A 44,360-nucleotide genomic window follows, 5' to 3' on the forward strand; every position below is an offset into this window, starting at 1 on the left:
CCGTTGGCGGTTTCTCGGGGAGCCAGAGGCTCAACGCCTGGTCGCCGCCTATGGGACGCGATTGCCGGCTGTGCTCGGCGAGGCAAAGAACCGCGACGTGCTCGGTCCGGCCTTCGGCCCTGAGCTGACGGGCGCTGAGGTGCGCTATTTGATGCACCACGAATGGGCCCGCTTCCCCGAGGACGTGCTGTGGCGCCGCACCAAGCTCGGCCTGACCATGCCGGCAGCGGACCGAGACGCGCTGGCGGCGTTCATGGCGGGCGTCAACTAGCCGGAGCCTTGCTTGCCCGGCATTCCGTGCGGATCGCGAGCGCCATGGCGGATGGCGTGGACGATGATCTCCTGACTTCCGATTTCGTAGAAGACGAGGAATGGATAGGGTGTTGTCGTCAGTCGTCGGATATCCGGATCGTCAGTCCGGAGACCGATCTCCGGATGTGCGAGCAGCAGGCCAATCACGTCCTGAATGCGCTTCTGGACGCGCGCCGCTCCCTGCGGCGACGTCGCTGAAATGTAGGTTAGGATAGAATCGAGATCGGCTAGTGCCGGAAGCGTGTAGCGGAGCTTCACAGGCCGTGTTTGGCCCAAGTCGCGCGGACTTGAGCCTCGGTTGCGAATTCGCCTCGCTTAGCCGCCTCCTTGGATGCGGCAATTGCAGACCTTTCATCATCCGAGAGAATGACGGGAGAGGCTGGTCCCGCGTCGGCAAGCTGCAGCACGATCCGGGCGATGTCATCCTGCGCATCCGCCGGCAGACTGCGTGCGATTTCGAGGGCCTGATCCAGCAATTTGGTCATGGCTGTGATCATACGCCTTTTGACGGCTGGCATGAAGCCCAATTTGCGACGACCCGGTTGAGCTAGGGACGATCGGCCGCTAGCGTGCGGCGGAATCGGGGTTGGCAGGGACCATGACTGACGAGTTGCCCGGAAAGGACGTTGCGGCGGGTGAAGATATGCATCCGGCTGTGGGGCAGCCGTTGCTGCGTATCGAGGGCGTGGCCAAGACGTTCGGGACGTTCCGGGCCGTGGACGGCGTGTCGCTCGACATCAAGGCCGGCGAATTCTTTGCGCTGCTCGGGCCCAGCGGCTGCGGCAAGACCACGTTGCTGCGCATGCTCGCCGGCTTCGAGGCGCCGGACGAGGGGCGCATCCTGCTCGGCGGCAAGGACATCGCGCAGGCGCTGCCGCATGAGCGGCCGATCAACATGATGTTCCAGAACTACGCCCTGTTTCCGCATCTCTCCGTGCGCGACAACATCGCCTTCGGCCTGAAGCGCGCCGGGATGGCGCGCGCCGAGATCGCCACGCGTGTCGCTGAGATGGTGGCGCTGGTGAAGCTCGAAGGGCTGGAGAAGCGCAAGTCCGACCAGCTCTCCGGCGGCCAGCGCCAGCGCGTGGCGCTCGCCCGCGCCCTGGCGCGCCGGCCGCAATTGCTGCTGCTCGACGAGCCGCTCGCCGCGTTGGACAAGAAGTTGCGCGAAAACACGCAAGGGGAGCTGATGGAGCTGCAGCGCCGGCTCGGCATGACCTTCATCATCGTCACCCATGACCAGGAGGAGGCGATGACGATGGCGAGCCGGATCGGCGTGATGAAGGCCGGCAAGCTCGCCCAGGTCGCCAGCCCAAGGCAACTCTATGAGGCGCCACGCTCGCGCTGGATCGCGGAGTTCGTCGGCGACATCAATCTGTTCGACGGTGAGTCCAAATTGCGCGACGGTCATCGTCTGGTCATTGGCACGCGTGATTGGGGTGCGCTGGTGGTGGCCGAGCCGCGCGAGCCGGTCGGCGCGGGAAAATTCGCGGTTGCGATCCGCCCCGAGAAGGTCAAGCTGTCGCGCCGCGGCCCGGTGAGCGAGGCCGGTCGTGAAGCCGCGCTCAACCGGCTTGACGGCGTGATCGCCGACATCTGCTATCTCGGTGGCACCACCACCTACAAGGTGAAACTCGATACGGGCGGGATGATACAGGCGTCCGTCGTCAACAGCGCGCGTCTCGACGTCGACGCCTTCAGCCTGCACCAGAATGTCGTCGCCTGGTTCACGCCCGACGATTGCGTGGTGCTGCCGTCATGAGCGGGCGTCGGATTTTCGCGCGACCGGCGCGCTTCGCGGCGATCGCCCCCTATGTCTGGATGGTGCTGTTCTTCCTGGTGCCGTTCGGCTTCGTGCTGAAGATCGGCCTGTCACAGACCGCGATCGCGCAGCCGCCCTACGAACCGGTGTTCGATCTGACTGCGGGATGGGATGCGCTGAAGGCAGCATTCGCCGCGCTGTCGATCGACAATTTCAAGCTGCTCGGCTCCGACGACATCTACCTATTTGCCTATGTGCGCAGCCTCACCGTCGCCGTCATGGCCACCGCGCTGCTGCTTCTGATCGGCTATCCCATCGCCTATGGCATGGCGCGGCTGCCGAAGCGCTGGCAGGCAATAGCGATGGTGCTGGTGATCGTGCCGTTCTGGACCTCGTTCCTGATCCGCATTTATGCCTGGATCAACATTTTGCAGCACGATGGCCTGCTCAACCAGATCCTGCTGGCGCTGCATGTCGTCAGCCAGCCCGTGGTGTGGCTCTCCACTGACAGCGCGATGTATGTCGGCATCGTCTATTCCTATTTGCCGTTCATGATCCTGCCGCTTTACGCCACGCTGGCCAAGATGGAGCCGGCGCTGGAGGAGGCCGCCAGCGACCTCGGTGCGTCGCCATGGCAGGTGTTCTGGCTCGTGACCTTTCCACTCTCGCTGCCCGGCGTCGGCGCCGGAGCGCTGCTGTGTTTCATTCCGATCGTCGGCGAGTTCGTGATCCCGGACCTTCTGGCCGGCTCCAACTCGCTGATGATCGGCCAGACCCTGTGGCTCGAATTCTTCACCAACAAGGACTGGCCCGTTGCTTCCGCGGCGGCCATCGTGCTGCTCGTGATGCTGCTGGTGCCGCTGCTGCTGTACGAACGGCTACAGAAGCGCCAGCTGGAACAGGGGCGGTGAGGCGATGCGAAGGGTCTCCCGCCTGTCCCGCTTCAACATCGCCTCGCTCGCGCTGGGGCTGGCATTCCTTTACTTGCCGATCCTGATCCTCGTCATCTATTCCTTCAACGCCTCGCGGCTGGTGACGGTGTGGGGCGGCTGGTCGCTGCGCTGGTATCGCGAGTTTTTCAACGACCGCGCCATGATCGAGGCGGCCTGGATGAGCCTCAGGGTCGCGGTCTCCTCCGCGACCATCGCGACATTGCTCGGCACGCTCGCGGCGGTCGCATTGTCGCGCGGGGAGAGGTTCCGCGGCCGCACGCTGTTCTCCGGCATGCTCTATGCGCCGCTGGTGATGCCGGAGGTGATCACCGGATTGTCGCTGCTGCTGCTGTTCGTGGCGCTGAACGCCGAACGCGGCTTCTGGACGGTGACGATCGCCCATACCACGCTGACGATGTGTTTCGTCGCCGTGGTCGTGCAGTCTCGGCTCAGCTCGCTCGATCGATCGCTGGAAGAGGCGGCGATGGACCTCGGCTGCAATCCGGTGCGCGCGTTCGTCGCCGTCACGCTGCCGCTGATCGCGCCGGCGATCGTCGCCGGCTGGATGCTGGCCTTCACGCTGTCGCTCGACGATCTCGTGATCGCGAGCTTCACCACCGGTCCCGGCTCGGCGACGCTGCCGATCCGGATCTATTCGGAGGTGCGTCTGGGTGTGAAGCCCGAGATCAACGCGATCTGCACGCTGGTGATCGCCCTGATCGCGGTGGTCATCGTGATTGCTTCGCTGGCCTCGAAGCTGTCGAGCTCGCAGGGCGAGAGCGCGGCGCCGCTATAGTATCGGAGAACAACGGTGAATCGCGCGGAAGATTGGCGTCAACTCGAAGAGGCTCTGAGAAATCTCGTCGACTCGATGTCATCTCAAGTCTCTCCCAGAGACCGCGAGCTATTGGCGGAATTTATTGAGAATCGAGAATTTGGCGTCGCGCTGGAATGGCTGCACTCGTCAATCATGGAAAATGATCTCCGGCCCGCTTCGAGCCAGAAACTTGAAATTCAACGATTGGCAAAAGCGATGGACATCGAGCTGTCGTAGCGGCTGCTACGACAGCTATGTTGGGTGACGAACGCGCGAGATCGTGCTTTAAGACTTCACCGCACCCGCCGTGAGCCCGCCCACCATGTAGCGGCGGAAGGCGTAGTAGATCGCGGCCGGCGGCAGCGCGTAGATGAAGCCGGTCGTCATCAACAGCTCCCAGGGCGAATCGTCGGCGGCGAGGAAGTTGCCGAGCGCGACGGGGAGGGTGATCTCGCGGTCGTTCGAGAGCAGCAGGAACGCGTAGAGATATTCGTTCCAGGCGAGCAGCACCGCATAGGTGCCGATCGCGACCAGCGAGGGCATCATCAGCGGCAGATAGACCAGGCGGAAGATCTGGAGCGTCGTCGCGCCGTCCATCACGGCGGCTTCGTCCAGCTCGACCGGCAGCTTGTCGGAGGCCTGCTTGAGCACCCAGATCGCATAGGGGCTGGCGATCGTCACCATGGCCAGGATCAGCGACCAGTGATTGTTGAGCAGGCCGTAATTGCCCATGGTGCGGTACATCGGCACGGCGAGAAACGCCGCCGGAATGAAGTAGGTGAAGAGCGCGAGGTTCATCACCGCGCGTCCGCCCGGCACCTTCAGCCGCGAGATCGAGAACGCCGCGGCGGTCGCGATGAACAGCGTCAGCACGCCGACGGAGGCGGCGATCACCAGCGAATTCCAGAACTGGATGTAGAAGTCGCGCAGGAAGTAGTGCTGCTGCTTGAACACGATTTCGAAGTTGTGCAGCGTCGGATGATCCGGCCACAGCTTGCCGGAGAACGCGTCCTCCTTCGGGGAGATCGCGAACAGGAACATGTGATAGATCGGCACCATCGTCCAGATGAGGACGGGAATGCCGATCAGCAGCAACCGCGCTTCGGTCGCGACTTCGCGCAGGGAGGGAAGCTTCATCGCGACAACCGTTTCATCATGAAGTACACGAGCGGCAGGACGAACGGCATCGCGCAGACGATGGAAGCCATCGCGAGCGAGAGCTGGTCGAGCCGGAGATAGCGGATGCCGAGCGTTGCCAGCACATGCGTGAGGTCGGCCGGGCCGCCGCCGGTGAGCAGGTAGACGCTGTTGAAGTCGCCGAGCGTCCAGATCATCGAGAGCAGCGTGCAGGTGATGTAGAGCGTCTGCATCGACGGCCAGGTGATAAAGCGGAATTTCTGCCACCAGCTCGCGCCGTCGACCTCGGCGGCCTCGAACAGATCGTGCGGGATCGCAAGGCGGCCGGTGATCAGGATCAGCGTCCAGAACGGCAGCGACTTCCAGATGTGCACGGCGATCGCCATGCTCAGCGCCACCGTCGGGTCGTTCAGCCAGTTCGGGCCGTCATCGCCGGTGAAGGAGAAGATGAGGTGGTTGATCACGCCCCATTCGGGATTGAGCATGAAGCGCACCGACAGGATGGTCGGGATCGACGGCACCGCCCAGGGCAGAATGAAGATCACCGAGAGCCATTTGATCCAGGTGCGCTGCACCGCGAAGAAGCCGGACAGGAACAGCGCGATCAGCATCTTGATGTTGATGCCGATGACCAGGAAGATCAGCGTGTTGACCGCTGCGCGCGCGAAGATCGGATCGTTGTAGAGCGCGACATAGTTTGCCGGGGCGCGCGCCAGCCAGAGCCCGTAGCAGACGGGATAGACGACGAAGGCGAGGAAAACGAGCAAATAGGGCGCGAGCAGCACGATGCCCCAGACCTGCGCCGGGGTCAGCCGCGACGACAGGGGCGGGGCGGGCATTGCCTGATCGCCAGAGAGCGTGATCGCCATTCTTTTCGAACTCTTCTCTTTTCGAACTCTTCAAAGAGATGCCGGCCGCGAAACGCGGCCGGCGTCATTCTTACACCTCTCCGCGCAAAGCGGGGAGGGGGGAGTTGGCTTAACCGGCGACCTGCTTGATGCGGACGATCAGTTCGTCGACGGCTTTATCGACCGGAACCTTCTCGCTGACCACCCGGTTCATCGCCTTGGCCCACACGTTCTCGTTGTTGAGAATCGTGAACTTCCAGTTCTTGGTGAAGTCGAACGCCGCAGTGCCACCCTTGAACTGTGCATAGACGGCCTTGCGGTGCTTGTCAGCCTGCCAGAACGGGCTTTCCTGGCTTTCCTTCGTCACCGGGAACCAGCGGCCGAGTGCGCCTTCGATATAGGGACGGACGTTCTCTTCCTGGAGCAGGAAGCTGATGAACTGCTTGGCCTCGGCCTTGTTCTTGGCCGCGGTGAAGACCAGCCCGGTCTTGACGTCGGAGCGGTAGCGGATGGTCGAACCATCCGGCCCCTTGGGGAAGGACGCCGTGATGATGTCCTGCTCATAGGCTTTCTTGCCGGCTTCGCGCTGCTCGGGCGTGAGCGCCTGGTTCGAGGAGTCCTCAAACCACTTCGCCGCGATCGAGATCGTGAAGTTGTGGGTCATCACGATGGTCTTGTTGTGGAAGGCGACGTTGTTGTCTGGATCCTTCCAGGTCGTGGAGGACGGCGGCGTGCAGCCCTTGATATAGGTGTCGGTGTAGTCCTTCATCGCCTTGATCAGGTTCTCACGGACCTTCGGATCGTCGACCGTGAGCTTGCCGTCATCGTCGACCAGCTTGACGTGGTAGGCGTCCATGAAGGTGTAGAACGACTGGAAGGCGTCGGTGGATTCCACGCCCATCGGCTGGCCGACGGCATAGATGCGCTGGCCGGTGGCCTTGCGGATCGCCGGCTGCACCTTGTCGCACCAGAACGTCCAGTAGCCTTCCCAGTCGTTCGGAATGTCGGCCTGCTTGAAGCCGGCCTTCTCCAGCATGTCGTTCCAGATCTGGACGTGCATGCTCTGCTGCTTCAGCGGGAAGCCGTAATAGGCCTTCTTCTTGGTGACGTCGTTATAGAGGATCGACGCATCCAGGGTGTTCTGCACGAACCGGCCCTTGATCGGCTCCATGACGTCGGAGAGATCCTCGAGCTTGCCCTCATAGGCCCACTTGCCCTGCGCCTGCACGTCGTAGGAATCGGAATAGGCGACATCGGGCACGGTGCCGGCATCGAGGGCTGCGACCGTCTTCGGAATCATGTCCTGGATCGCGTACTGCGACAATTCGACCTTGATGCCGGTCTTGGCCTCGAACTTCTTGATCGTATCGATCAGCGCGTCGTCTTCGGAGCGGTAGAAGCCCTTGCCCCACCAGACCGTAATCGTCTTCTGCTGCGCAAATGCGGGTGCAGCGGCTGCGAACAGCCCGGCCGCAGCGACCGCCAGTGATACTGCGCCAATAACCTTGGATCTCACGTTTTTCTCCCTCAAACGGCCGGTGTTTTTAACCGGTCGTATAAAACACTAGCGCATGGCCGTCAGCCGATCTAGCGGCATCTTGTCAGACCTAGGTCGCGGTCTTCGCGCCTGAGGAGATGCTTAACCCGCGCATCGATCCAATCGCCGCATCAATTCGTGGCAATCAATCCGGGTTCTGCGCTCTGGCATCGCCTCACCATGTGCAACTCCGTACCTGCTCGCGGTTGGCGAAAGCCCGGCTTTGTAAGCGGTATGAGGACTGAGCGCAACGCAGCCGACCGACCACACCACGGCGCTGCGGCCGGAGGACCCAAAATGCCTCTGAAAACACGGCGGGGCCGATCCGAGGAAGCTTCCGGCTCGACAGGGGAACGGTCCTGCATCGCTGCGCTGCCGAGCTATCAGCGTTTTCTCTTCAGGCCCGCCGAAACGGCATTCGAATTCGCCTGAGTTGATCGGGACCGCGGCTTGCCTTGCCCGTTCGTCCGGGAAGGAGAGCGCCATGCCTCGAGCAGCATCTTGAGAAATTGGCTGGCATGAGGAGATAGCGTTGTCCCGCGCCTGCGCACGATTCCGATCGTCCGCGACACTTCCGGCTCGATCAGCCGAACGGTGTGAATGATCGGATGGCCGGCGGCCGGCGTCGCGAGCCTCGGTAGCACGGCGACGCCCAGCCCCGCTTCAACCAAGCCAAGGGAACCGGAGAGGTGAGCGACTTCGTAGGTCCAGTTGAGCTGTAAGCCGTGCCGCGCCATCGCATTGTCGATCAACGCGCGATTGCCGCTGTTGCGACCCACGGTGATAACGCGGTGCGGCACAATCTCCGACCAACTCACCTCTTTGCGCGATGCCAATGGATGGTCATGGCGGCAGGCCAAGACGAAAGGGTCCTCGACCAGTTTCTCGAATTCAATTTCGGCATGCGAAGCGCCAATGAAATTGATGCCGAAGTCGGCTTCTCCGCGCGCTACCGCTTCCAATCCTTCATTGGCGCCGATGTCCAGAATTCGGATGCGGATGCGCGGATATGCTTCGGCGAACCGGCCAATCGCCCGCGGCAGGAAATAGAATACCGCTGTCGGCACCGCAGCCACGGAGACCAAACCTGAACTTCGCGCGCCGATATCATGGATGGCGAGCACCGAGGTTTCAAACTCGTCGATGAGACGGCGCACCTTCGGGAGGAAGTCACGGCCCGTCATGGTGAGATTGACGTGGCGTGTGGACCGTTCGAGCAACGGCGCACCAAGGCTTTCCTCGAGCTTCTGAATGCGTCTGCTGAGCGCCGGCTGAGACAGGTTCAACGCCCTGGCGGTCCGGACGAAGCTGCCCATCTCCGCGACGGTGATGAACGCCTTGAGGTCGAGCAGTTCGGCATTCATGGCTGGGGCTCCTTTATATTGATAATCGGAATAATACTTCAAATCTTTGCATTTCACAAAATAGTAGGATCGCGAGATCGTAGGGCCGAGCGAAGATGTCGCCCGAAGGAAGAGCCCATGAACGATCAGATCGCTATTCCCTGTGTGGTGATGCGCGGGGGTACCTCGCGCGGGCCCTTCTTTCTGGCCCGTGATCTTCCGACCGATCCCGGGCTGCGCGACGCAGTTCTGTTGTCGGTGATGGGGAGCGGGCACGATCTTGGAATCGACGGAATCGGCGGCGGCAATGCCGTCATCAACAAGGTGGCGATCATTGGACCGGGATCAGTCCCCGGCGCCGACGTCGATTATCTGTTTGCCCAGGTGCGGGTTCGTGAAGGGATCGTGGATACCTCGCCCAATTGCGGAAACATGCTGGCGGCGGTGGGGCCGTTCGCAATTGAAACCGGCCTGGTCGCTGCGGCCCCGGATCGCACCCATGTGCGCATCCACAACGTCAACACCGGCAAGCTGATCGATGCGACGGTTGCTACCCCCGGGGGACGGGTGACCTATGAGGGCGAGACGCGTATCGACGGCGTACCGGGCACGGCCGCGCCCATCGAACTGTCGTTCCCCAACGCAGCCGGTGCTCGCACCGGTCGCCTGCTCCCCACAGGACGACCGATCGACCGTATCGATGGGATCGACGTGACCTGCATCGATGCAGCCATGCCGGTCATGCTGGTCCGCGCGGCGGATCTGGGGTGCAGCGGCCGGGAGGCACCCTCTGATTTTGCCGACAGCTGCTTCCGCGCGCGTCTCGAAGGCTTGCGTATCGAGGCTGGTCTCCGGATGGGATTTCCAAATTCGGCGGAAATGGTGATCCCGAAGCCGGTTCTGCTCGCGCCCGCAAGCGAGGCGACGTTGAACGTCAGGTATTTCATGCCGCATGACTGCCATAGCGCGCTTGCGGTGACCGGCGCTGTCGCAATTGCGACGGCGTGTGTGACGCCCGGAACGATCGCCGCAGCGATGGTCGGGCCGCTGGCGCCGCCGGTGCCGATCACGCTGGCTCATCCCTCCGGCCAGCTCGTGGTTCGGCTGGAGCCCGGCCCAGTTGCCCGGGTGCAGCGGACAGCGCGGCGAATTTTCGAGGGCCAAGTCTTCGCCCGTCGATCGCACGTGCCGCAGTCAGTGCTAGCGGCCTGAAGCGATACCGCTCTTAAAGCCTTCATTCAAGAATCCGACCCAAGGGAGAAACGAGAATGCAGATGCAAGCGCTGGCTGGGTCCGCGAACGTCGAGCCGCCAAAGCCATTCTACCGGATTCTCTACGTCCAGGTGCTGGTCGGTCTCATGCTGGGCGTTCTCACCGGCCACCTCTGGCCTGAATTTGGTGCCGCGCTGAAGCCTTTCGGCGACGGCTTCGTCAAGCTGGTCAAGATGATGATCGCGCCGATCGTGTTCTGCACCATCGTCAGCGGCATCAACAGCATCAGTGATTCCCGCGAGGTCGGCCGTACGCTGGTGAAATCCATGGCGCTGTTCTACCTGCTGACGGTGCTCGCTTTGCTGGCAGGGCTGATCGCCGTATCGCTGATCCAGCCGGGCGCGGGCATGCATGTGTCCGTCAATACGCTGGATCCGTCGGTGGCTGCGAAATTCACCAAGCAAGCAGGTGCGACCGGATTTGCGGACTTCGTGCTGCACATCATCCCGCACTCCTTCTTTGGGGCCTTTGCCGATGGCGAGGTGCTGCCGGTCCTGCTGGTCTCCATCCTGATCGCCTTTGGCCTGAGCCGTGCAGGTGATGGCGGCGTAGTGGTGACGAAGGCAGTCGATTCGTTCTCACAGGTTCTGTTTGTGTCGTTCGGCTTCGTCATGAAGCTCGCTCCGCTAGGCGCCTTTGGCGCCATGGCGTTCACGGTGGGCCGCTATGGCATCCGATCGATTGGCTCGCTCGGATTGCTGATCCTGACGTTCTATGTCGCCTGCTCCATCTTCGTGGTCGTCGTGCTTGGGACGTTGGCGCGGCTGAACGGCTTCAGCTTGTGGAAAACCATCCGCTACTTCAGGGAAGAGCTGCTGATCGTGCTCGGCACATCGTCGTCGGAGCCAGCGCTGCCTTCCGCACTGCGCAAACTGGAGCAACTCGGATGCCGGAAAGGCGTGTCGGGGCTCGTACTGCCGATGGGCTATTCTTTCAATCTGGACGGCAGCGCCATTTATCTCACCTTGGCTTCGATCTTCATCGCGCAGGCCTGCGACATTCATCTGTCGTGGGGGCAGATTGCCGCGATGCTCGGGCTGATGCTGCTGACCTCCAAGGGGGCGGCCGGTGTCACCGGTAGCGGCTTCGTCGCGCTTGTCGCGACTCTATCCGTCATGCCGGATTTGCCTGTGGCCGGTGTGGCGCTGCTCGTCGGCATCGACCGCTTCATGTCGGAGGCGCGGGCGCTGACCAGCATGATCAGCAACTGTGTCGCGGCGATCACCATCTCGTTGTGGGAGAACGCCTGTGACCGCGAGGTGCTGGCCCGTGAACTGGGGCAGAGCGACACTCTAAAGGTCGCGGCCGGCACGAAGATCGGCGGGGCAGCAGTTGTACAGGAGGGCAAGAGCTGGATCTCGACCCAATCGGCCGCTTGACTCCGCGTGGGATGAAACCGGTCGCAGTACTCGGTTTGGCAAGTCGAGCCTTGTGCGAAGGCTGCCAAACCTCAGAGAGCGACCCCGATTGCACTAGTTCGACTTGGCGTTCTCTTTGGCGTTCTCCGCCGTCGGCGATTCCGCCGGTGCGGTGCGCTTTCCGCTGCCGGTGATGCGCTCGATGGCGGAGCGCACGGCGTCGCCGCCCTTGCGATCCTTCAGCATGTCGAGCAGCGGCGCGGAGGCCGGCGAGCGACGGATCAGGCTCTCCGGATCGGGGAAGATCAGGGGATCGTCCCATGGACCCTGCACCACGAAGGGCAATTCGAAGCCCGACGCGCTGTTGAGGCTCGCCACGCCCTTCATGTCGTATTCGCGTGTCGGCACCGAGGCGGTGCCGGTCATCGTGATCTTCGCCGCCGGGCCTTCGACGCGGATGTCCTCGGCGGTGGCGACGCCGTCGGAGAATTTCACGGCGATGGTGAGGTTGTCGTAGGGGGTCGATCCGTTGCGGAAATTGCCGCCGCCGGACAGCGGCCGCCGCTCCAGCCGCTTCAGGAGCTGCTCGGCATTGAAGCCCGAGATCGCACCGTCGTGTCCGGTCACGGTGGCGCTTCCGTCGAGTGACTGCACGAGGCCGAACGGGCTCGAGCCGGAGGCGACGAGGGACACGTTGATGTTGCCGCGGCCGGACAGCTTGTTGAGGCCGAACAGCTCGGAGGCGCAGGCCTGCAGGTCGACGTCGGTAAACTGGAGCTGCGCCTTGATGTCGGCGACGGTGTCGGAGCGCGCGATGCCGAACGAGCCCTTGGCGATGCCGCCATAGACCTGCGCCTCGCCGACCGAGAGCGCCAGCGTGCCGTTGCGCAGGTTCGCGCCGATCGCAGTGCGGCCGAGCTTCGACGGCCCGACCGTCAGCTTTGCTGCCGACAGGCGCATGTCGAGGTCGGTGGTCGATAGTCCGTTGAGATCGAACAGCTGCCTGTTCCAGTCGCGCGCGCCGCTCGCGAGCAGGCGGAAGGTCGAGATATAGGGCGTGAAGTCGAGCGCATCGGCGGCGAGCGTCGCCTGCAGCGTCTGCCGGCCGTTATTGGCGTAGGTCATGACGCCCTCGGCGGCATTGCCGTCGAGCTCGACATTGACGTTGGTGAGCGCGATCGAGGCACCCACGACATTGGCGCGCGCCTTCAGCGCGAAGCGGCCGAAACCGCCGCTGGCTGGCTGCGGCTGGCCGGTCCAGCGCAGCGCGTTGCGTAAGGAGGGGCTGTCGACGGTGACCGTGCCTTCCATCATCGGGCTGGTGCGGTTGGCGACGTTGCCGTCGAAGGCGAGCTTGAGCGGGGCGCTCGCGATCCGCGCCTTCAACCCCGAACGCTCGCCGGAGAGGGCGGCGACGAAATCGGAAAAGCTGATCGAGCCGTCGACGCGCTCGCCGCGCCAGTCGAACTGCCCGGTCGCGGCGAAGGAGCGCGAGATCGAGGGCCAGGCCAGCGACAGGTCGATGTCCTCGAACTTCTCGGTGGCGTGGGTGGCGGCGTCCTCGTAATTGAGCACGCCGTCCTGGATCCGGATCTCGGAGAACGACACCTGGTTGTCGGCCCCGGGCTTCATGGTGCGCGCGATGGTCTGGATGAAGGGCGTCCAGTTGCTCTGGCCGTCCGGCTTCAGGCTGACATGGATGCGCGGCCGCAGCAGCGTCAGGTCGGAGATCTCGAACCGTTGCAGCAGCAGCGGCAGCAGCCGCAAATTGGCGGTGAGCACGTCGACATGGAGCGCGGGGTCGCTGGTGCCGCCGCCCTTGAGCCCGACGTCGTGGAAGGAGATGTAGCTCGCCGGCAGCACCGAAATGTCGATGCTGCCCGCGACATTGAGCTCGAGCCCGGTAACTTCGCGGATCTGCGCCTCCACCGCCTTGCGCAGCGCGTCGCGGTTGATGAGCCATGAGGTCGCGATCAGGGCGATCAGCGCGACGCCGAGCAGCACCGCGATCGGCGTCCCGAGGCGCTTCATTCCTTGGGCCATGGTCAATGGCATGTCCTGATCGGGTTGGTTGTTGGAGCCAGAAGGGCGGGTCGGGAAACCTGCGTGCCCACGCCCAACCCCCGCAACTTGATGGGTTTTCTTGTCGCTTTCAAGGCCGCGGACGGTTCTGCCCATGGCGTGGGCAGCTTCTACCACCGCCCCGCGGGACGGAGAACCCCGTATCATTGACGGCTTCGGACGATTTCGCCTAATAATCGCCGCCAATAGGGCGCGACGCCTCCAGCCGAAGGTTCAGTCGAAGGTTATTTGCATGAACAAGGTCTATCCCGACGCCAAGTCGGCTCTCGCCGGTATTCTCAAAGACAACATGATGATCATGTCGGGCGGCTTCGGCCTCTGCGGCATTGCCGAGGAGCTGTCGGACGCGATCCGCGAGTCCGGCGTCAAGGGCCTGACGGTGGTCTCCAACAATGCCGGCGTCGACGGCATCGGGCTCAGCCGCCTGCTGGAAACCCGCCAGATCAAGAAGATGATCTCGTCCTATGTCGGCGAGAACAAGCTGTTCGCCCAGCAATTCCTCGCCGGCGAGCTGGAACTCGAATTCAACCCGCAGGGCACGCTGGCCGAGCGCATCCGCGCCGGCGGCGCCGGCATCCCGGCCTTCTACACCAAGACCGGTGTCGGCACGCTGATCGCCGAAGGCAAGGAAGTGAAGGAATTCGACGGCGAGAAATATTTGATGGAGCGCGGCCTGTTCGCCGACCTCGCCATCGTCCACGCCTGGAAGGGCGATACCGCCGGCAACCTCATCTACCGCAAGACCGCGCGCAACTTTAACCCGATGATGGCGACCGCCGCCAAGGTGACGGTGGCCGAGGTCGAGCATCTGGTTCCGGCCGGTGAACTCAATCCCGACCACATCCACACCCCCGGCATTTTCGTGAAGCGCATCGTCGAGGTCGGCACGGCCAAGAAGCGCATCGAATTCCGCAACACCCGCCCGCGCACAGCCGCTTAAGCGTATCAGGAGACTCACATGGCCTGGACCCGTGAACAGATGGCCGCGCGCGCCGCGAAGGAATTGCGTGACGGCTATTACGTCAATCTCGGCATCGGCATCCCGACGCTGGTCTCGAACTTCATCCCCGACGGGGTCGATGTCAGCCTCCAGAGCGAGAACGGCATGCTCGGCATGGGCCCGTTCCCCTATGAGGACGAGGTCGACGCCGACCTCATCAACGCCGGCAAGCAGACCGTGAGCGAGCTGCCCTCGACCTCGTATTTCTCGAGCGCGGATTCCTTCGGCATGATCCGCGGCGGCCACATGGATCTGTCGATCCTCGGCGCCATGCAGGTGGCCCAGAACGGCGATCTCGCCAACTGGATGATCCCAGGCAAGATGGTCAAGGGCATGGGCGGCGCGATGGACCTCGTCGCCGGCGTCAAGCGCGTCGTCGTGGTGATGGAGCATTCGGCCAAGGACGGCTCCAAGCTCCTGAAGAAGTGCAATCTGCCGCTGACCGGCGAGCGCGTGGTCGACATGGTCGTCACCGATCTCGCCGTCTTCACCATCGACAAGCACGGCGACGGCGGCATGGCCCTGATCGAGCTCGCCGACGGCGTCTCGCTCGACGAGGTCAAGGCCAAGACCGAAGCCGAATTCCGCGTCGCGCTGAAGAACACCTGAGGTCCTTCAAAAGGGGGCGCGCATGACGATACGGTCTGCGCGTCCCGAAGACGCCGATTTCATCGCAGGAATCATTCTGTCATCGATGCGCGGCTATCGGTCGCGCGGCTGGTTCGACGTCGCGCTCGGCTGGTCCGATGCGCAGTGCCGCGATTTCATCGCGCGCATCGCGGTCGCACGCGCGGTGTCGATGTGGCATGTGTCGCAATTCCTGGTCGCCGAGGTCGATGGCAAGCCGGTCGCCGCACTTTGCGCCGTGCCTGCAGCGGACACCGGACCCGCGGCCTGGCGCGCGATCGAGGAGGTCGGTGCCGTGATGGGGCTCGCTGCTTCGGAGCTGAACGCCATCCGCCAGCGCGGCGCCTACACGCGCGCCTGCTGGGTTCAGGGCGGCGAGGGCGACTGGATGATCGAGCATGTCGCGGCCGATCCCGCCTACCGCGGCCGTGGCCTGGTGCAGGCGCTGATCGCGCATGCGCTGGACAAGGGGCGTGCGGCCGGATTTGGTCGCGCGACGATATCGTTCCTGATCGGTAACGATGCCGCCGAGCGCGCCTACGCCAGGGCCGGCTTTGTTTTGGCGGAGGAGAAGCGCGATCCCGCTTTCGAGGCGATCATCGGAGCACCGGGTTTTCGCATGTTCGCGCGCGCGATTTGACGTGTCCGTAGCCCGCATGAGCGAAGCGATATGCGGGTCCTCCGCGGATGTCGCTTCGCTCACCCGGGCTACGCGGCGATAATCTTGGCTACGACCTCGCCGCCCACACCTTGCCCCATCGCGCCGACACGCTCGCGACCCATGAGGGCTCCTCGCGCACCAGGCGGAAGCCGAGATTGGCGGGCGGCACGCCTTGAGCGCAGCCGCCGGCGCGGGCGTCGCGGATGAAATCGGTGACGTAGGCGCGGTGAGCGCCCTCGGCGACGCGCACGCCGCAGTTCACGGTCGGACGGCCGGCATTGCCGGTGCCGTCGACGCGCGAACGCACGAAGCAGGTCGAGGTCCACTCCCAGACATTGCCGGCGAGATCTTCGATGCCGTACTCGTTCGGGCCGAACTTGCCGAACGGATAGGCCGCGGTGTCGAAGGGATCACGCTCGGATTCACGCTCGTAGCGGCTGATCCAGCGCTTCGAAGGATCTCCTGCGTCCACCGGCGCTCCGTCATCCTTGAATCTGGAGCCCGCCGCAAAGGCCCATTCCGCGTCACTCGGCAGGCGGTAGTGCTGGCCGGTCTTGCGCGACAGCCAAGTGGCATAGGCCTCGGCATCGTGCCAGTTCACCTGTACCGCGGGACGATCGATCGCGATCGCCACGCCGCGATCGAGCGCGCGGCAGCCGCCGTCCTGCACGCAAAGCTGATAGTCCGCTGACGAGACCTGATTACGCATGACATGCAGCGGCTTGGTGAATCGCATCGCGCGCAGCGGCGCCTCCGCCTGCTGTCCGCCGCGCGTGAAGTCGCCGGCTTCGCGATAGGAGAAGCCGGTCGGTGCGATCCTGATCATGGCCGGCTCCGTCGCCGTGCCGCGCACGGCGATGTCCGAGACCAGGGGCGCCACCGCGATCGGGCCCGCGAGCCCGGCGGCGCAGGCCAGCAGCAGTTTCAGCTTGAATGCGATCAGCATGGTCGTCCCCCGAAAGGAAGAAGGGGCCGGTGATCACCGGCCCCTCGTCGCGTCTAGTTGGTCGCGGCCGGTATTTCAGCAGGCGCCTTCACCTGCATCATCAGGTCGTCGTTCCACTTGCCTTCGACCTTGAAATGCGCGGTGGCACCGAGATCGGCGGCCTCGATCAGATTGTGCGTGACATAGGCGTAGATGCCGGGCTGCATGAACTTGTACAGCGCAGCTCCCGCCGAGCCGCCGCGGATGAACCAGGTCTCGAGCCCGGTCTCAGGCGCGTTGGAGAACTTGCCGGTCTCCCAGACGTAGTCGCCATGGCCGCCGATCAGATGCGGACGGCTGTCGCGATTGGCCTGCGAGTGCACGATCAGCACGTTCTCGCCGACATTGGCGGTGAGCGCATTCTTGCCGGTGAGCGCGCCGACCTTGCCGTTGAACACGACATGGGAGGGGATCAGCTTCTTCATGACCTCTTCAGTGTCGGTGAAGGCTTCGCCCGGCGATTCATAGGACTTGAAATTGCCCTTCTCGTCGCGCGGCACATACATGTCCTGCTCGCCGACATAGTAGACCTTGTCGTATTTCAGCGGGTGGCCCTTGCCGTCGTTGAGGCCGTCGCGCGGCAGCACCATCACGGCGCCGTTCATGCCGGACACGACGTGCCAGGGGATCATCGGGCCGCCCGGAGCGCAGTGATAGACGAACACGCCGGTCTTGGTCGCCTTCCAGCGCAGCACGACCTGTTCGCCGGGATTGACCAAAGTGAGCGCGCCGCCGCCGAGCGCACCGGTCGCGGAATGGAAGTCGATGTTGTGCGGCATGGTGTTGGTCGCGGGATTGACCAGCGTCGTTTCGACGTAGTCGCCCTCATGTACGACCATCAGCGGGCCCGGCATCGAGCCGTTGAAGGTCATCGCCTGGAAGGTGGTGCCCTTCTCGTCGATGACGACCTTCTTCTCTTCGATCGTGAGCTTGAACTCCACGATCTTGGGGCCTTGCTTGGTCGCCTGCTCGTGCGCATGCACGAAGGGGGGAGCAACCAGCTCGACCTTCTGGCGTGGCAGTTTGAGATCTTCGGCAGCGAACGCGGGGGTCGCCAGCATGAGGGCGGTCGCGGCGGCGCTGATCAGTGCGGCTCTGCGGGTGAACATCGGAAGCATCCTTCATCTGAAATGGTTTTGATGACGGATGCAGTCTGCGCTTGTTGCGGCAAGAGTGTTTGCGCTGCGACAAGCTTTTGCCGGATTCGCCTCCGCAGCAGTACTTAGGTGCCTCAACGGAGCAGAATCGGTGACACCACTTTGACCGCGTCGGAGGACGTGATGTGGATGTCGAGGCCGAGCGACCAGCGGCCGGACAGCGGTGCCGACATCCTGACCCGCCACTGATCGTTGCCGACGCGTTCGGCGTTTGCGGTGATCGGCGCGACGCCGTTCTCGGGGTTGCCGAGCGTGACCGCAACCGCGTCGGCGCTCAGCGGCAACTCGTTCGCATCTTCAAGTTGGATTGCGATTTCGACCGGACCAGCGCGTCCGGGCGAGACCGTGACATTCGCCATCGCCTTTTCGGCATGGAGGTGCGTGAAGAAGCAGTCGTCCGCTTCGGATGTCGCCGCCGGAGCCGCCGCTGGCGCGGCGCGATGCGCGGGCTCCGCTGCTGCCGTGCTCTCGGCCCTTTCGGGACCCACCGCGCCAATGGCCTGCACGTCGAGCGTCACTTTGACTTGGCCGGCGTGCTCGAAGGACAGTGTCACGGGCATCTGGTCGCCGACATGAAGCGGCGCATCCAGGCCGATGAACATCAAATGTCCGCCGCCGGGCGCAAGCGTGACGATCTGTCCGGGTGCGATGACGAGCCCCTTGTCGAGCGGCCGCATGGTCATGACGCCGTCGCTGACGGCCATCTCGTGGATCTCCGTTCGAAGCGCATGCGCGGCTGACGCGGCCTGCAACCGCTCCGGTGCGCGGCCCCTGTTCTCGATCGTCAGATAGCCGCCGGCGACCTTGGCTCCGCCGGGTGTCGCGCGGCTCCAGGCCCTGGTGATGACGAGATCGCCGCTGGTCGCGTCGGCGGCGAGGGCGGGCGACCAGACAACGCATGTCAGGGCGACCGCGCCGGCAAATGCGCTCTTGGATGAGATCATGTCGAGGCCTTCGCGAAGACGCGGCTAGAGGAGATGGATGGCAAGCCAGACCGTTGCCCAGATTGCCAGCGACAGCACGGCGAAGACGGCGATTGCGGCGGCCAGGGCGCGCACGACGCCGGCCGGGGCCGATGCAGCCGGGACCGGCCGGAAGTCGTCGAAACGCGGAATATGACCGCGGACGTCGAGCAGCGAGAGAATCAGTTCGAGTACGAGAAGCCTCATGGCAAACGCTCCGGATCGCCCTGCGAATTGCCCATGATCATGTCTCGAAGCCGGCTGCTGCGCTTTGCGCGAGCGCAATGTTTCCGGCGCCCCCCAGGTCCCGACTTTGCGCGAGCGCAAGGTCGCTTCCGCAGACCCGGGCTAGTTTAAGCCATTCCGCGACTTGCCGTGATGTCTGCATGCGGCCAAAATTTACGAATGGGTAACATATGAGAGTCGATCTCGCAGCGAGCTACGGCGAGGAACGTCTGCCGCGCTACACCAGCTATCCGACCGCGCCGCATTTCTCCCCGGCGATCGGAGAGGGCGCCTACGCCCGGTGGCTGGCGGAGCTCCCGGCGGCGGCCAGCGCCTCGCTCTATCTGCACGTGCCGTTCTGCCGCGAGATGTGCTGGTATTGCGGCTGCCATACCCAGATCGTTCGCCGCGACGAGCTCATCGCGGGCTATCAGCGGACGCTGCGCAGCGAGATCGTGCAGGTCGCCGAGACCATCGGTCGCCGCATCAGGGTCGAGCACATCCATTTCGGCGGCGGCACGCCGACGATCATGGCGCCGGAGGCCTTTGCGGAGTTGATGGCGACGATGCGCCAGGCGTTCTTCGTGCTGCCGTCGGCCGAGATCGCGGTCGAGATCGATCCACGGACGTTGACCGCCGACATGGTCGAAGCCATGCGGCTTTCCGGCGTCAACCGCGCCAGCCTTGGCGTGCAGAGCTTCGATCCCGTCGTGCAGCGCGCGATCAACCGCGTGCAGAGTTTCGAGCAGACCGCTTCCGTCGTGGACATGCTCAGGGGCGCCGGCATCGCGGGACTCAATTTCGATCTGATCTACGGGCTGCCGCACCAGACCGTCGCCTCCTGCCTCGACACCGTTCGGCGCAGCCTCACCCTTGGACCCGACCGCTTCTCCGTATTCGGCTATGCGCACGTGCCGAGCTTCAAGAAGCACCAGCAGATGATCAACGAGGCCGTGTTGCCGGACGGCCTCGCGCGCCACGACCAGGCCTGCGCGATCGCGAATGCGTTGAAGGAGGCCGGTTACGTGCAGATCGGGCTCGATCATTTCGCGCGGCCCGGCGATTCCATGGCTGTGGCCTTTGAGGACCGGACACTGCGGCGCAATTTTCAGGGTTACACCACCGACAAGGGCGAGGTCCTGCTCGGCCTCGGCGCGAGCGCGATCGGGCACCTGCCGCAGGGCTATGTCCAGAACGAGGTGCAGATCGGCGCCTATGCGCAGAGCATCGCCGCCGGCCGCCTTGCCACGGCGAAGGGCTATGGGCTCACCGACGACGACCGGCTGCGCGCCGACATCATCGAGCGCATCATGTGTGAGTTCAGCGCCGATCTCGGCGACATCTGCGCGCGCCACGGCGCGGAGCCGAAGGCGATGCTGAAATCGGCGTCGCGTCTGAAGCCGCTGATCTCCGACGGCGTCGTGAGGTTGGACGGCGACCGCCTCGCAGTCGCAAAAGACTCGCGCTTCCTGGTCCGCAGCGTCGCCGCCGCGTTCGACGCGCATCTGGATCCGGCAAAGCAGCTGCACAGCCGGGCGGTGTAGCCCTGTTATTCCGGGGCCGCGCTTTGCGCACTGCGGAATGACGACATGCTTGCGCTTCAACAAAGAGATCGCCGCCCGCTCCGCTATCGTCGCTTCGGAACGGAGTTGTCCATGCCTTTTGGATCCGACGATCTGGTCGATGACATCATGCGCACGGCGCCGCACACGATCCGCGTGTTTCTCGCCTTCAGGATGGCTTGTGTCGGCTGTCCGATCGCAACCTTCCACACGGTGGATGACGCCTGCCGCGAGCATGGCATCGACCGCGAAAAATTCCTCGCCGCGCTGTGCGATTGCGTGCCGGCGTGAAGCGGTCTGGAATTCGCGCTGGGCGCGCGGATTCCCGGGTGAGGGAGCGCCTCCGCCGTAAGTGGAGGCGCCCTCACTCCTGACTTCAGAGGTCGGGGAAACGTCCTGGCGCGGCTGTCACGCCACGCCACTGTCGGGGCTGCGCTCCGCCAGCACGACGATCCCGTGCGGATCGCGCAGGATGATGCGCTGACGGCCGCTCTCGACGAGACCCTGGCTCTCCCAGCCGCTGAGGATGCGGCTGACGGTGTGCAGCGTGGTGCCGGTCATCTGCGCGATGTCCTGGCGGCTGATCGGGAAGTCGATCTCGATGCCGTGGTCGAGCTTCTTGCCGGACTGCTTGGCAAGGCGCAGCAGCGCATGCGCGACGCGCTGCTCCACCTGCTGGGTCGACATCTCCAGGATGCGGGTATGGCTCTCCTGGAGCCGCGTGCCGACGGTCTGGAGCGTGTTGGCGGCAAGCGCCGGAAACCGCTCGACCAGCCGCGGCCAGGCCGTGGTCGGCCAGACCAGCACCACGCTGTCGTCGACCGCCATCGCGGTCGCCGGATAGCGGGCGGCCCCGATCGCCATCGCGAGCCCAAATGTCTCGCCGGGCGCGACGTAGCGCACCACGATCTGCTCGCCGGTCGGTGTGGTCTTGGCCGCGCGGACATGGCCGTGCAGCAGCAGGAAGAAGGATTGCGCGTCCGCGCCCTGCTCGAAAATGGCACTGTTCTTGGGATAGCGCGCCGAGCGGGCCTCGCGCAGGATCTCATCGAGGTCCTCCGGCTTGACGCCCCCAAACAGCGGCAAATGCGCAACCAGCGATGTGTCGACCTTGGCCATTCTGCCTCCTTGGCATCAGGGAGTGTGATGGCACCTGCAATCGTCCTGGTGTTTGCGATAGCTCAAAACGGGCCGGCCGGGCGGCAGTATTTTTCCAGACGACGGTTTGAATTTGATGGAGTGACCCATGGCTGGCGCCCGATCCCGCAACTTTGAGGGCTGGCCGCTGTTTGCGAACAGCTTTCGGCCCTTTTTCCTCCTCGGTGCCATCCAGGCAGGGCTATCGATCCTGGCATGGCTGCCGATGTTCTATGGCGAATTGTCGGTAAGTTCCGCCTTCGCGCCCCGTGACTGGCACGTCCATGAGATGCTCTACGGCTTCCTGCCGGCGGTGATCACCGGGTTCCTGTTCACGGCGATCCCGAACTGGACCGGGCGGTTGCCGATCCAGGGCCCCTCATTGGGCGCGCTGGTGACGGTCTGGCTCGCCGGGCGCATCGCGGTGACCCTGTCTGCCGATATCGGCTGGGCGTTCGCACTTGCCGTCGATGCCGGCTTCCTGGCACTGGTCGTCGCCGCTGCAGCGCGCGAGATCATCGCCGGCGGCAACTGGCGCAACCTGCCCGTGGTGGTGCTGGTTCTCGTGCTGCTCGCCGGCAACGTCGCCTTTCATCTCGAAGCGCATTACGAGGGCGCGGCCGATGTCAGCATCCGCGTCGGTATCGGCGTGGTCGTGTTGCTGATCACGCTGATCGGCGGCCGCATCATCCCGAGCTTCACGCGCAACTGGCTGGTCAAGTTCAATCCCGGCCGTCTGCCGGTGCCGTTCGGACGCTTCGACGGCGCAGTGGTCGGATGCAGCGCGCTCGCGCTGATCGCATGGATCGTGGCGCCGCTGAACACGCTCACCGGTGCCGTGATGGCGCTCGTCGGTGTGCTGCACCTGGTGCGGCTTGCGCGTTGGGCCGGCGACCGCACCTTCCGCGAGCGGCTGCTCGTGATCCTGCATGTCGGCTATGTCTTCGTGCCGCTCGGTTTCCTCCTGCATGCCCTGGCGAGCTTCGGCGCGCTGCCGCCGAGTGCCGGGATTCACGCCTGGATGGCTGGCGCGGCCGGCACCATGACGCTCGCGGTGATGACGCGTGCAAGCCTTGGCCATACCGGCCAGGCGCTGACGGCTTCGCCGGCTACGCAAGCCATCTACGCTGCGATCATCATCGCGGCCCTGGCGCGGGTCGCTGCCGTAGTGTTGCCGGCGCATAGCGATGTGTTGCTGCACGTCGCCGCCTGCGGCTGGATCGTCGCGTTCCTCGGCTTTGCCGTCGCGTTCGGCCCGCTGCTTGCCGGCAGTCGCCGGCGCGCACTCGCCGTCATGGGCCTGCCCGTCCCGGCCCGCTGAAGCAAGCGTAACAAACGCCATCGTCGATTCGAACCTGTCATTCGAGGCACGCCTGCTTCTGGTCTGGCGTGGAAACGCGATTGAGGAATGGATCGAATATGATTGGCGAAATCGTTGTGATTGGCGATCTCAAGCTGCGGAATGGTGTCCCTCTCGAAGAGCATGATCGGCTGGGCGAGCGCATGTATGACATTGTCAGCCGTCTTCCAGGTTTCCTGTCGGTCAAGTCGTTCAAGGCGGCCGATGGCGAGGAGTTGACCGTGTTTCGCTTTGCGTCGGAGGAGGCACTCGAAGCCTGGCGCACTCATCCCGAACACGTCGAAACCATGAAACGGGGGCATACCGAATTCTATGCCAGCGGCTTCCTGCAAATCTGTAAGGTCATCCGCGAAGTCGGACCTTTCGAGCATCCCTGACGTCAATCGGCTTCGCTCCGGGGAGTAGACCTCCCGCTAGGGTGAGTATGTCTCTAAGCCGCCGTCGCCGGGCGCACCGCGGTCGGCGGTGCCAGCGGCCGCACGCCCTTGCGCCATGCGGTGATGGTGCAGCCGAAGCGGCCGCGGAACCAGCGCGCCATCGCGCTCTGCGCGGAGAAGCCGAGCTGCACGGCGATGTCGGCCAGCGGCCGGCCGGGGTCGTCGATCAGCTGGATCACGAGATCGGCGCGCTGCGCATCGAGAATGGCCGAGAAGCTGGTGCCCGATGCGGCGAGATGCCGGTGAATGGTGCGGCGGGTGCAGGCGAGATGCTCGGCCACGCGCTCGACCGTGCAGTCGCCGCTGGCGAGCAGCAGGCGCACGACCTCGTCGACCTTCCCCTCCCAGCTCGCGGGCCGCGTTTCGATCGCCTCGATGCGCTTGCGCAGATAGCTCGCGATCAGCGGATGCGCGCTCGGGATCCGGCGCTCCATGTCGTTCGCCGACAACAGGATCGCATCGTCATCCGCGTTGAAAGTCACCTGGCAGCCGAAGAACTCGCGGTAGCGCTTGCGGTCGTGCGGAGGCGGATAATGCAGGTGCACCTCCTGCGGCCGCCAATCGTTGCCGAACAGCGATTGGATGATGCGGTGAATGCTGCCCAGCGCCATGTCGATCGACTGGCGCAGGGCGGTCGGCTGCCGGCCGCGCAAATGCAGCGTGACGGTCACGCTCTGCTTGTTGTGGGTGACGTCGAGCTTCATGCCTTCGTGATGGACATGGATGAAACGCGAGAACGCTTCGATGGCCTCGCCGACAGTTGCCTGCTCGCGCACGATCAGGCCGACCGCGCCGAAATTGGTCAGGCCGCCTCGTTCGGCGAGGCGCAAGCCGAAATCTTCGGCACCGGACGCCTCCGCCGACAATTCGAGCAGGCGGCGCAGACCGGTAACGGCGATGGGTGTGTCGGGCTTGTCGAGGCAGGCCAGCGGCAGCCTGACCTTGCGCATCATTTGCCTGGGATCGAGCCCGACCGACCGGGCCACGTCCGGGTAATAGCTCAAGCCTGCGCTGCGAATGAGGTCGGTCATGCGACCTGTTCCTGCCAGCCATTCCCGCAGATGTCCCGAAATGTAAAGTTTCTGTCCCGATCCGTCAAATCCGGGAACGGGGTGGAACATACATAAGGGAAATCGACGCACGGGCGTGAATGCCGTGCTCATGACGGCGCGAGGCAGGGCGATGGAGCCCCCCCGGCCGTCTCGGATCATTTGACCAAGACATTGCTGGATCGGGATTATGCCGGGGAACATGCTTTCCAAGGGTGAGGTATTCGTCATTGAAACTGACGCCGCCTCCCGCGAACAACTTTCGACCGCGCTCCAACAGAGCGCCTATGACGTGATCTGCTTCGCCGATGGCGCCTCGCTGTTGTCGGAGGCCAAGGCGCGGATGCCGGCCTGCGTGCTGCTGGAGATGCCGCCCGACCACTCCGCCCTCGACGTGCTCAAGCGGCTGCGCGAGGAGAACTGCATGGCGCCGGTGCTGGTGACCTCGGCGAACGGCAGCATTTCCATGGCGGTGGACGCCATCAAGAGCGGCGCGGCCGACTTCATCGAGAAGCCGTTCCGCACCCGTGACGTCGTCGACCGGATCGATGCCGCGATCGACGAGTTCGCGCAGCCCGGCTCGAACCGCCAGCGCTGGCTGCCCGGCTGCGAACCCCTGACGGGGCGCGAAGGCGACGTGCTCGAACACCTCGTCGCCGGCCTGACCAACAAGGAAATCGCCCGGCGCATACATCTGAGCGCACGGACCGTCGAGGGCTACCGCGCCAGCATCCTGAAGAAGGCCGGCGCCAAGAACGTGACCGACCTGCTGCGTCGCATCTTCAGCTGACCGGGCTCCCCCGCGGTGCGGGGCCTGGCGGGACGACATGGCGTTCCGCGGCCTTGGTGCCGCCGCGGCGATGCCCCACGGAAACCTCAATCGAACCGGTTCCTTCCCTGCCGCGTCCAACCATGTTGGCGAGGCATCTTTTCGCGCGTCCGGCTGGTGGCGCGTCGATATCGGCAGGGAGGAATTTCGTGCGCATCATCGCAAAATGTCTGGCAACGACGAGCCTGGTCCTGGTGGCCAATGCAGCGGCGTTGCCGTCGTGGGCCGCCGACGTGGACGCCACATCGGCCATCGACACCGTCACCGTCTATCCCGACGGCGCCACCATTACGCGCGTCATCGCGCTGGACCTCGCCTCCGGTGACAGCACGCTGATCGCCAAGGACTTTCCGCTCTCGCTCGATCCGTCCTCCCTTCGCGTCGAAGGCGAGGCGGGCGCCAAGCTCACCATCGGCACCATCGATGCGCGGCCGCCGCGCGCGGCGCCTCCGGTCAACCTCCCCGAGATCGACAAGCGCATCGAAGCGCTGAAGGACCAGCGCGCCGATCTGCAAGGAGCGATCGACTCGGCGGCCGCCCGGCGCAAATTCGCTCAGCACTTTGCCGAAACGTCGCCCGCCGGCCTCGGCGAGAAGGGTGAGGCCCGGCCGATCACCGAATGGCGCGCGGCCTTTGCCGCGGTCGCCGAGGAGATCGCGACCGCCGATACCACGATCCGCGACGCCACGCGAAAACAGCGCGAGATCGATCGCCAGATCGCGCAGCTCGAAGCCGAGCGCTCGGCCAAGCCGCCGAGCAAGCTGGAAGTGCGGATCGACGTCGCCTCGGCCGCCGCGACCAAGGCGACGCTGCGCGTGACCTATGCGGTGCGCAATGCGCGCTGGATGCCGCTCTACGACGCCCGGCTCGACACCGGCGCCAAGGACCGCAAGCCGCAGCTCGAACTGGTCCGCCGCGCCGAGGTCACGCAATCGACCGGCGAGGACTGGTCGAATGTCACGCTCGGCGTCTCCACCGTCCGTATCGGCCGCGGCGGCAGCGCGCCGGAGCTGAATTCGCTGGTTGTGAGGTATCCGCAACTGCCGAAGCCGCTGGCATTGGGCACGGCGTCGGACATGGCGATGCCCGCGCCCGCGCAGCCGATGATGCGGCAGGCGCAATCTCCGGCGATGGCGAAAGCGGCGGAGCCCGAACTGCGTGAGCGCGCGGACGAGCAGCAGGCCAACGCCGAGATCGGCGATTTCCAGGCCGTGTATCAGATCAGCGGCCGCGTCAGTCTCGGCGCCAATGAGGGCGCCAAGAGCCTGCTCATCTCCTCCATGACGGTGACGCCTGACCTCGCCATCCGAGCTGCCCCGGTCGTGGATCCCACCGCTTACCTCGAGGCGTCATTCAAGCTCGCCGAGGATACCAATCTGCTGCCCGGCAAGGTCGCGATCTTCCGCGACGGCACGTTCGTCGGCCGCAGCAAATTCTCGACCGCCGCGCGGAACGACGCGATCCGGCTCGGCTTCGGCGCCGACGACAAGATCAAGATCGAGCGCACCGTCATCAGGCAGAACGAAGGCACGGCCGGCGTGATCGCGTCCTCCAAGACCGACTCGCGTTCGTTCCGCACCGTCGTTCGCAACGGTCACGACTTCCCGATCCGCATCGCGATCGAGGATCAGCTTCCGGTCAGCGAGAACGAGGATATCGGCGTCGAGATGCTGTCCTCGACCACGCCGCCCACGATCACCAATCTGCGCGACAAGCGCGGCGTGCTGGAATGGGCGTTCGACGCAAAACCCGGCGAGATCAAGGAGATCAAGTTCGCCTGGCGCATCCGCTGGCCCAAGGACAAAGGCATCGTCATGACGCCGGCGGGCTAAATTCCCGCCGCCGGCGCCGCGCGCATCGATTGCGGCAGCACATACGGCACGCCGTCGTCGCCTTGATGCACGACAGCGTCGATCTCGAAGATGTCGCGGATGGTCTTGCGCGTGACGACACCCGCGCGCGGGCCGTCGGCGGCGAGCCGGCCGCCGTTCAGTACCACCAGCCGGTCGGCGAAGCGGATCGCGAGATTGAGGTCGTGCAGGATCGCGATCACGGCCGTGCCGCTGCCAGCGCGGCGGCGCGCGGCCTCGACGAGGTCGATCTGGTGACGCAAATCGAGGCTCGAAGTCGGCTCGTCCAGCAGCAATAGCCCGGGTCCGTGCCCGGCCTCGCCGCAGGCGAGCTGCACCAGAACGCGGGCGAAATGGGCGCGCTGCTGCTCGCCGCCCGACAGCGTCGGCAATTGTCGTCCGCGGAAATGCGTAAGCCCCACCTCGTCCAGCGCGGCATCGACGAGCCTGCCCGTATCGCGCAGGCCGCGATCGCCGGCGCCCATCAGCACGATCTCCTCGACCGTGAAGGGGAAGGTGACGTTGATATGCTGGGACAGCATGGCGCGGCGGGCGGCAAGCTCGCGCGGCGTGAAGCTGCTGATGTCGCGCTGCTGCAGCCGCACCTCGCCTTCGCTCGGGCGGAGATCGCCGGAGAGCAGCCGCAGCAGGGTCGATTTGCCGGCGCCGTTCGGGCCGATGATGGCGACCATCTCGCCGGCCGCGACCGTCAGGTTCACGCCGTCGAGCAGCGTCGCGCGGCCCGCGCGCTTGCTCAGGGCGCGCGCCTCGATCAACGCGCTCATAGCGAGGCGAGCCCGCGCTGCCGCAGCAGGATGCCCAGAAAGACCGGCGCGCCGACCGCCGCGGTCAAGATGCCGATCGGCATTTCCGCGGGGGCAACGATGGTGCGCGCCAGCGTGTCCGCGCCGACCATCAGGATAGCGCCGAGCAGCACCGAGGCGGGCAGCAGCAGGCGATGCGCCGGCCCGATGATGAGGCGGAGCAGATGCGGCACCACGATGCCGACGAAGCCGATCACGCCGCTGATCGACACCGCAACGCCGGTCATGGCGGACACCATGACGATCGAGATGCGCTTCAGGCGCTCGACGTCGACGCCGCCGTGAAAGGCGTCGGCCTCGCCAAGCACCAGCAGGTCGAGGCCGCGTGCGACGAAGGTGCAGGCCGCGAGCCCGACAAGGAGGACCGGGGTGAGCACGGCCGCCTTGGTCCAGGTCGCGCCGCTCATCGAGCCGAGCAGCCAGAAGGTGACGTCGCGGAGCTGGCGGTCGTCGGCGATGAAGATGAGCAGGCCGATGCCGGCGTTGGCGATGGCGGTGATGGCGACGCCGGCGAGCAGGAAGATCGCGATCGAGGTTCGCCCCGAGCGGCTCGAGATGCCGTAGAGGATCGCGGTCGTTGCCAGTGAACCCGCGAAGGCCGCGAGCGGCAACAGCTCGGTCTGGAGGAAGCGCAGCGCCTCGCCGAAGCGGGAATCCGTAAAGACGATCGCGCTTGCGGCTGCGAGCGCGCCGCCGCTGGAGACGCCGACCAGAGCGGGATCGGCGAGCGGATTGCGGAACAGTCCCTGCATGATCGCGCCGGCCGCGGCGAGCAGGCCGCCGACCATCGCGGTCGCCGCGATCCGGGGAATGCGGATCGACCACAGCACGAGCTGATCGCGCGCCGTCATGGCCGTGCTTTCTCCGGCCAAGCCCAGCGCGGCAGGCAGCCGTGAGAGCGGGATGCCGGCCGCGCCGACCGTCAGCGCGACGATGGCAATGGCCCCGAGCGTTGCGGCCAGAAGGGGAATGGCGATCGTCGCGGACCGCCACCCTGCGCGGGCGCGTGGCCGCGGGCTATCGCCTTCGGTCCCGATCGCCACGCTCATTGCCGGCAATTCGCCGCCGACAGAGCCGACGTGAAAGCGCCGCGCTCGGCCAATGCCGGATAGAGCTTGACGGAGAGATCGCGCGCCGCTGCCGCGGTGCGCGGCCCGAAGCCAAGCAGATAGAGCCCGTCCATCGTGATGACGCTCTTGTTGGCCGCAACCGGCGTCAGAGCGAAGCCGGGATGCGTGTAGACTGCATCGGCTTGCAGCGAATCCCTGCCGCGCTCGATCGAGAGCACGAATTCGGGCTTGGCCGCCACGATCGCCTCGTCGCCGATGATCTTGTAGCCGTCGTAATCGTCGACGGCATTGGCAGCGCCGGCAAGCTGGATGATCTCGTCGGCCGCGGTCTTGTGACCGGCCACCATCGCGCGCCCGTTCTGGAGCGACATCACGAACATCACGCGCACCGGCCTTTCCACCTTGGCGCGCAGCGTGCGGAGCTGGGCGAGATCGGCGCCGACCGCGGCGCTGAGGCAATCGGCGCGCGCATCGACGCCCATGGCATGGCCGACCAGCTTGATCTTCTCGATCAGGCCGTCCTCGGAGAAGGTCTCGGGCACCAGCACCAGCGGCACCTTCGCCGTCTCCAGGATGTCCATGGTCTCGCGCGGGCCCGATCCCTGGATCGCCAGGATCAGCGTGGGGTTGAGGCCGAGCACGCCCTCCGCGGAGATCTGGCGCATGTAGCCGACATTGGGTTTGTCGTGCAGCGCCGCCGACGGATAAAGGCTCGTGGTGTCGACGCCGACCAGCCGGCTTTCGAGACCAAGCGCATAGAGGATCTCGGTGATGGCGCCGCCGATCGAGACGGTGCGCGCAAAGTCGGCGATGGCGACATCACGATTGCGCGCGTCGTGCACGGTGACGCCGGCGGCGTGCGCGGCGGACGCGAGCGCGACCGTACCGGCGAGCAGGAGATGGGTGAAGGTGCGACAAAATGTCATTGCAGGTTCACTTGGTCAGGATCAGCTTGTTCTGCGAGGTCAGGCGGAGGCGATAGCTGTCCTCGCCATGCGCGATGATGATCTCGCGCTCGGCCGCAAACAGCTCGCGGCTGTCGATCCGGCTGCCGCGCATGGTCAAGGTTCTCGTTGCTGCGGAAGGGCTTTGTGTCGGCCCAGCCGCGTCGCTGCCGTCTCCGGACGCTGCTGACATTGGTGGTGCGATGCGCTTTCGAAATTTCAGATGCTGCTTGTTTGTATAGGCGGCGCGAGGCGCATTCCAACGGCAGCAATTTACAATCGATATAAACTGCAACCTGATGTCATTGACCGTCAGAGTGTTGCCACGTAACCAATTAAGGCAGCGGGCGGCATGTCCGCTCCTTAAGAAGATCAGCCAGCCAGTCGTTCGCTTTGCGAACGCACGCCAGCCAAACGACCTAAAAAACTAGAGTGAAGTGCAGGCTGGGGCTGATATGGCTGACGGGGCTAGGTATTCGCGCGCCCTGATTTTGGGCGCGTCGGTGGTTTCATTTGCGGCAGTGATGACGGAGAGTGGTCTCGCGCAGACTGCGTCGCCGCAGGCTGAGAGTGCGTCGTCGGAACGGCCGAAGCAGGCCAAGCGCAAGCCGGCCAAGCCGCAAGTTGCGCAGCAGGCAACGCCCGAGGCCATGAACGCCCGCGCGCAGGCCGGCGGCGCCGCGCCCGTTCAGACGCTGGACGCGATTACGGTTGCGGCAACGAAGATCGAGGAACGCGCTATCGACTCGCTCGCGCCGGTCAGCACCGTGACGCTCGAAAAGATCCAGGGGCTCCAGCCCAACCGGCTGTCGGATGTTTTCTACGCCATTCCCGGCGTGTCGTTCCAGGAGCGCGGCGACGATCCCGCGACCGTCATCAACATTCGCGGCTTGCAGGAGTTCGGGCGCGTCGCGGTGGTCGTCGACGGCGCGCGGCAGAACTATCAGCGCACTGGTCACAATGCCAGCGGCTCCTTCTTCCTCGATCCCGAACTGGTCGGCGGCGTCGACGTCGTGCGCGGACCGACCGCCAACATCTACGGCTCCGGTGCGATCGGTGGCCTCGTCTCGTTCCGCACCAAGGACATCGAGGACGTGCTGCGCCCCGGCGAGCGCTGGGGCGTGGATCTCTCGGGCTCCTATGGCTCCAACAACAATCGCGGCCTCGGTTCGGTGTTCGGCGGCGTACGCGCCACGCCCGACGTCGATATCTTCGGCGGTGCGGTCTACCGCACCCAGGGCAACTACAAGGACGGTAACGGCACCGAGATCGGCAATACCGGCAATCAGGTCGAAAGCGGCCTGATGAAGCTCACGGTGCGTCCTGCCCTCGGCCACGAGGTCAAGTTCGGCGCCGTCTTCCAAGACTATCAATACGACATCGGCCAGTTCAATCGCGGTCCGACCACGAGCCCGGCGTTGATTGCGCTGAATCGCGGCTCGTCGGTCTACGCGTCCGACGCCAAGAACTACACCGGCACCATTACCTGGAATTACGCGCTGCCGAGTGACAATCTGTTCGACTGGCACATGTCGGTCTACGGCAATCGCACCGACAACGATCAGACCAAGACCTATCACTACGGTACGGCGCCGTCGGCCTATTGCAACGGCGGCTTCGGCAACAACGTCTCGGGCTGCGTCGGCGACAAGCGTGGCTATGTCCTCAACACGTACGGTATCGACGCGAACAACACCACGCGATTCAACGTCGGTGACTGGCGCAATGCGCTCACCGTCGGCGTCGACGCCTTCCAGGACGATGTGATCACGACCGACAGCCGCGGCAACTCCAACATCACCACGCCGAGCGGCATCCGTACCGTGTCGGGCGGATTCCTTCAGTTGAAGCAGAACTACAGCACCTGGTTCGAGGCGGTGAGCGCGATCCGCTACGACCGCTACGATCTGGAATCGGGCAAGACCAACGGCAGCGGCGACCGCTTCTCGCCGAAGATCACTCTCGGCGTGACGCCGGTTCCGGGATTCCAGCCTTATGTGAGCTACGCAGAAGGCTATCGTGCCCCGTCGATCACCGAGACGGTGATTTCCGGCGCGCATGCGACCGGTGGCGGACCGGCCTTCTTTGTCTGTCCCGATGGCACCAGCGGCATCTTCTGCTTCCTGCCCAACCCGAACCTGCGTCCCGAGGTCGGCAAGAACAAGGAAGTCGGCATCAACCTGAAATACGACAACATCTTCACCGCATCCGACTCGTTCCGCGGCAAGATCAACCTGTTCCGCAACGACGTCAGCGATTACATCGATCTCGTCCCGTTCGGCTTCACGTTCTTCCCGGGAGTTGGCTCGTTCGCTCAGTTCTACCAGTATCAGAACATCGCGCAGGCCCGCATCCAGGGCTTCGAAGCGGAGACGATGTACGATGCCGGCAACTGGTTCGTCGGTGTCGCCGGCCACTACATCCAGGGTAAGAACGCCGTAACCAATGTCGGGCTCGCGACCATCACCCCGCGCAAGGTCGTTACGACCGGTGGTGTCCGCCTGCTCGACCGCACGCTGATCCTGACGGCGCAGTGGGCCTCGTTCGGTCCCAACAACGATGTGCCCGCCGGCTATCTGCCGGCGACCGGATACGAGCTGGTCAACCTGTACCTGACCTACAACGCGACCAAGGACATCGTGTTCTCGGCCTCGATCGACAATCTCTTGAACCAGTACTACCGGCCTTACGCCATTCCCGGCACCTCGGCTGACGGCACCACGCAGAATGACGTGCTGTGGTCGAGCCCGGGACCGGGCAGGGTCTACAAGGCGGGCATGAAGATCCATTTCGGAGGTGCGTAAGCGCAGGCATCGCAACACCGCTAATTTCGCCGGGCCGCGCTGATGCTCCAGCGCGGCTTCGGCGCGTTTTCGTCTTGATCAGAAGGAGAGACTTTTATGTTCATCGCTATGAATCGTTTCCAGGTGAAGAAGGGCGCGGAGACTGCCTTCGAGACGGTCTGGGCTACCCGTGAATCCTATCTCGGCAGCATGCCGGGTTTCGTCGAGTTTCATCTCTTGAAGGGCCCGGAGGCCGAGGACCACACGCTCTATTCGTCGCACACCACCTGGGTCGACAAGGCGGCGTTCGAGGCCTGGACGCGCTCGGACCAATTTCGTCGCGCCCATGCCCGCGCCGACAATCCGACCGGCGAGAGTCTCTATCTCGGTCATCCCAAGTTCGAGGGCTTTGAGGTGATCCAGAGCGAACGCAAGGCCGCGGCCGCCTGAGGCGGCGCACGAAAGGAGCCGGACATGCTGAGCACCGATCTTGCCGAACTCAGGGCCTATATGGCCGATAATCCCGGCGCGGTGATCGAGGACGTTGCGCGGGAGCGCAAGGTCTCGCCGCGTGCGGTGATCGAGGCGCTGCCATCGTCCATGGTGCGCGTTGGTGGCGGCGAACATTTCGCCGCTGCGATGCAGGACATCGCGCAATGGGGCGAGGTCACGCTGATCGTGCACACCGATGACGCGATCTTCGAATTCACGGGCAGCATTCCCGCGGGCGAGATCGGCCGCGGCTATTTCAACCTGATGCAGCCGAAGGGATTGCACGGCCATCTGCGCCATGAGCGCTGCGCGGCCGTTGCTTTCGTCGAGCGGCCCTTCATGGGCAAGACGTCGGCCTTCGTCGCCTTCGTCAACGCTGATGGCGGCATCATGTTCAAGGTGTTCGTCGGCCGCGACGAGACCCGGGCGCTGCGTGGCGACCAGCTGGCGCGGTTCCGGCCGTTGGCGGACCGGATCGCGGCTGTCGCGTAGCTTCCCCCACTTCCTTCAATCCGTCGGGAGATCAGGATGCAGGGCAATTTTCGGCTTGGGCAGGTGATCGTGACAATCGCGCTGGCGCTCACGCCGGCGCCGGCCTTCGCGATCGATGAGGCGCTGCTGCCGCGCAATCTGTCGCCCTGGGGCATGTTCCTCGGTGCCGACATCGTCGTGAAGACGGTGATGGTGGGGTTGGCCATCGCTTCGCTGGTGACGTGGACGGTGTGGCTCGCCAAGTCCATCGAACTGCGCCGCAAGGGCGCGCTTGCCTTGCAACGCACGCGCGCGCTCGAGGGCAATATCAAATTGGCGGAGGCGGCAGAGCGCATTGGCGATGCGCATGACGCCGTAGCCCAGCTCATCCAGTCCTGCGCGAAAGAGGCCGAGCTCTCCGGCGGCGTCCTCGACGACGGCCTCCAGGAGCGCGTGGCGTTGCGGCTCGAACGGGTCGAAGCCGCGATGTCGCGGCAGATCGCGCGCGGCACCGGCGTGCTCGCCACCATCGGCGCCACTGCGCCGTTCGTCGGCCTGTTCGGCACGGTCTGGGGCATCATGAATTCGTTCATCGGCATTTCCGAGAGCCACACCACGAGCCTCGCCGTGGTCGCGCCCGGCATCGCGGAGGCGCTGCTCGCGACCGCGCTCGGCCTCGTCGCCGCGATCCCGGCGGTCGTGATCTACAATCATCTGGTCCGCGGCATCGCCAATTACCGTGCGCTGCTTGGGGACGCCTCAGCGCAGCTCATGTTGCTGGTGAGCCGGCAGCGCGACCACAGGGAGTTTCGTCTGGCGCGGGCGGCGGAGTAGGCCATGGCCGTGAAGCTCGGCGCACGTACCGGATTGTCGCGCAAGCGCGGCGACCTCGACGATCTCGACGTCACCCATGAGATCAACGTCACGCCGTTCATCGACGTGATGCTCGTGCTCCTGATCATCTTCATGGTGGCCGCGCCGCTTGCCACCGTCGACATCGGCGTCGAACTGCCGGCGACCGCGGCCGAGCCGCAGCCGCGGCCGGACAAGCCGACCTTCGTGACGGTGAAGCCGGATCTCACAATTGCTGTCGGCGAGGACACAATGGCCCGCGAGGGTCTCGTCACTGCGCTCGACGCCGCCACCAAGGGCCGCAAGGACGAGCGAATCTATCTGCGCGCCGACAAGGCGGTCTCTTATGGCGACTTGATGGAGGTGATGAACACCCTGCGCAATGCCGGCTACCTCAAGGTCGCCCTCGTCGGCCTCGACGGACACAACTGATGTCTGCGAACGCCTTTGCCCTGCACGAACCGCTTGGCGAGCGCGAAACCGCGCGCTGGGGCGTATCGGCTATGGTGATCGTGGCGCTGCATCTTGCCGCCGCGCTGCTCGCGATGAATTGGCTGCAGCAGGTGCCGGACCAGGGCGTCAACATGCCGGCGATCCTCATCGACATGACGCCGGAGACATCGGCGCCGCAGGCGACGCCGCTCGATATCGCGCCAGGACCGCTGATGCAGCAGGCGGATGCGTCGCCGCCGGAGTCGGTGCAGCAGCAAACCCTCGAGGAGATGATCCCGCCGACGCCGCCGCAGGAAAAGCCGGACGTGGTGGCGCCGCCCGAGCAGAAGCTCGAGCCAAGCCCGCCCAAGCCCGAGCCTGCGAAAGTCGAGCCCGTGGAGAAGCCGGCTCCGGTGAAGCCCAGGGTGGTGCGCCCGGACGCCCGGAAGCCGTCGGAGGCGCCGCCCGCCCCCCGCACCAGCGCGCCGCCGCGTGCGGAGCGCCAGGCTCCACTGGCCTCCGCCGTGAGTGCGGGCGCGGTCGCTTCGGCAATGGCGACCTATTACCAGCGCGTCCGCGCGCACCTCATGCGCTTCCATCAATATCCGGCAGGTGCCAATGGTCAGAAAGGTGTCGTCAGGCTGAGCTTCACGCTCGGTCGCGGCGGCCAGGTTCTGTCCAACCGCGTCAGCGGATCGTCGGGCGTTGCGGCGCTCGACGCCCAGGCCACGGCGATGATGCGTCAGGCCCAGCCATTTCCAGCAATGCCACCCGAGATCACATACGCGACGGTCCCCATCAACATCCCGGTGATCTTCGGGAGGTGACCGAACTCCTCTCCCGCGCAAAGCGGGAGAGGAGGAGAGTGCGTCGGCTTACTTCGCCTTCAGGAAGTCGGCGACCTCGAGCAGCATGAACTCGTCGTCGTCGGCCTTGTTGGGATCGCGGCTGGACGAGAACGGCAGATTGTTGTCGTTGCCGACGATGATGTGGGTGTCGTCGACGCGGTCGACGTTCTCGATGGTGAAGAACGGGAAGGTATAGACACCGTCATTGAGCGGCTTCGTCGCCTTCTTGTCGGGATCCCTGATCTTCATCAGATCGATATAGCCGATCTTGCGGACGGGCTTGCCGACATTGGCCTCGGTCAGCTCGATCTTGTAGACGCGCTTGAACTTGGCGAGATCAGGGAAGCAGTTGTCGCCGCGGGTGCCTTGCGGGCAGGCCTTGTCGGCCGTGCCTTCGCCGTTGTCGCGCTCGATGATGAGGCCGGAGGCCTGATCGATCATGTTGAAGTCGCCGATGGCGTTGCCGTTCTGCTCGAACACGTACTGCCAGTAGCGGCCGGTGAACTTTTCCGCGGCGACGTCGAATTCGAGGATACGGGAGGCTTCCTTGCCGTCGACCTTCTCCCAGTCCTTCTTCTCGGCGTCCCACAGCGGGCCCTCGAGCAGGCCGTAGAGGAATTTGCCGTCCTTGGACGAGGCAAAGCCCTCATAGCCCTTGGAGCGGCGGAGGTTGACGTTGGTGTAGGTCGCGCCCGGAGCGCCCGGGGTCGCCACCGCCCAATTGTCCGGCGAGCGCACCGGCTTGCCGTCGGCAACCGTCTCGAACACGCCCAGGATCTTGCCTGATTTGTCGGCCTTCAGGATGTAGGGGCCGAACTCGTCGCCGATCCAGAAGGTGTCGCCGATGATCTGGAAACCCTCGGTGTCGAAGTCGGAGCCGGTGAGGTAACGCCTCTCGGTGTCCTCGTGCACGATGCGGAAAGGCACGCGTCTGTCGGGATCGTGCAGGAAGATGGTCTCCAGGCGCTCGATCTTGCCGCCGGCCCAATCCATCTTGTAGCGGTTGAGGTACAGCATCGAGTCCGGCGAATTGGCGCGCGCGCCCATGCCGTTGTCGGTGATGACCCAAAAGCTGCCGTCGGGCATGGTCTTGATGCCGGAATGGCCCTGCAGCGGCTGCCCCTTGAACGGCAGCGACACGCCGGTCGCGCGCTCAAAGGACTTGCCCATCACGGTGCCCAGCGCGTCGACGCGCTTGCCGGTGGTGTATTTCCCTGATGTCTTGAGATCGGCGGGGACATCGGCGGGCGCGTCGATGAACGTTGCGGCCGGCATCACCACGTGGCCGGCGAGCTTGGCCGGGAATTCACCTTCGCTCTGCGCGAGCGCCGTGCTCGCGGTGAGAATGATCGTTGCGACGGAGCTGAGAAAAATCGCGCGCATGTGCGTCTCCTGTTGGCGGACGCACGCCTTATGCTGTCAGCGTGTTGCAGTTTTGTGAAACCGGGCCAAACGCCGCAGGCAAAGCCCAGGCGCGATGCCCGGGCCTCATTGTCCGTTCGCCGAGCGTTATCCGCCGTAACACGGCTTGCCGGCCATCTGCATGGCGCGGCTGCATCGGGGAAGATTTTTGGCCTGCGGTTGCTTGGCGTCCTTCTTGGTTGCAGTCGAGCTTGCGGTCTGAGCCTGCACGCTGGTGGAGGCAGGGATGAGAATCAGGATCGCGGCGACGATCAAAGCGACTGTCTTCATTTCAAATGCTCCGGAAAGAATAAACAATGCCCCGGAGCCTATGCAGGAGATCCTCGGGTGTAAAGACGTCGCGGAAGCGCGAAGGCGCTCTTGGTATGGCGCCCCCGATCACCCCAAAGGCTTGGTCTCGGCTATTCCTTTACCGCGCCGGTCAGCGAGGACACGTAGTAGTCCACGAACAGCGAATAGAAGACCGCAACCGGCAGCGAGCCGAGCAGCGAGCCCGCCATCAGCGCGCCCCACTGGTAGACGTCGCCGGTGACGAGCTCGGTCAGGATCGCGACCGGCACGGTCTTGTTGGCGCCGCTCTGGATGAAGGCGAGGGCATAGATGAACTCGTTCCAGGACAGCGTGAAGGAGAAGATGCCGGCCGAGATCAGGCCGGGCACCGCGAGCGGCAGCGTGATCCGCCGCAGGATCTGCAGCCGCGTGGCGCCGTCGACCAGCGCGCATTCCTCGAGCTCGTAGGGGATCGACTTGAAATAGCCGATCAGGAGCCAGGTGCAGAACGGCACCAGGAAGGTCGGATAGACCAGGATCAGGGCAAGCGGTGAGTCGAACAGGCCGAACTGCACCACGACGGTCGCCAGCGGAATGAACAGGATCGACGGCGGCACGAGATAGGCGAGATAGATGCCGAGGCCGACATAAGGACTGCCGCGGAAGCGCAGGCGCTCGATCGCATAGGCAGCCAGCGTGCTGGCGATCAGCGACAGCGTGGTCGAGCCGATCGCGACCAGCATCGTCGTCTTGAGCCAGCGCGGATAGGCGGTGTCGAACAGCAGGTGCTTGATGTGGGCGAGCGTCGGCGACGAGATCCAGAACGGATTGTGGTCCTTGTAGTTCATCAGTTCCGCGTTCGGCTTGAACGAGGTGATCGCCATCCAGTAGAACGGAAACAGCAGGATCAGCACGAAGCAGCCGAGCGGCAGATAGATCATCATCAGCCGCCGCAGCCCGGAATCCCAGGCCATGGTGTCGGGTGCGGCCTTGGCGTCGGCGACGGCCGGTTGCGCGACGGTGTCAGTCATTGGCCTCTCCCTGCTGCCATTTGCGGCGCGCCAGGCCGAAATAGGAGAACAGCGTCGCGAACACCAGGAACGGGATCATCGACACCGCGATCGCCGCGCCTTCGCCGAGCTCGCCGCCGGCGATGCCGCGCTGGAACGCCAGCGTTGCGAGCAGGTGCGTCGAGTTGACCGGTCCGCCGCGGGTGATGGCGTAGACCAGCTGGAAGTCGGTGAAGGTGAAGATGATCGAGAAGGTCATGACGATGGCGAGGATCGGCATCATCATCGGGAAGGTGATGTAGCGGAAGCGCTGCCAGGCGCTGGCGCCGTCGAGCATCGCGGCTTCATAGAGCGAGGGCGAGATGGTCTGGAGCCCCGCCAGCAGCGAGATTGCGACGAAGGGAATGCCGCGCCAGATGTTGGCGGCGATCAGCGAGAAGCGGGCCGGCCAGGGCGAGCCGAGGAAGTCGATATTGCTCGACCGCCAGTGCAGCACGTCGACCAGGAGGTAGGAGACGATCGAGAATTGCGGATCGTAGATCCACCAGAACGCGAGTGCCGAGAGCACGGTCGGCACGATCCATGGCAGCAGCACGATGGCGCGGAGCAGGCTCTTGAACGGGAAGTGGTTGTTGAGCAGCAGCGCCAGCCAGAAGCCGAGCGCGAACTTCCCGAAGGTCGCGATCCCCGTATAGAACACGCTGTAGAACACCGCGTTCCACCACAGGGGATCGGTGAGCAGGTACTGGAAGTTCTCAAAGCCCACGAAGATGCCGCGCCGCCCGATCGTGGTGTCGGTGAAGGCGAGCCAGAGGCCGAGCCCCAGCGGATAGGTGAGGAAGACGGCGAGCAGGCCGAGCGCGGGCGCAAGGCACATCACGATCAGGAACGGCTTGTAGTCGAACAGCCGCACCAGCCAGTTTGGCTGCCGCTGCGCCAGGGCGGAAGACGAGAGGGTGGTCACGGACATTATTGGCGTTGTCCTGTCTGTGAAATTCAACACGCCGTCATTGCGAGCGAAGCGAAGCAATCCAGCCTGTCTCTGCAGTTGCAGTCTGGATTGCTTCGTCGCTTCGCTCCTCGCAATGACGGCCGCGTCATCGGGCGTTACTTCGCCGCCTGTCGCCTGAAGTACCGCTTGCAGCGCTGCTCGGCTTCCGCGGCCGCGGCTTCCGGCGTCGCTGCGCCGGTTGCAACCGACGCGCACATCTGAATCAGCACGTAGTCGGCGCTGACGGCACCGGTCGCCGTCGAGATCGGGCCCTTGTAGCCGTCATAATAGGTGCTGTTCATCGTGTCCTTGAAGATCCTGACCTTGGGATCCTCACTCCAGACCTTGGCCTCGGCATAGGCGGCCAGCGGCTGGGACCAGTAGCCGGAATTGGCGTTGAGCCAGGGCTCGTACTGGTCCTTCTCCAGCATGTATTGCAGGAATGCCTTCGCGGCGTTGGGATACTGGCTGTGCTTGAAGACCATCGCGTTCAGCGTCAGGCCCGCCATCGGCGAGATCTTCGCGAGGCCCTTGGGCAGCAGCTGATGCTCGCTGTCCTCGGCGATCGCCTTGGTCGCCGGATCGTTCTTCAGCGAGAAGTACAACGAGACGCCGTTCGCGGTCAGCGAGATCTCCTGCGAGGAATAGGCGCGGTTGTTGCTGACGTCGTTCCACGACGGCGTGCCGGCGATGAAGGTCGGGTACAGCTCCTTGACCCAGTTCAGCGCGGCGATCGTCTCCTTGCTGTTGATGACGACGTTGCCCTCCTCGTCGAGCAGGGAGGCGTTGTGCGACCACAGCGCCCAGTTGGCGAAGCCGTTGCCGTCGCCCTTGGCATTGCCGAGTGCGAAGCCTGCCGGCTTGCCGGCCTTGTGCAGCTTGCGGCACAGGTCGAGCACGCCGGCGTGATCCTCCGGCACCTTGTCGAAGCCGACCGATTGCAGGATCGACTTGCGGTAGATCAGGGGACCTGCGGTGGCGCCGAACGGCAGGCCGATCCAGGACTCGCTCTTGCTCTTCTTGCCGTATTTCTGCGCCAGCGGCAGCCATCCGCCGTAGCGCCTGCCGAGATAATCGGCGACGTCGGTGAGCTCGATCAGCTTGTCGACATAGATGTGCGGCGCGTCGGAGAAGCCGACGATGATGTCGGGGCCGGCGCCGGAGTTGGAGGTCACCGCGGTCTGCTGGTTGATGTCTTCCCAGCCGACGAAGTCGACCTTGACCTCGACGCCGGTCTCCTTGGTGAACTTTGCCGCGTTGGCGCGGAACACGTCCTCGTCGGCCTGGACGAACCGCACCGGGCGCAGCATGCGCAAGGACGCGCCTTTCTCGATGGCGAGCTTTGGCGCGGCCACCTCGGCGGCTTTGATCTGGGATGGTGTTTGCGCTGCAGCACCGGTGGCCGCGAGCGTTGCAGCGGACAGGCCCAGCGCCAAGGCATCACGACGTGTGACGTCGTTCCTCATCAGTACCTCCCTATGATGTTCCATTCCCGGCGTTGATCGCCGGTGAAGGGCCGTTTCGGTCTTCGGCGCGCTTGAACGCCGGCCGCCTAGCTGTTCGGTCCGCGATCCATGCTGACGGGCTGCCAGCGGCGGAGCGCGGTGTTCTGCAGCACCGACGGGTTGACGCAGCTTACCGGCCACATGCCCTGAAGCACCAGTGACAATTCGTAGCCCACGCGGCGCTTGCGCGCCTCGTCGAACCGTGCCGAGGCGGAGGCGACATGGGCGGTCAGAGTCACGTTCTCCATGCCGAGGATGGGATTGTTGTGCGAGGGCGGTTCCTTCTCCAGCACGTCGAGGGCGGCGTGTGCGATCCAGCCCTCCTGCAGCGCCTTGATCAGGCTCTCCTCGTCCACCGTGGCGCCGCGGCCGGTGTTGATGAAGACCGAGCCCTTCTTCATCTGCCGGAAGTGCTTCTCGGTCAGCATGTGATGCACCTCGGGCCTTGCGGGGGCGTGCATCGAGACGAAGTCGGATTGCGACAGCACCTCGTTCAGCGTCGCTGGGATGACGCCGAGGTCGTACATCAGCGTTTCCTGGATGAAGGGATCGTAGGCCATCATGCGCAGGCCGAAGGGTGCGGCGCGTTTCGCGACCGCGCGCGCGACGCGGCCGAACGAGATGAAGCCGAGCGTCTGGCCCATCAGCCTGGGAATCTTGAGCAGCGCCGGCCGGCCTTCGGCCCAGCGGCCGTCACGCACCATGCGGTCCTGCTCGACCAGGCGACGGAAGCCCGCGAGCAGCAGCATCATGGCATGATCGGCGACCTCCTCGATGAAGGTGTCGGGGATGTTGGTGACGGGAATGCCGCGGGCGGTGGCGGCCTTGACGTCGACGCTGTCGACACCGACCGAGCCGAGCGTGATGACCTTGCAGCTCTCCAGCGCGTCGATGATGGTCCTGGTGATCGGGATGCCCTTGGCGTAGATGGCGTCGGCATTTTTCGCGGCGGCGATGAAGGCGGCCTCGTCGGCGGGCGCCTCGACGATCTCGGCATCGATCGGATCGAGCGCCTCGCGCTCGTAGGAATAATCGCTGCCCGCGACCGTGAAGCTCGCGCCCTTCGGCGTCACCACCCTGTATTTCGGCATGTCCTGCTCCCGATTTGGTTTCTTGTTGTGACCCGGCCTTCGCGCGGGCCTTTGCGTCTTTTACGCGAAATCGATGCCGTCGCGTACAATTCCCGGTTGCCGGCCCGGCGATAAATTGCCGGTTTCTGCGGCTGCGTCAGGGCTTCTACGGAGGCACGTAAGTAACTTGCTAAGGCTCCCACCCTAAAAGTTGATTCGATTTTGAACGATCTGGTCGCGCGCCTGTACCCCATTATTGCCGGAGCATCCCGTGAAGTTGAGCAATCTGAAGATCGCACCCAAGCTGGGCATCCTTGTCGGCGTCACCTTGTTCGGCCTGTGCATCTCCGGTGTTCTTGCCGGCTATCTGATGAAGCGCGAGATGGTGAATGCGCGCATCGACCAGACCAAGGCGATCGTCGAGCTGGCCCGCAACTACGCGGCAACGCTGATGAAACGCGTCAATGCCGGTGAAATGACCAAGGACGCCGCGTTCGCCGAACTCCGTCGCTACGGCAATGCCATGACCTACGACAAGGGGTCCGGCTATCTGTTCGGCACCAGCTATGACGGCATCACGCAGCTCGCGCCCGATCCGAAACAGATCGGCGCCAACCGCATGGATGTGGAGACCAACGGACGCAAGCTGTCGCGCGAGATCATGGACGGGGTCAAGGCGAACGGCGATATCCTGCTGTTCTACGAATATATGAAGCCCGGCCAGGACAAGCCGATCCGCAAGCTCGGCTACGCCGTCGCGGTCCCCGGTTTCGAGATGTATCTCGGCACCGGAGCCTATCTCGAGGACATCGACGAGAAGATGGGTCCGGTGTTCTGGCTGCTTGGCCTTGCCATGCTCGGCATCGTCATCGTTGCCGGCAGCGTTGCCTGGCTGATCGGCCGCAGCATCAGCCGCCCGCTCGCTTTGCTCGGCGCCCGCATGAAGGAATTGGCCGACGGCAAGCTCGAGGGCGACATCCCCGGCGTCGGCCGCGGCGATGAAGTCGGCGCGATGGCTTCGACCGTGCAGATCTTCAAGGACAACGCGGTCCGCATCCGTGAGATCGAGCGGACCGAGGCCGATGCCAAAGATCGTACCGCGGCGGAACGCCGCAGCGCGATGGAAGGCATCGCCAGCGACTTCGAACGCAGCGTCAACGGTATCGTCCGCTCGGTCTCCTCGGCCGCGGCCGGCATGCAGAGCACCGCGCAGTCGATGACCGCAACCGCCAGCGACGCCTCCTCGCGTGCGGCGACGGTCGGCGCTGCCTCGCAAAAAGCGTCCGGCAATGTCGGCACGGTCGCGGCTGCCGCCGAAGAGCTGTCGAGCTCGGTTGCGGAAATCTCGCGCCAGGTCACGCGCTCGACCGAAGTGGCGAGCCGCGCCGTCAACGACGCCGAGCGCACCAACGCCACCGTGCAGGTGCTCTCCTCCGGCGCCGAGAAGATCGGCGAGGTCGTCAAGCTGATCCATTCGATCGCGGCGCAGACCAATCTGCTCGCGCTCAACGCCACCATCGAAGCCGCGCGTGCCGGCGAATCCGGCCGCGGATTCGCCGTCGTCGCCTCCGAGGTCAAGGCGCTCGCCAACCAGACCGCCAAGGCCACCGAAGAAATCTCCGCGCAGGTCGCGGCGATGCAGACCTCGACCAGCGACGCCGTCTCCGCCATCGCCGGCATCACCCAGACCATCGCCGAGATGAGCGAGATCACCGCGGGCATTTCCGCGTCTATCGAGCAGCAGGGCGAGGCGACCCGCGAGATCGCCCGCAACATCCAGTCGGTCGCGGCCGGCTCGAGCGAGATCAACGCCCATATCGGCAGCGTCACCTCGGCCGCGGAAGCGACCGGGAGCGCGGCCACCGACGTGCTCACCAACGCCCGCGAGCTGGACAACCAGTCCGGCGCGCTGCGCAGCGCCGTCGACGGCTTCCTCGCCAAGGTGCGCGCGGCGTAAGGCTGAACGCACGAGCATTGCTATCAACGACCGCGTCATGCCCGGGCTTGTCCCACGGGTGTCCGGTTTAGGTTTGAGCCAGACTTAGGCACATCTGGGGCTGATCTTGGCTGATCGTGGGTGGTTGGAGCAAGCTGTCGATACGGCGGCGCTGCATGAGGTTGGCGCGGACCAGTCT

At 64.6% G+C, this 44,360-nt stretch carries 46 protein-coding genes (1 of these 46 only partly in view); 23 read left to right on the forward strand and 23 right to left on the reverse strand.

What is annotated here, in order from left to right:
• A protein-coding gene (locus tag RAD15_RS14540) for a glycerol-3-phosphate dehydrogenase (protein ID WP_458178484.1) crosses the window boundary here: on the forward strand, positions 1-271 show its final stretch. Its footprint begins 1,190 nt before the window's first position; the window shows 271 of its 1,461 coding nt (coding positions 1,191-1,461); its start codon lies beyond the left edge, outside the window; its stop codon occupies positions 269-271.
• Here RAD15_RS14540 and RAD15_RS14545 read toward each other — a convergent pair.
• Positions 268-570 carry a type II toxin-antitoxin system RelE/ParE family toxin gene (locus RAD15_RS14545; RefSeq protein WP_458178486.1) on the reverse strand — a complete coding sequence of 101 codons (303 nt, stop codon included), beginning with the start codon at positions 568-570 and terminating at the stop codon, positions 268-270. The two genes, RAD15_RS14540 and RAD15_RS14545, sit on opposite strands and share 4 nt — an antisense overlap.
• Positions 567-797: a hypothetical protein gene (locus RAD15_RS14550; RefSeq protein WP_458178488.1), complete on the reverse strand. Its 231-nt coding sequence runs from the start codon at positions 795-797 to the stop codon at positions 567-569. The genes RAD15_RS14545 and RAD15_RS14550 overlap by 4 nt, the downstream gene beginning before the upstream one ends.
• A 158-nt stretch (positions 798-955) precedes the next feature.
• On the opposite strand from RAD15_RS14550, the gene RAD15_RS14555 reads away from it, so the two are divergent.
• The 4 genes from RAD15_RS14555 to RAD15_RS14570 are packed head-to-tail and all read left to right on the forward strand — an operon-like array spanning position 956 to position 4,060.
• Positions 956-2,074, forward strand: coding sequence for an ABC transporter ATP-binding protein (locus RAD15_RS14555; protein WP_458178589.1), 1,119 nt, complete (start codon positions 956-958; stop codon positions 2,072-2,074).
• A complete protein-coding gene (locus RAD15_RS14560; protein ID WP_458178490.1) occupies positions 2,071-2,985 on the forward strand; it encodes an ABC transporter permease in 915 nt (304 codons plus the stop codon). Before RAD15_RS14555 ends, RAD15_RS14560 begins: the two co-directional genes overlap by 4 nt.
• A 4-nt stretch (positions 2,986-2,989) precedes the next feature.
• Positions 2,990-3,802, forward strand: coding sequence for an ABC transporter permease (locus RAD15_RS14565; RefSeq protein WP_458178492.1), 813 nt, complete (start codon positions 2,990-2,992; stop codon positions 3,800-3,802).
• Between the two features lie 15 nt (positions 3,803-3,817).
• Positions 3,818-4,060 carry a MafI family immunity protein gene (locus RAD15_RS14570; protein WP_458178494.1) on the forward strand — a complete coding sequence of 81 codons (243 nt, stop codon included), beginning with the start codon at positions 3,818-3,820 and terminating at the stop codon, positions 4,058-4,060.
• 48 nt (positions 4,061-4,108) lie between these two features.
• Here the strand turns inward: RAD15_RS14570 and RAD15_RS14575 are convergent, their stop codons facing one another.
• The 4 genes from RAD15_RS14575 to RAD15_RS14590 form a co-directional block, all read right to left on the reverse strand.
• Positions 4,109-4,960, reverse strand: a complete 852-nt coding sequence (locus RAD15_RS14575) for a carbohydrate ABC transporter permease (RefSeq protein WP_458178496.1) — start codon at positions 4,958-4,960, stop codon at positions 4,109-4,111.
• Entirely contained in the window at positions 4,957-5,829 is an 873-nt protein-coding gene (locus tag RAD15_RS14580) for a carbohydrate ABC transporter permease (protein WP_458178498.1), read from the reverse strand. Before RAD15_RS14580 ends, RAD15_RS14575 begins: the two co-directional genes overlap by 4 nt.
• 109 nt (positions 5,830-5,938) lie before the next feature.
• The gene (locus RAD15_RS14585; protein ID WP_458178500.1) at positions 5,939-7,324 is read right to left on the reverse strand and encodes an ABC transporter substrate-binding protein; all 1,386 of its coding nucleotides are present in this window, start codon (positions 7,322-7,324) and stop codon (positions 5,939-5,941) included.
• Between the two features lie 404 nt (positions 7,325-7,728).
• Positions 7,729-8,709, reverse strand: a complete 981-nt coding sequence (locus RAD15_RS14590; RefSeq protein ID WP_458178502.1) for a LysR family transcriptional regulator — start codon at positions 8,707-8,709, stop codon at positions 7,729-7,731.
• 117 nt (positions 8,710-8,826) lie between these two features.
• Between RAD15_RS14590 and RAD15_RS14595 the strand changes: the two genes are divergently transcribed.
• Together RAD15_RS14595 and dctA are read left to right on the forward strand one after the other, a co-directional pair.
• On the forward strand, positions 8,827-9,900 hold the full coding sequence (locus RAD15_RS14595) for a 4-oxalomesaconate tautomerase (protein ID WP_458178504.1): 1,074 nt from the start codon (positions 8,827-8,829) through the stop codon (positions 9,898-9,900).
• A gap of 62 nt (positions 9,901-9,962) precedes the next feature.
• Positions 9,963-11,339, forward strand: coding sequence for a C4-dicarboxylate transporter DctA (dctA, locus tag RAD15_RS14600; RefSeq protein ID WP_458178591.1), 1,377 nt, complete (start codon positions 9,963-9,965; stop codon positions 11,337-11,339).
• Between the two features lie 93 nt (positions 11,340-11,432).
• Here the strand turns inward: dctA and RAD15_RS14605 are convergent, their stop codons facing one another.
• A complete protein-coding gene (locus RAD15_RS14605) occupies positions 11,433-13,361 on the reverse strand; it encodes an AsmA family protein (RefSeq protein ID WP_458178593.1) in 1,929 nt (642 codons plus the stop codon).
• 271 nt (positions 13,362-13,632) lie between these two features.
• Here RAD15_RS14605 and RAD15_RS14610 point away from each other — a divergent pair, with 271 nt between their 5' ends.
• Genes RAD15_RS14610 through RAD15_RS14620 form a run of 3 tightly spaced genes read left to right on the forward strand, consistent with a single transcriptional unit; the run spans position 13,633 to position 15,667 of the window.
• Positions 13,633-14,340, forward strand: coding sequence for a CoA transferase subunit A (locus RAD15_RS14610; protein ID WP_458178506.1), 708 nt, complete (start codon positions 13,633-13,635; stop codon positions 14,338-14,340).
• 18 nt (positions 14,341-14,358) lie between these two features.
• Positions 14,359-15,009 (forward strand): 3-oxoacid CoA-transferase subunit B, encoded by a 651-nt coding sequence (locus RAD15_RS14615; protein ID WP_011089829.1) that lies wholly within the window; start codon positions 14,359-14,361, stop codon positions 15,007-15,009.
• Between the two features lie 22 nt (positions 15,010-15,031).
• Positions 15,032-15,667, forward strand: a complete 636-nt coding sequence (locus RAD15_RS14620) for a GNAT family N-acetyltransferase (protein WP_458178509.1) — start codon at positions 15,032-15,034, stop codon at positions 15,665-15,667.
• An 88-nt stretch (positions 15,668-15,755) separates the two neighbouring features.
• On the opposite strand, the gene RAD15_RS14625 is transcribed toward RAD15_RS14620, so the two are convergent.
• The 4 genes from RAD15_RS14625 to RAD15_RS14640 form a co-directional block, all read right to left on the reverse strand.
• The gene (locus tag RAD15_RS14625) at positions 15,756-16,634 is read right to left on the reverse strand and encodes a formylglycine-generating enzyme family protein (RefSeq protein ID WP_458178511.1); all 879 of its coding nucleotides are present in this window, start codon (positions 16,632-16,634) and stop codon (positions 15,756-15,758) included.
• Positions 16,635-16,687: 53 nt separating this feature from the next.
• Entirely contained in the window at positions 16,688-17,782 is a 1,095-nt protein-coding gene (gene nirK, locus RAD15_RS14630) for a copper-containing nitrite reductase (RefSeq protein ID WP_458178513.1), read from the reverse strand.
• Positions 17,783-17,904: 122 nt separating this feature from the next.
• Complete coding sequence (locus RAD15_RS14635; protein ID WP_458178515.1) at positions 17,905-18,774, reverse strand: copper chaperone PCu(A)C; 870 nt, start codon at positions 18,772-18,774, stop codon at positions 17,905-17,907.
• A 24-nt stretch (positions 18,775-18,798) separates the two neighbouring features.
• Entirely contained in the window at positions 18,799-18,999 is a 201-nt protein-coding gene (locus RAD15_RS14640; RefSeq protein ID WP_458178517.1) for a hypothetical protein, read from the reverse strand.
• A 209-nt stretch (positions 19,000-19,208) separates the two neighbouring features.
• Between RAD15_RS14640 and hemN the strand changes: the two genes are divergently transcribed.
• Together hemN and RAD15_RS14650 are read left to right on the forward strand one after the other, a co-directional pair.
• A complete protein-coding gene (gene hemN, locus RAD15_RS14645; RefSeq protein ID WP_458178519.1) occupies positions 19,209-20,561 on the forward strand; it encodes an oxygen-independent coproporphyrinogen III oxidase in 1,353 nt (450 codons plus the stop codon).
• Between the two features lie 111 nt (positions 20,562-20,672).
• Positions 20,673-20,870 (forward strand): DUF1858 domain-containing protein, encoded by a 198-nt coding sequence (locus tag RAD15_RS14650; protein ID WP_458178521.1) that lies wholly within the window; start codon positions 20,673-20,675, stop codon positions 20,868-20,870.
• Between the two features lie 117 nt (positions 20,871-20,987).
• Here RAD15_RS14650 and RAD15_RS14655 read toward each other — a convergent pair whose 3' ends face one another.
• Positions 20,988-21,698: a Crp/Fnr family transcriptional regulator gene (locus RAD15_RS14655; protein ID WP_458178523.1), complete on the reverse strand. Its 711-nt coding sequence runs from the start codon at positions 21,696-21,698 to the stop codon at positions 20,988-20,990.
• Between the two features lie 127 nt (positions 21,699-21,825).
• Here RAD15_RS14655 and RAD15_RS14660 point away from each other — a divergent pair, with 127 nt between their 5' ends.
• Together RAD15_RS14660 and RAD15_RS14665 are read left to right on the forward strand one after the other, a co-directional pair.
• Positions 21,826-23,037: an NnrS family protein gene (locus tag RAD15_RS14660; protein WP_458178525.1), complete on the forward strand. Its 1,212-nt coding sequence runs from the start codon at positions 21,826-21,828 to the stop codon at positions 23,035-23,037.
• Positions 23,038-23,135: 98 nt separating this feature from the next.
• Positions 23,136-23,453 carry an antibiotic biosynthesis monooxygenase family protein gene (locus RAD15_RS14665; protein WP_458178527.1) on the forward strand — a complete coding sequence of 106 codons (318 nt, stop codon included), beginning with the start codon at positions 23,136-23,138 and terminating at the stop codon, positions 23,451-23,453.
• Positions 23,454-23,506: 53 nt separating this feature from the next.
• Here the strand turns inward: RAD15_RS14665 and RAD15_RS14670 are convergent, their stop codons facing one another.
• Positions 23,507-24,544 (reverse strand): AraC family transcriptional regulator, encoded by a 1,038-nt coding sequence (locus RAD15_RS14670; RefSeq protein WP_458178529.1) that lies wholly within the window; start codon positions 24,542-24,544, stop codon positions 23,507-23,509.
• Between the two features lie 208 nt (positions 24,545-24,752).
• Here RAD15_RS14670 and RAD15_RS14675 point away from each other — a divergent pair, with 208 nt between their 5' ends.
• Both RAD15_RS14675 and RAD15_RS14680 read left to right on the forward strand, forming a co-directional pair.
• Complete coding sequence (locus RAD15_RS14675) at positions 24,753-25,352, forward strand: response regulator transcription factor (protein ID WP_458178531.1); 600 nt, start codon at positions 24,753-24,755, stop codon at positions 25,350-25,352.
• Between the two features lie 188 nt (positions 25,353-25,540).
• A complete protein-coding gene (locus RAD15_RS14680) occupies positions 25,541-27,223 on the forward strand; it encodes a mucoidy inhibitor MuiA family protein (RefSeq protein ID WP_458178533.1) in 1,683 nt (560 codons plus the stop codon).
• Here RAD15_RS14680 and RAD15_RS14685 read toward each other — a convergent pair.
• The 4 genes from RAD15_RS14685 to RAD15_RS14700 are packed head-to-tail and all read right to left on the reverse strand — an operon-like array spanning position 27,220 to position 30,272.
• Entirely contained in the window at positions 27,220-28,026 is an 807-nt protein-coding gene (locus RAD15_RS14685; RefSeq protein WP_458178535.1) for a heme ABC transporter ATP-binding protein, read from the reverse strand. The two genes, RAD15_RS14680 and RAD15_RS14685, sit on opposite strands and share 4 nt — an antisense overlap.
• Positions 28,023-29,114 (reverse strand): FecCD family ABC transporter permease, encoded by a 1,092-nt coding sequence (locus RAD15_RS14690; protein WP_458178537.1) that lies wholly within the window; start codon positions 29,112-29,114, stop codon positions 28,023-28,025. Before RAD15_RS14690 ends, RAD15_RS14685 begins: the two co-directional genes overlap by 4 nt.
• Positions 29,111-30,061, reverse strand: a complete 951-nt coding sequence (locus tag RAD15_RS14695; protein ID WP_458178539.1) for a heme/hemin ABC transporter substrate-binding protein — start codon at positions 30,059-30,061, stop codon at positions 29,111-29,113. Before RAD15_RS14695 ends, RAD15_RS14690 begins: the two co-directional genes overlap by 4 nt.
• Positions 30,062-30,068: 7 nt before the next feature.
• Positions 30,069-30,272 (reverse strand): hemin uptake protein HemP, encoded by a 204-nt coding sequence (locus tag RAD15_RS14700; RefSeq protein ID WP_458178541.1) that lies wholly within the window; start codon positions 30,270-30,272, stop codon positions 30,069-30,071.
• Between the two features lie 262 nt (positions 30,273-30,534).
• Between RAD15_RS14700 and RAD15_RS14705 the strand changes: the two genes are divergently transcribed.
• The 6 genes from RAD15_RS14705 (at position 30,535) to RAD15_RS14730 (ending at position 35,936) form a co-directional block, all read left to right on the forward strand.
• Positions 30,535-32,883: a TonB-dependent hemoglobin/transferrin/lactoferrin family receptor gene (locus tag RAD15_RS14705; RefSeq protein ID WP_458178543.1), complete on the forward strand. Its 2,349-nt coding sequence runs from the start codon at positions 30,535-30,537 to the stop codon at positions 32,881-32,883.
• Positions 32,884-32,979: 96 nt separating this feature from the next.
• A complete protein-coding gene (locus tag RAD15_RS14710) occupies positions 32,980-33,312 on the forward strand; it encodes an antibiotic biosynthesis monooxygenase family protein (RefSeq protein WP_045002782.1) in 333 nt (110 codons plus the stop codon).
• 24 nt (positions 33,313-33,336) lie between these two features.
• Positions 33,337-33,846 carry a heme utilization cystosolic carrier protein HutX gene (hutX, locus tag RAD15_RS14715; RefSeq protein ID WP_458178545.1) on the forward strand — a complete coding sequence of 170 codons (510 nt, stop codon included), beginning with the start codon at positions 33,337-33,339 and terminating at the stop codon, positions 33,844-33,846.
• Between the two features lie 36 nt (positions 33,847-33,882).
• Positions 33,883-34,659: a tonB-system energizer ExbB gene (gene exbB / locus RAD15_RS14720; protein WP_458178547.1), complete on the forward strand. Its 777-nt coding sequence runs from the start codon at positions 33,883-33,885 to the stop codon at positions 34,657-34,659.
• Between the two features lie 3 nt (positions 34,660-34,662).
• Entirely contained in the window at positions 34,663-35,109 is a 447-nt protein-coding gene (exbD, locus tag RAD15_RS14725) for a TonB system transport protein ExbD (RefSeq protein WP_458178549.1), read from the forward strand.
• Complete coding sequence (locus RAD15_RS14730; protein WP_458178551.1) at positions 35,109-35,936, forward strand: TonB family protein; 828 nt, start codon at positions 35,109-35,111, stop codon at positions 35,934-35,936. Before exbD ends, RAD15_RS14730 begins: the two co-directional genes overlap by 1 nt.
• 48 nt (positions 35,937-35,984) lie before the next feature.
• On the opposite strand, the gene RAD15_RS14735 is transcribed toward RAD15_RS14730, so the two are convergent.
• From RAD15_RS14735 to RAD15_RS14760, 6 genes are all read right to left on the reverse strand, one after another.
• Positions 35,985-37,340: an esterase-like activity of phytase family protein gene (locus RAD15_RS14735; protein ID WP_458178553.1), complete on the reverse strand. Its 1,356-nt coding sequence runs from the start codon at positions 37,338-37,340 to the stop codon at positions 35,985-35,987.
• Positions 37,341-37,466: 126 nt separating this feature from the next.
• A complete protein-coding gene (locus RAD15_RS14740; protein WP_458178555.1) occupies positions 37,467-37,649 on the reverse strand; it encodes a hypothetical protein in 183 nt (60 codons plus the stop codon).
• A gap of 131 nt (positions 37,650-37,780) precedes the next feature.
• On the reverse strand, positions 37,781-38,680 hold the full coding sequence (locus tag RAD15_RS14745; RefSeq protein WP_458178557.1) for a carbohydrate ABC transporter permease: 900 nt from the start codon (positions 38,678-38,680) through the stop codon (positions 37,781-37,783).
• Positions 38,673-39,629, reverse strand: a complete 957-nt coding sequence (locus RAD15_RS14750; RefSeq protein WP_458178559.1) for a carbohydrate ABC transporter permease — start codon at positions 39,627-39,629, stop codon at positions 38,673-38,675. The genes RAD15_RS14745 and RAD15_RS14750 overlap by 8 nt, the downstream gene beginning before the upstream one ends.
• A gap of 137 nt (positions 39,630-39,766) precedes the next feature.
• Positions 39,767-41,116, reverse strand: a complete 1,350-nt coding sequence (locus tag RAD15_RS14755; protein WP_458178561.1) for an ABC transporter substrate-binding protein — start codon at positions 41,114-41,116, stop codon at positions 39,767-39,769.
• An 86-nt stretch (positions 41,117-41,202) separates the two neighbouring features.
• Positions 41,203-42,246, reverse strand: a complete 1,044-nt coding sequence (locus RAD15_RS14760) for a C-terminal binding protein (protein ID WP_458178563.1) — start codon at positions 42,244-42,246, stop codon at positions 41,203-41,205.
• Positions 42,247-42,496: 250 nt separating this feature from the next.
• Here RAD15_RS14760 and RAD15_RS14765 point away from each other — a divergent pair, with 250 nt between their 5' ends.
• Positions 42,497-44,182 carry a methyl-accepting chemotaxis protein gene (locus tag RAD15_RS14765; RefSeq protein ID WP_458178565.1) on the forward strand — a complete coding sequence of 562 codons (1,686 nt, stop codon included), beginning with the start codon at positions 42,497-42,499 and terminating at the stop codon, positions 44,180-44,182.
• Positions 44,183-44,360 lie beyond the last annotated feature (178 nt).

This window comes from Bradyrhizobium sp. 14AA (assembly GCF_054185205.1).

Excerpts from the sequence above, each read along its gene's own strand:
- nirK (WP_458178513.1), bottom strand. The coding sequence starts at position 17,782 with ATGTTCACCCGCAGAGCCGCACTGATCAGCGCCGCCGCGACCGCCCTC.
- RAD15_RS14705 (WP_458178543.1), top strand. The coding sequence starts at position 30,535 with ATGGCTGACGGGGCTAGGTATTCGCGCGCCCTGATTTTGGGCGCGTCG.
- RAD15_RS14635 (WP_458178515.1), bottom strand. The coding sequence starts at position 18,774 with ATGATCTCATCCAAGAGCGCATTTGCCGGCGCGGTCGCCCTGACATGC.
- RAD15_RS14675 (WP_458178531.1), top strand. The coding sequence starts at position 24,753 with ATGCCGGGGAACATGCTTTCCAAGGGTGAGGTATTCGTCATTGAAACT.
- hemN (WP_458178519.1), top strand. The coding sequence starts at position 19,209 with ATGAGAGTCGATCTCGCAGCGAGCTACGGCGAGGAACGTCTGCCGCGC.
- RAD15_RS14555 (WP_458178589.1), top strand. The coding sequence starts at position 956 with ATGCATCCGGCTGTGGGGCAGCCGTTGCTGCGTATCGAGGGCGTGGCC.
- RAD15_RS14575 (WP_458178496.1), bottom strand. The coding sequence starts at position 4,960 with ATGAAGCTTCCCTCCCTGCGCGAAGTCGCGACCGAAGCGCGGTTGCTG.
- RAD15_RS14695 (WP_458178539.1), bottom strand. The coding sequence starts at position 30,061 with ATGACATTTTGTCGCACCTTCACCCATCTCCTGCTCGCCGGTACGGTC.
- RAD15_RS14665 (WP_458178527.1), top strand. The coding sequence starts at position 23,136 with ATGATTGGCGAAATCGTTGTGATTGGCGATCTCAAGCTGCGGAATGGT.
- RAD15_RS14730 (WP_458178551.1), top strand. The coding sequence starts at position 35,109 with ATGTCTGCGAACGCCTTTGCCCTGCACGAACCGCTTGGCGAGCGCGAA.
- RAD15_RS14615 (WP_011089829.1), top strand. The coding sequence starts at position 14,359 with ATGGCCTGGACCCGTGAACAGATGGCCGCGCGCGCCGCGAAGGAATTG.
- exbD (WP_458178549.1), top strand. The coding sequence starts at position 34,663 with ATGGCCGTGAAGCTCGGCGCACGTACCGGATTGTCGCGCAAGCGCGGC.
- dctA (WP_458178591.1), top strand. The coding sequence starts at position 9,963 with ATGCAAGCGCTGGCTGGGTCCGCGAACGTCGAGCCGCCAAAGCCATTC.
- RAD15_RS14760 (WP_458178563.1), bottom strand. The coding sequence starts at position 42,246 with ATGCCGAAATACAGGGTGGTGACGCCGAAGGGCGCGAGCTTCACGGTC.
- RAD15_RS14610 (WP_458178506.1), top strand. The coding sequence starts at position 13,633 with ATGAACAAGGTCTATCCCGACGCCAAGTCGGCTCTCGCCGGTATTCTC.
- RAD15_RS14735 (WP_458178553.1), bottom strand. The coding sequence starts at position 37,340 with ATGCGCGCGATTTTTCTCAGCTCCGTCGCAACGATCATTCTCACCGCG.
- RAD15_RS14565 (WP_458178492.1), top strand. The coding sequence starts at position 2,990 with ATGCGAAGGGTCTCCCGCCTGTCCCGCTTCAACATCGCCTCGCTCGCG.
- RAD15_RS14740 (WP_458178555.1), bottom strand. The coding sequence starts at position 37,649 with ATGAAGACAGTCGCTTTGATCGTCGCCGCGATCCTGATTCTCATCCCT.
- RAD15_RS14550 (WP_458178488.1), bottom strand. The coding sequence starts at position 797 with ATGACCAAATTGCTGGATCAGGCCCTCGAAATCGCACGCAGTCTGCCG.
- RAD15_RS14640 (WP_458178517.1), bottom strand. The coding sequence starts at position 18,999 with ATGAGGCTTCTCGTACTCGAACTGATTCTCTCGCTGCTCGACGTCCGC.
- RAD15_RS14655 (WP_458178523.1), bottom strand. The coding sequence starts at position 21,698 with ATGGCCAAGGTCGACACATCGCTGGTTGCGCATTTGCCGCTGTTTGGG.
- RAD15_RS14605 (WP_458178593.1), bottom strand. The coding sequence starts at position 13,361 with ATGGCCCAAGGAATGAAGCGCCTCGGGACGCCGATCGCGGTGCTGCTC.
- RAD15_RS14755 (WP_458178561.1), bottom strand. The coding sequence starts at position 41,116 with ATGAGGAACGACGTCACACGTCGTGATGCCTTGGCGCTGGGCCTGTCC.
- RAD15_RS14690 (WP_458178537.1), bottom strand. The coding sequence starts at position 29,114 with ATGAGCGTGGCGATCGGGACCGAAGGCGATAGCCCGCGGCCACGCGCC.
- RAD15_RS14700 (WP_458178541.1), bottom strand. The coding sequence starts at position 30,272 with ATGTCAGCAGCGTCCGGAGACGGCAGCGACGCGGCTGGGCCGACACAA.
- RAD15_RS14745 (WP_458178557.1), bottom strand. The coding sequence starts at position 38,680 with ATGACTGACACCGTCGCGCAACCGGCCGTCGCCGACGCCAAGGCCGCA.
- RAD15_RS14590 (WP_458178502.1), bottom strand. The coding sequence starts at position 8,709 with ATGAATGCCGAACTGCTCGACCTCAAGGCGTTCATCACCGTCGCGGAG.
- RAD15_RS14685 (WP_458178535.1), bottom strand. The coding sequence starts at position 28,026 with ATGAGCGCGTTGATCGAGGCGCGCGCCCTGAGCAAGCGCGCGGGCCGC.
- RAD15_RS14620 (WP_458178509.1), top strand. The coding sequence starts at position 15,032 with ATGACGATACGGTCTGCGCGTCCCGAAGACGCCGATTTCATCGCAGGA.
- RAD15_RS14650 (WP_458178521.1), top strand. The coding sequence starts at position 20,673 with ATGCCTTTTGGATCCGACGATCTGGTCGATGACATCATGCGCACGGCG.
- RAD15_RS14670 (WP_458178529.1), bottom strand. The coding sequence starts at position 24,544 with ATGACCGACCTCATTCGCAGCGCAGGCTTGAGCTATTACCCGGACGTG.
- RAD15_RS14560 (WP_458178490.1), top strand. The coding sequence starts at position 2,071 with ATGAGCGGGCGTCGGATTTTCGCGCGACCGGCGCGCTTCGCGGCGATC.
- RAD15_RS14580 (WP_458178498.1), bottom strand. The coding sequence starts at position 5,829 with ATGGCGATCACGCTCTCTGGCGATCAGGCAATGCCCGCCCCGCCCCTG.
- RAD15_RS14710 (WP_045002782.1), top strand. The coding sequence starts at position 32,980 with ATGTTCATCGCTATGAATCGTTTCCAGGTGAAGAAGGGCGCGGAGACT.
- RAD15_RS14660 (WP_458178525.1), top strand. The coding sequence starts at position 21,826 with ATGGCTGGCGCCCGATCCCGCAACTTTGAGGGCTGGCCGCTGTTTGCG.
- RAD15_RS14625 (WP_458178511.1), bottom strand. The coding sequence starts at position 16,634 with ATGCTGATCGCATTCAAGCTGAAACTGCTGCTGGCCTGCGCCGCCGGG.
- exbB (WP_458178547.1), top strand. The coding sequence starts at position 33,883 with ATGCAGGGCAATTTTCGGCTTGGGCAGGTGATCGTGACAATCGCGCTG.
- RAD15_RS14750 (WP_458178559.1), bottom strand. The coding sequence starts at position 39,629 with ATGTCCGTGACCACCCTCTCGTCTTCCGCCCTGGCGCAGCGGCAGCCA.
- hutX (WP_458178545.1), top strand. The coding sequence starts at position 33,337 with ATGCTGAGCACCGATCTTGCCGAACTCAGGGCCTATATGGCCGATAAT.
- RAD15_RS14595 (WP_458178504.1), top strand. The coding sequence starts at position 8,827 with ATGAACGATCAGATCGCTATTCCCTGTGTGGTGATGCGCGGGGGTACC.